At 74.3% G+C, this 55936-nt stretch carries 55 protein-coding genes (1 of these 55 cut by a window edge); 22 read left to right on the forward strand and 33 right to left on the reverse strand.

The genetic code is table 11. From position 1 onward, the window contains the following. Nucleotides 1-98: 98 nt before the first annotated feature. Genes WCD58_RS28740 through WCD58_RS28755 form a run of 4 tightly spaced genes read right to left on the reverse strand, consistent with a single transcriptional unit; the run spans nucleotide 99 to nucleotide 4394 of the window. On the reverse strand, nucleotides 99-1583 hold the full coding sequence (locus WCD58_RS28740; protein WP_337706552.1) for an ABC transporter substrate-binding protein: 1485 nt from the start codon (nucleotides 1581-1583) through the stop codon (nucleotides 99-101). Beyond that, entirely contained in the window at nucleotides 1580-2836 is a 1257-nt protein-coding gene (locus WCD58_RS28745) for an MFS transporter (RefSeq protein ID WP_337706553.1), read from the reverse strand. The genes WCD58_RS28740 and WCD58_RS28745 overlap by 4 nt, the downstream gene beginning before the upstream one ends. Further along, nucleotides 2833-3609 (reverse strand): ABC transporter ATP-binding protein, encoded by a 777-nt coding sequence (locus WCD58_RS28750; RefSeq protein WP_337706554.1) that lies wholly within the window; start codon nucleotides 3607-3609, stop codon nucleotides 2833-2835. Before WCD58_RS28750 ends, WCD58_RS28745 begins: the two co-directional genes overlap by 4 nt. Beyond that, a complete protein-coding gene (locus tag WCD58_RS28755) occupies nucleotides 3606-4394 on the reverse strand; it encodes an ATP-binding cassette domain-containing protein (RefSeq protein ID WP_337706555.1) in 789 nt (262 codons plus the stop codon). The genes WCD58_RS28750 and WCD58_RS28755 overlap by 4 nt, the downstream gene beginning before the upstream one ends. A 314-nt stretch (nucleotides 4395-4708) precedes the next feature. Between WCD58_RS28755 and WCD58_RS28760 the strand changes: the two genes are divergently transcribed. Both WCD58_RS28760 and WCD58_RS28765 read left to right on the forward strand, forming a co-directional pair. Then, nucleotides 4709-4879, forward strand: coding sequence for a CbtB domain-containing protein (locus WCD58_RS28760; protein ID WP_337706556.1), 171 nt, complete (start codon nucleotides 4709-4711; stop codon nucleotides 4877-4879). Then, entirely contained in the window at nucleotides 4879-5736 is an 858-nt protein-coding gene (locus WCD58_RS28765; RefSeq protein ID WP_337706557.1) for a CbtA family protein, read from the forward strand. The genes WCD58_RS28760 and WCD58_RS28765 overlap by 1 nt, the downstream gene beginning before the upstream one ends. 43 nt (nucleotides 5737-5779) lie before the next feature. Here the strand turns inward: WCD58_RS28765 and WCD58_RS28770 are convergent, their stop codons facing one another. The 7 genes from WCD58_RS28770 to WCD58_RS28800 all read right to left on the reverse strand — a co-directional run bounded on the left by WCD58_RS28770 (nucleotide 5780) and on the right by WCD58_RS28800 (nucleotide 10983). Next, nucleotides 5780-7198 (reverse strand): nucleoside recognition domain-containing protein, encoded by a 1419-nt coding sequence (locus WCD58_RS28770; protein WP_337706558.1) that lies wholly within the window; start codon nucleotides 7196-7198, stop codon nucleotides 5780-5782. Further along, nucleotides 7195-8067, reverse strand: coding sequence for a FeoB small GTPase domain-containing protein (locus tag WCD58_RS28775; RefSeq protein ID WP_337706559.1), 873 nt, complete (start codon nucleotides 8065-8067; stop codon nucleotides 7195-7197). The genes WCD58_RS28770 and WCD58_RS28775 overlap by 4 nt, the downstream gene beginning before the upstream one ends. Nucleotides 8068-8070: 3 nt before the next feature. Continuing rightward, nucleotides 8071-8301: a FeoA family protein gene (locus WCD58_RS28780; protein WP_337706560.1), complete on the reverse strand. Its 231-nt coding sequence runs from the start codon at nucleotides 8299-8301 to the stop codon at nucleotides 8071-8073. A 71-nt stretch (nucleotides 8302-8372) separates the two neighbouring features. Next, nucleotides 8373-9092: a metal-dependent transcriptional regulator gene (locus tag WCD58_RS28785; RefSeq protein ID WP_337706561.1), complete on the reverse strand. Its 720-nt coding sequence runs from the start codon at nucleotides 9090-9092 to the stop codon at nucleotides 8373-8375. Nucleotides 9093-9122: 30 nt separating this feature from the next. Further along, a complete protein-coding gene (locus WCD58_RS28790) occupies nucleotides 9123-9467 on the reverse strand; it encodes a four-helix bundle copper-binding protein (RefSeq protein ID WP_337706562.1) in 345 nt (114 codons plus the stop codon). Then, nucleotides 9464-10285, reverse strand: coding sequence for a class I SAM-dependent methyltransferase (locus tag WCD58_RS28795; RefSeq protein WP_337706563.1), 822 nt, complete (start codon nucleotides 10283-10285; stop codon nucleotides 9464-9466). Before WCD58_RS28795 ends, WCD58_RS28790 begins: the two co-directional genes overlap by 4 nt. Beyond that, nucleotides 10282-10983 carry a siderophore-interacting protein gene (locus tag WCD58_RS28800; protein WP_337706564.1) on the reverse strand — a complete coding sequence of 234 codons (702 nt, stop codon included), beginning with the start codon at nucleotides 10981-10983 and terminating at the stop codon, nucleotides 10282-10284. The genes WCD58_RS28795 and WCD58_RS28800 overlap by 4 nt, the downstream gene beginning before the upstream one ends. Before the next feature lie 51 nt (nucleotides 10984-11034). Between WCD58_RS28800 and WCD58_RS28805 the strand changes: the two genes are divergently transcribed. Beyond that, nucleotides 11035-12054: an acyl-CoA dehydrogenase family protein gene (locus tag WCD58_RS28805; protein ID WP_337706565.1), complete on the forward strand. Its 1020-nt coding sequence runs from the start codon at nucleotides 11035-11037 to the stop codon at nucleotides 12052-12054. Between the two features lie 97 nt (nucleotides 12055-12151). Here the strand turns inward: WCD58_RS28805 and WCD58_RS28810 are convergent, their stop codons facing one another. Further along, on the reverse strand, nucleotides 12152-12766 hold the full coding sequence (locus tag WCD58_RS28810) for a superoxide dismutase (protein ID WP_337706566.1): 615 nt from the start codon (nucleotides 12764-12766) through the stop codon (nucleotides 12152-12154). A 110-nt stretch (nucleotides 12767-12876) separates the two neighbouring features. On the opposite strand from WCD58_RS28810, the gene WCD58_RS28815 reads away from it, so the two are divergent. From WCD58_RS28815 to WCD58_RS28825, 3 genes are read left to right on the forward strand one after another with little or no spacing between them, the layout of a single operon-like run. Further along, nucleotides 12877-14379, forward strand: a complete 1503-nt coding sequence (locus tag WCD58_RS28815) for an ABC transporter substrate-binding protein (protein ID WP_337706567.1) — start codon at nucleotides 12877-12879, stop codon at nucleotides 14377-14379. Beyond that, nucleotides 14380-15312, forward strand: a complete 933-nt coding sequence (locus WCD58_RS28820) for an ABC transporter permease (RefSeq protein WP_337706568.1) — start codon at nucleotides 14380-14382, stop codon at nucleotides 15310-15312. Continuing rightward, nucleotides 15309-16085 carry an ABC transporter permease gene (locus WCD58_RS28825; RefSeq protein ID WP_337706569.1) on the forward strand — a complete coding sequence of 259 codons (777 nt, stop codon included), beginning with the start codon at nucleotides 15309-15311 and terminating at the stop codon, nucleotides 16083-16085. The genes WCD58_RS28820 and WCD58_RS28825 overlap by 4 nt, the downstream gene beginning before the upstream one ends. Here WCD58_RS28825 and WCD58_RS28830 read toward each other — a convergent pair. Continuing rightward, complete coding sequence (locus WCD58_RS28830) at nucleotides 16069-18147, reverse strand: hypothetical protein (RefSeq protein WP_337706570.1); 2079 nt, start codon at nucleotides 18145-18147, stop codon at nucleotides 16069-16071. The two genes, WCD58_RS28825 and WCD58_RS28830, sit on opposite strands and share 17 nt — an antisense overlap. Before the next feature lie 1920 nt (nucleotides 18148-20067). On the opposite strand from WCD58_RS28830, the gene WCD58_RS28835 reads away from it, so the two are divergent. Beyond that, on the forward strand, nucleotides 20068-20769 hold the full coding sequence (locus WCD58_RS28835; RefSeq protein ID WP_337706571.1) for a hypothetical protein: 702 nt from the start codon (nucleotides 20068-20070) through the stop codon (nucleotides 20767-20769). Between the two features lie 12 nt (nucleotides 20770-20781). Here WCD58_RS28835 and WCD58_RS28840 read toward each other — a convergent pair whose 3' ends face one another. Beyond that, complete coding sequence (locus tag WCD58_RS28840) at nucleotides 20782-22998, reverse strand: S9 family peptidase (protein ID WP_337706572.1); 2217 nt, start codon at nucleotides 22996-22998, stop codon at nucleotides 20782-20784. After that, nucleotides 22995-24749, reverse strand: a complete 1755-nt coding sequence (locus WCD58_RS28845; RefSeq protein WP_337706573.1) for a chorismate-binding protein — start codon at nucleotides 24747-24749, stop codon at nucleotides 22995-22997. Before WCD58_RS28845 ends, WCD58_RS28840 begins: the two co-directional genes overlap by 4 nt. A gap of 100 nt (nucleotides 24750-24849) precedes the next feature. Here WCD58_RS28845 and WCD58_RS28850 point away from each other — a divergent pair, with 100 nt between their 5' ends. The 5 genes from WCD58_RS28850 to WCD58_RS28870 are packed head-to-tail and all read left to right on the forward strand — an operon-like array spanning nucleotide 24850 to nucleotide 29962. Next, entirely contained in the window at nucleotides 24850-26451 is a 1602-nt protein-coding gene (locus WCD58_RS28850) for an ABC transporter substrate-binding protein (protein ID WP_337706574.1), read from the forward strand. Beyond that, nucleotides 26448-27449: an ABC transporter permease gene (locus WCD58_RS28855; RefSeq protein WP_337706575.1), complete on the forward strand. Its 1002-nt coding sequence runs from the start codon at nucleotides 26448-26450 to the stop codon at nucleotides 27447-27449. Before WCD58_RS28850 ends, WCD58_RS28855 begins: the two co-directional genes overlap by 4 nt. After that, entirely contained in the window at nucleotides 27442-28359 is a 918-nt protein-coding gene (locus tag WCD58_RS28860) for an ABC transporter permease (RefSeq protein ID WP_337706576.1), read from the forward strand. The genes WCD58_RS28855 and WCD58_RS28860 overlap by 8 nt, the downstream gene beginning before the upstream one ends. Beyond that, nucleotides 28356-29309: an oligopeptide/dipeptide ABC transporter ATP-binding protein gene (locus tag WCD58_RS28865; protein ID WP_337706577.1), complete on the forward strand. Its 954-nt coding sequence runs from the start codon at nucleotides 28356-28358 to the stop codon at nucleotides 29307-29309. Before WCD58_RS28860 ends, WCD58_RS28865 begins: the two co-directional genes overlap by 4 nt. Then, nucleotides 29306-29962, forward strand: a complete 657-nt coding sequence (locus WCD58_RS28870; RefSeq protein ID WP_337706578.1) for an ABC transporter ATP-binding protein — start codon at nucleotides 29306-29308, stop codon at nucleotides 29960-29962. Before WCD58_RS28865 ends, WCD58_RS28870 begins: the two co-directional genes overlap by 4 nt. Here WCD58_RS28870 and WCD58_RS28875 read toward each other — a convergent pair. From WCD58_RS28875 to WCD58_RS28905, 7 genes are all read right to left on the reverse strand, one after another. Continuing rightward, complete coding sequence (locus tag WCD58_RS28875) at nucleotides 29898-30962, reverse strand: D-alanine--D-alanine ligase family protein (RefSeq protein WP_337706579.1); 1065 nt, start codon at nucleotides 30960-30962, stop codon at nucleotides 29898-29900. The two genes, WCD58_RS28870 and WCD58_RS28875, sit on opposite strands and share 65 nt — an antisense overlap. Then, on the reverse strand, nucleotides 30962-32275 hold the full coding sequence (locus WCD58_RS28880; RefSeq protein WP_337706580.1) for an ATP-grasp domain-containing protein: 1314 nt from the start codon (nucleotides 32273-32275) through the stop codon (nucleotides 30962-30964). Before WCD58_RS28880 ends, WCD58_RS28875 begins: the two co-directional genes overlap by 1 nt. Beyond that, nucleotides 32272-33048: a TauD/TfdA dioxygenase family protein gene (locus WCD58_RS28885; protein WP_337706581.1), complete on the reverse strand. Its 777-nt coding sequence runs from the start codon at nucleotides 33046-33048 to the stop codon at nucleotides 32272-32274. Before WCD58_RS28885 ends, WCD58_RS28880 begins: the two co-directional genes overlap by 4 nt. A 13-nt stretch (nucleotides 33049-33061) precedes the next feature. Continuing rightward, complete coding sequence (locus WCD58_RS28890; RefSeq protein WP_337706582.1) at nucleotides 33062-33862, reverse strand: O-methyltransferase; 801 nt, start codon at nucleotides 33860-33862, stop codon at nucleotides 33062-33064. Next, complete coding sequence (locus WCD58_RS28895; RefSeq protein WP_337706583.1) at nucleotides 33859-35058, reverse strand: sedoheptulose 7-phosphate cyclase; 1200 nt, start codon at nucleotides 35056-35058, stop codon at nucleotides 33859-33861. The genes WCD58_RS28890 and WCD58_RS28895 overlap by 4 nt, the downstream gene beginning before the upstream one ends. 74 nt (nucleotides 35059-35132) lie before the next feature. Further along, nucleotides 35133-35792: an HAD family hydrolase gene (locus WCD58_RS28900; RefSeq protein ID WP_337706584.1), complete on the reverse strand. Its 660-nt coding sequence runs from the start codon at nucleotides 35790-35792 to the stop codon at nucleotides 35133-35135. A 106-nt stretch (nucleotides 35793-35898) separates the two neighbouring features. Continuing rightward, the gene (locus WCD58_RS28905; RefSeq protein ID WP_337706585.1) at nucleotides 35899-36072 is read right to left on the reverse strand and encodes a hypothetical protein; all 174 of its coding nucleotides are present in this window, start codon (nucleotides 36070-36072) and stop codon (nucleotides 35899-35901) included. 105 nt (nucleotides 36073-36177) lie between these two features. On the opposite strand from WCD58_RS28905, the gene WCD58_RS28910 reads away from it, so the two are divergent. Both WCD58_RS28910 and WCD58_RS28915 read left to right on the forward strand, forming a co-directional pair. Next, nucleotides 36178-36813 carry an ATP-binding cassette domain-containing protein gene (locus tag WCD58_RS28910; protein ID WP_337706586.1) on the forward strand — a complete coding sequence of 212 codons (636 nt, stop codon included), beginning with the start codon at nucleotides 36178-36180 and terminating at the stop codon, nucleotides 36811-36813. Then, nucleotides 36810-37583 carry an ABC transporter permease gene (locus WCD58_RS28915; RefSeq protein WP_337706587.1) on the forward strand — a complete coding sequence of 258 codons (774 nt, stop codon included), beginning with the start codon at nucleotides 36810-36812 and terminating at the stop codon, nucleotides 37581-37583. The genes WCD58_RS28910 and WCD58_RS28915 overlap by 4 nt, the downstream gene beginning before the upstream one ends. A 429-nt stretch (nucleotides 37584-38012) precedes the next feature. On the opposite strand, the gene WCD58_RS28920 is transcribed toward WCD58_RS28915, so the two are convergent. Then, nucleotides 38013-39224 carry a pyridoxal phosphate-dependent aminotransferase gene (locus tag WCD58_RS28920; protein ID WP_337706588.1) on the reverse strand — a complete coding sequence of 404 codons (1212 nt, stop codon included), beginning with the start codon at nucleotides 39222-39224 and terminating at the stop codon, nucleotides 38013-38015. Between the two features lie 171 nt (nucleotides 39225-39395). On the opposite strand from WCD58_RS28920, the gene WCD58_RS28925 reads away from it, so the two are divergent. The 4 genes from WCD58_RS28925 to WCD58_RS28940 all read left to right on the forward strand — a co-directional run bounded on the left by WCD58_RS28925 (nucleotide 39396) and on the right by WCD58_RS28940 (nucleotide 42999). Then, nucleotides 39396-39992 (forward strand): dihydrofolate reductase family protein, encoded by a 597-nt coding sequence (locus WCD58_RS28925; RefSeq protein WP_337706589.1) that lies wholly within the window; start codon nucleotides 39396-39398, stop codon nucleotides 39990-39992. A 73-nt stretch (nucleotides 39993-40065) separates the two neighbouring features. Beyond that, nucleotides 40066-41181 carry an alcohol dehydrogenase catalytic domain-containing protein gene (locus tag WCD58_RS28930; protein ID WP_337706590.1) on the forward strand — a complete coding sequence of 372 codons (1116 nt, stop codon included), beginning with the start codon at nucleotides 40066-40068 and terminating at the stop codon, nucleotides 41179-41181. Nucleotides 41182-41203: 22 nt separating this feature from the next. Next, complete coding sequence (locus WCD58_RS28935; RefSeq protein ID WP_337706591.1) at nucleotides 41204-42121, forward strand: fumarylacetoacetate hydrolase family protein; 918 nt, start codon at nucleotides 41204-41206, stop codon at nucleotides 42119-42121. After that, nucleotides 42109-42999: a VOC family protein gene (locus WCD58_RS28940; protein ID WP_337706592.1), complete on the forward strand. Its 891-nt coding sequence runs from the start codon at nucleotides 42109-42111 to the stop codon at nucleotides 42997-42999. The genes WCD58_RS28935 and WCD58_RS28940 overlap by 13 nt, the downstream gene beginning before the upstream one ends. 20 nt (nucleotides 43000-43019) lie before the next feature. On the opposite strand, the gene WCD58_RS28945 is transcribed toward WCD58_RS28940, so the two are convergent. Genes WCD58_RS28945 through WCD58_RS28965 form a run of 5 tightly spaced genes read right to left on the reverse strand, consistent with a single transcriptional unit; the run spans nucleotide 43020 to nucleotide 46279 of the window. After that, on the reverse strand, nucleotides 43020-43808 hold the full coding sequence (locus WCD58_RS28945) for a GntR family transcriptional regulator (RefSeq protein WP_337706593.1): 789 nt from the start codon (nucleotides 43806-43808) through the stop codon (nucleotides 43020-43022). Between the two features lie 47 nt (nucleotides 43809-43855). Continuing rightward, on the reverse strand, nucleotides 43856-44506 hold the full coding sequence (locus WCD58_RS28950) for a class II aldolase/adducin family protein (protein WP_337706594.1): 651 nt from the start codon (nucleotides 44504-44506) through the stop codon (nucleotides 43856-43858). Then, nucleotides 44503-44895: a nuclear transport factor 2 family protein gene (locus WCD58_RS28955; protein WP_337706595.1), complete on the reverse strand. Its 393-nt coding sequence runs from the start codon at nucleotides 44893-44895 to the stop codon at nucleotides 44503-44505. The genes WCD58_RS28950 and WCD58_RS28955 overlap by 4 nt, the downstream gene beginning before the upstream one ends. A gap of 17 nt (nucleotides 44896-44912) precedes the next feature. After that, nucleotides 44913-45389 (reverse strand): SRPBCC family protein, encoded by a 477-nt coding sequence (locus tag WCD58_RS28960; RefSeq protein ID WP_337706596.1) that lies wholly within the window; start codon nucleotides 45387-45389, stop codon nucleotides 44913-44915. Then, complete coding sequence (locus WCD58_RS28965; RefSeq protein WP_337706597.1) at nucleotides 45386-46279, reverse strand: VOC family protein; 894 nt, start codon at nucleotides 46277-46279, stop codon at nucleotides 45386-45388. The genes WCD58_RS28960 and WCD58_RS28965 overlap by 4 nt, the downstream gene beginning before the upstream one ends. A gap of 108 nt (nucleotides 46280-46387) precedes the next feature. Here WCD58_RS28965 and WCD58_RS28970 point away from each other — a divergent pair, with 108 nt between their 5' ends. Next, nucleotides 46388-47203 (forward strand): SDR family NAD(P)-dependent oxidoreductase, encoded by an 816-nt coding sequence (locus tag WCD58_RS28970; protein ID WP_337706598.1) that lies wholly within the window; start codon nucleotides 46388-46390, stop codon nucleotides 47201-47203. Here WCD58_RS28970 and WCD58_RS28975 read toward each other — a convergent pair. Then, on the reverse strand, nucleotides 47184-47957 hold the full coding sequence (locus WCD58_RS28975) for an N-acyl homoserine lactonase family protein (RefSeq protein WP_337706599.1): 774 nt from the start codon (nucleotides 47955-47957) through the stop codon (nucleotides 47184-47186). The two genes, WCD58_RS28970 and WCD58_RS28975, sit on opposite strands and share 20 nt — an antisense overlap. 110 nt (nucleotides 47958-48067) lie before the next feature. On the opposite strand from WCD58_RS28975, the gene WCD58_RS28980 reads away from it, so the two are divergent. Further along, the gene (locus tag WCD58_RS28980; protein ID WP_337706600.1) at nucleotides 48068-48790 is read left to right on the forward strand and encodes a mycothiol-dependent nitroreductase Rv2466c family protein; all 723 of its coding nucleotides are present in this window, start codon (nucleotides 48068-48070) and stop codon (nucleotides 48788-48790) included. Between the two features lies 1 nt (nucleotide 48791). Here WCD58_RS28980 and WCD58_RS28985 read toward each other — a convergent pair whose 3' ends face one another. The 3 genes from WCD58_RS28985 to WCD58_RS28995 all read right to left on the reverse strand — a co-directional run bounded on the left by WCD58_RS28985 (nucleotide 48792) and on the right by WCD58_RS28995 (nucleotide 52187). Further along, nucleotides 48792-50207, reverse strand: coding sequence for a selenium-binding protein SBP56-related protein (locus WCD58_RS28985; protein ID WP_337706601.1), 1416 nt, complete (start codon nucleotides 50205-50207; stop codon nucleotides 48792-48794). A gap of 91 nt (nucleotides 50208-50298) precedes the next feature. After that, nucleotides 50299-51309: a sigma-70 family RNA polymerase sigma factor gene (locus WCD58_RS28990; RefSeq protein ID WP_337706603.1), complete on the reverse strand. Its 1011-nt coding sequence runs from the start codon at nucleotides 51307-51309 to the stop codon at nucleotides 50299-50301. Then, complete coding sequence (locus WCD58_RS28995) at nucleotides 51306-52187, reverse strand: MerR family transcriptional regulator (RefSeq protein ID WP_337706604.1); 882 nt, start codon at nucleotides 52185-52187, stop codon at nucleotides 51306-51308. Before WCD58_RS28995 ends, WCD58_RS28990 begins: the two co-directional genes overlap by 4 nt. A 111-nt stretch (nucleotides 52188-52298) precedes the next feature. On the opposite strand from WCD58_RS28995, the gene WCD58_RS29000 reads away from it, so the two are divergent. Both WCD58_RS29000 and WCD58_RS29005 read left to right on the forward strand, forming a co-directional pair. Then, complete coding sequence (locus WCD58_RS29000; protein ID WP_337706605.1) at nucleotides 52299-53426, forward strand: ferredoxin reductase; 1128 nt, start codon at nucleotides 52299-52301, stop codon at nucleotides 53424-53426. 28 nt (nucleotides 53427-53454) lie between these two features. Beyond that, complete coding sequence (locus WCD58_RS29005) at nucleotides 53455-54672, forward strand: fatty acid desaturase family protein (RefSeq protein WP_337706606.1); 1218 nt, start codon at nucleotides 53455-53457, stop codon at nucleotides 54670-54672. Nucleotides 54673-54679: 7 nt separating this feature from the next. On the opposite strand, the gene WCD58_RS29010 is transcribed toward WCD58_RS29005, so the two are convergent. Then, nucleotides 54680-55936, reverse strand: the 3' portion of a protein-coding gene (locus WCD58_RS29010; protein ID WP_337706607.1) for an MSMEG_0569 family flavin-dependent oxidoreductase. Its footprint extends 36 nt past the window's final position; 1257 of the gene's 1293 nt are visible here — the last part of the coding sequence; the start codon falls outside the window, past its right edge; it ends in the stop codon at nucleotides 54680-54682.

Below are 55936 nucleotides of genomic sequence, written 5' to 3' on the forward strand. Positions count from 1 at the left end.
TCGCCAGCAAGATGCCGCATCGCTGGTACGCGCACGCGAGCTGGCGGCTTTTCTGACGTTCAACGTCAGCGTGGCCGCCACGCTGACACTCGCGCGCCTCATCCGCGACGGGTCTGGTGCGTGATGAGGAACTGCTCGTTGGGGTCCTCGGCGACACCGGTGACGCCGCCGGCGACGCCGACGCGCGCCCGTTCCGTGACGCGCGGGATCACCGCGTCGGCCGACAGCACCCGGCCCTCGACCTCGAGGGCGGCGCGCTGGCGGGCCGCGACGTCGCTGCTCTGCCCCGCCGCCGCGAGGATCGCATCGGTGGCGGGGTCGCAGTAGCGCGCCCAGGTGTAGCTGCCGCCGCAGGAGAAGTCGCTGGCCAGGTAGCCGACCGGGTCGCCGGTGTCGAGCTGCTGCGAGCGGCTGAGGATCACCGCGTCGTAGGCGCCGGTGCCCAGCTGCGCCTCGAGCGCGGAGCTCTCGAGCACGGTGACGTCGACGGTGAACCCGGCGCGGCGCAGGGCGTCGGCGTCCGCGGCGGCGATCTCGGGGAGCTCGGCGCGGTCGGAGTAGGTCGCGAGCCGGATGCGCTGGCCGGTGACCGGCGACGATGGCGTCACGGCGTGCGGCGGTCGCGCAGCGGCCCACGGCGTCGCGGGCCCGAAGAGCCCGGCCGCGGCGTCGGCGCGGCCCTCGTAGATCGTGCCGGCGACGTCGATCGGCGCGATCGCGCTGCGCACGGCGGCCCGCACCCCGGGGTCGGCGAACACCGGCGAGCGCTGGTCGAGGTACACCGCCACGCTGCGCGGCAGCGGGACGCCGACCACCTGCTGGGGCGCGGTGATCGTCGGGACCTGCGAGACCGGGATCGCCTCGGCGACGTCGAGCTCGCCGGCACGCAGGGCGTTGGCGCGGGCGGTGCCGTCGGCGAGGAAGCGGGCGTCGATGCCGGGCGCGGCGACGGGCCCGCGCCAGTACGCGGGGTTGGACGCGAGGGACGCGCCGGTCGACCCGTCGACCCGCTCGAGCACGAACGGGCCGGTCCCGGCGCGCACCGGGCTCGGCCGGGCCGGGTCGACGTAGGCGGTCGGCGCGAGGACCACCAGCTCGGGGGAGGCCAGGCGCTGCGGGAGCACGGGGTCCGGGACGGGCGTGGTGACGACGACGCCGTCGCCGTCCGCCCGCGCGGACAAGGGAGCTCCTGCCTCGGCCAGCGACGCCAGAGCTCGCGGTACCGGGGTGGCCGCGGCGGCGCGGTTCAGGCTTCCGGCGACGGCATCCGGGGTCAGCGGCGAGCCGTCGTGGAACGTCACGCCGGGGCGCAGGGTGAAGCGCCAGGTGCTCGGGTCGACCTGGGTCCACGCCGTGGACAGCGCCGGGGTCGGCGTCCCGCCCACGAGGGTCACGAGCGGCTCGGTGACCCCGAGCCGCGTCGCGAGCGTGGCCTCGTTGCCGTACGGCGAGAGCCCCGAGGTCGGCGGGAACGACAGCCCGACGCGCAGCCGCCCCTCCGCGGCGTCGCCCCCGGAACCGCTGAAGCACCCGGCCAGGGCGAGGCCCAGGACGGCGAGCACGACGGCCAGGCGGCGATTCATGAGGTGGTCCTCTCGAGCGAGGTCTCCAGCGCCGGCACGCGGCGCACGAGGACGCCCATGACGATCGCGCTGGCCAGGGGCAGGGCGGCGGTGACGGCCCAGGGCAGGGCGGGCGGGCCGCCGGCGTCGAGCAGGGCGCCGAGCAGCGAGCTGCCGCCCAGCACCGCGAGACCCCCGGCGGAGGCGAGGACCCCGAAGTACGCGCCCAGGCGTCGCTCGCCGGCCAACCGCCCCACGGCGTCCTGGGCGACGGGCACCACGGTCATCTGCCCGAGCGTCAGCGTCACGACGAAGACGACGGCGGGCACCGGGCCGGGCGCGTCGACGGCGACGAGCGCGGCGGTGGCGAGGAACGCGAGCGCGAGCACGGCGAACCCGATCGGCAGCGCGCGGGTCCCGATCCGCCGGCGCACGAGCTCGGCCAGCGGGAGCTGCCCGAGCACGACCATGACCGCCGACACCACGAACAGCCCGCCCAGGATCCCGGCCAGCCCGACGCGGTCGAGCTCGACGGGCAGGGCGAGGTAGAGCTGGTTGTAGCTCAGCAGCCAGGACGAGTAGGCGAGCGTGAACGCGAGGAACGCGCGGTTGCGCAGCACCTCGCCCCATCCCGCGAGGATCGGCTCGCCCGCGTGCGCCGCGGGCTCGCGCGGCATCCCGCGGGCGAAGGCGACGAGGACGGCGACGAACACCCCGGCCGCGGCCAGCGTCGTCACCGCGAAGTCGACGGTCAGCAGCAGCGAGCCCAGCACCGGCCCGACGACGATGCCGACCTCGCCGGCGACGCCGAACATCGCGAACGCCTCCGACCGGGTCGGGCCGTCGGCTTTCTCGAGAGCTCCCGCCCGCCGCGCCAGCTCCGCCTCGACGGCGGGGGAGAAGAGGGCCGCGGCGAACCCGGTCGCGACCGTGCCGGCGACCAGCAGCGCCGGACCCTCGGCCAGCGCGAGCAGCAGGAAGCCGGCGATGCGCACGACGAACCCGGTGAGCGCGACCGGCCGGGTGCCGTAGCGGTCGGCCAGCGCCCCGCCCAGGAAGAACAGGCCCTGCTGGCTGAACGTGCGCAGCCCCAGCAGCAGCCCGACCAGCGCCCCGCCGAATCCCAGGTCGCGCGTGAGGTGCAGCGCGAAGAACGGCAGCACCAGGTAGAAGCCGGTGTTGAACGCGAGCTGGCCCAGCACGATCAGCCGCATCGGCCGCGGCAGGTCGCCGAGGCGCCCGAGGATCGACCAGCGGCGCAGCAGGTCCGTCACGCGACCTCCACCGGGAGCACGGCGTCGAGCAGGGCGCGGGTGGCGTCGGCGGCGGGGCGCGCGAAGACGTCGTCGACCGGCCCGGTCTCGGCGACCCGGCCCGCGTCGAGGACGGCCACGTCGGCGCAGAGGCGCTGCGCGATGCCGAGGTCGTGGGTGACGAGCAGGAGCTGGGTCCCGGACGCGCGGGCCAGGTCGCCGACGAGCGTCACGAGGCGCCGCCGGGTCGTGGGGTCGACGGCGCTGAACGGCTCGTCGCCGACGAGCACGGCGGGGCGGGCGGCCAGTGCGCGGGCCAGCGCGATCCGCTGGCGCTCGCCGCCGGAGAACCCGGCGGGGCGCCGGCCGGCGACGGCCGGGTCGAGGCCCACGGCGTCGAGCAGCTCGGCGACCCGCGCGCCGTGGTCGCCCGGGACGGCCAGGCACTCCAGCGGCTCGCGGATGCTCGCGCCGACCGGCAGCCGCGGGTCGAGCGAGCTGCCGGGGTCCTGCGCGACGACGCCGACGGCCCGGCGCAGCTCCCCGGGATCGCGCGGCGACACCGTCTCCCCGCGGAACGAGACCGTGCCGGCGTCGGGCGCCTCGAGCGCGAGCAGCAGGCGCAGCAGCGTCGACTTCCCGGAGCCGGAGGCGCCGACGACCGCGAGGTCTCGCCCGGCCGGGACCGTCAGGTCGACGCCGTCGAGCGCCACGCGGGGGACGCGGCGCCAGGGCCGGTCGCCCGGCACGGCGTAGCGACGCGCGACCCCGTCGAGCACGAAGGTCGCGGTCACGCCCGCACCTCCGGCACCGACAGGCGGGCGGCGTCGACGAGAGCGCGGGTGACCTCGTGCTCCGGCGCGGCGAGGACCTCGGGCACCGGGCCGGACTCGACGACCCGCCCGCCCGCGAGCACCACGACGTGCTCGCAGACCGCCGCGAGCACACCGAGGTCGTGGGTGACCATCAGCAGCGCCGTCCCGGTCGCCGTCAGCGAGCGGTCCAGGCGGTCGAGCAGCGCGCGGGCGACGGGCGGGTCGAGCGCGGCGGTCGGTTCGTCGGCGACGAGCAGCCGGGGCCGGCAGGCGAGCGCGCCGGCGAGGGCGACACGCTGGCGCTGCCCGCCCGAGAGCTGTGCGGGGCGGGCGCGGGCGAGCTCCGGGGGCAGGTCGACCTCGGTGAGCAGCTCGGCGACGCGGGCGCGGGCGGCGGCGCGGTCGAGACCCTGGTGGCGGCGCAGCGGCCCGGCGAGCTGGCGGCCGATCGTCAGCAGCGGGTGCAGCGCGACCGCGGAGTCCTGGGCGACGAGCGCGACGCCGCGTCCGCGCACCGACGCGAGGGCGCTCTCGGACGCTCCGACGAGCTCGGTGCCGCCGACCCGGACGCTTCCGGTCGCCGCGGTCCCGGGCGGCAGCAGGCCCGCGACGGCGGCCGCGGTGAGCGACTTCCCGGCGCCCGACGGCCCGACGACCCCCCAGCGCTCGCCGACGCCCACCGTCAGCGTGAGCCCGTCGACGAGCGTCGTGCCGGCGGCCGCGACACGGACATCGCGGACGTCGGCGGCCGGTTCCGGGATCATCGGCCGCGACCCTAGGTGCTTCCCGCCGTGCTCGGGCGGCTGCGCAGCGTGGTCTGCAACGCAGAGGTCGCACGCGCATGTGTTCACCTGTTGCCATCGACCGGCGACACACGCTCCGCAGCGGGCCGTGCACGCAGAAGATCGCGCAGCTCAGAGCGGATAGCTCATCACATGCTGAGGCGTTGACGTCGTGATCGTTCGGCACCTACGGTCTCACCGGTCGCCGTCCGACTGGAGGGCGATCTCGTCGTGTTCGTGGACAGGAGAACCCCGTGACCACTGCCGGTGCCGTCGCTCGCGCGAGAGCCACCACCGTGTCCGCTTCGGAGACGCTGCCGTGGCTGATCAGCGCCCTGCTGGTCGGGCTCGCGCTCTACTACTTCATCGGCATCGACCAGGGCGCGACGTCGGTGTTCGGCGACACGAGCTACATCCACGAGCTCGTGCACGACGCCCGCCACTTCCTCGGCTTCCCCTGCCACTGATGGAAGCGCGCTCCTTCGTCCTCCGCGGCGCGCTGGCCGGTGCGGTCGCCGGCGTCGTCGCCTGGTTGTTCTCGCTCGTCTTCGCCGAGCCGCAGATCGAGGCGGCGATCGGCTACGAGGAGGGTCGCGGCGCGGCCGAGGAGGCCCTCGCCACCGCGGCCGGCGCCGCCCCGGCCGGCGGCGCCGAGGAAGAGGTCGTCAGCCGCGGCATCCAGGCCACCCTGGGCATCGGGATCGGCATGGTCGGCATCGGCATCGCGCTCGGCCTGCTGTTCGCGGTGGCGTACACGCTGCTGCACGGCCGGGTCGCGCTGCGCCCGCGGGTGCTCGCGCTCGTGGTCGCCGGCGCCGGGTTCCTGACGATCTACGCGACGCCGTTCGTGAAGTACCCGGCGAGCCCGCCCGCGGTCGGCAGCGACGAGACCATCGGCGACCGCACCGCGCTGTACCTGGTGATGGTCGTCGGCTCGATCGTGTTCCTCGCGGCCGCGGTCTACGTCGCCCGCGCGCTGCGCGAGCGGCTCGGCACCTGGAACGCCGTGCTCGTCGGCGGTGTCGTCTACGTCGCGCTCGCGGCGATCCTCATGACGCTGCTGCCCGGACTCGGCGAGCTGACGATCAACGTCGTCGAGAACGGCCCGCGGGCCACCGAGACGCCGCTGCCGCTGCGCGACGCCTCCGGGGCGATCCTGTACCCGGGCTTCGACGCGGACGTGCTCTACGACTTCCGCGTCGCGTCGTTCGCCGCGCAGGCCCTGCTCTGGGGCGTGCTCGGCCTGGTGTTCGGCGGCCTCGTCGAGCGCCGGCTCGCCAAGGGCGAGACCACCGATCGCACGACGGAGCCGGCCTCCGCCTGAGCGCTGTGTGAGCACTTTCCGGGCCCATGGGCCCGGAAAGTGCTCACATGGCGAGGCGCCACACGAACGCGGTGAGCGCGCAGACGGCGAAGCCGAGCCCGAGGGGCAGCAGGGTGGCCAGGGTCGTCCAGCGCACGCTGCGGGTCTCGTGCCAGATGGTCATCACCGTGGTGCTGCACGGGTTGTGGAGCAGGGTGAACAGCATGAGGTTCACCGCGGTGAGCAGCGTCCAGCCGCCCGCCGTGACGAGCACCTGACCGACCTGCGCGTCGTCACCCAGCTCGAGCATCACGCCCGGCGCCGCGCCCAGGGTGTTGGCGCCGAGGGTCAGGGTGAGCATGACGATGGTCGGGATGATGATCTCGTTCGCGGGCACGGCCACGAGGTAGGCGAGCAGGATGACGCCGTTGAGCCCGATCACCCAGCCCAGCGGGTTCAGGGCGGTGACGAGGTGCGCGGCCACGCTGGCGTCGCCGAGGTGCACGTTGCCGATCAGCCAGATCACCGCACCGGCCGGCGCCGCCATGACCAGCGCGCGGCGCAGGACCTTGAGCGTGCGGTCGATGATGCTGGTGTAGAGCGTGCGCCAGACCTGCGGCGGGCGGTACGGCGGCAGCTCCAGGGAGTACACCGAGCTCTCCCCGCGCAGCACGGTGCGCGAGAGCAGCCAGGACACCGCGAGCGTCACGCCGATCCCGACGATCACCACGGCGACGACGCTGCCCGCGGCGACGAATCCCGCGAGCGCCGGCGGCACGACCGCGCCGACGAAGATCGTCCCCATGAGGATCAGCGTCGGCCAGCGGCCGTTGCAGATGCTGAAGTTGTTGGTGATGATCGCGATGAGGCGCTCGCGGCGGCTGTCGATGATCCGCGTGGCCGTCACGCCGGCGGCGTTGCAGCCGTAGCCCATCATCATCGTCAGCGCCTGCTTGCCGTGGGCGCCGGAGCGGGCGAAGAGCCGGTCGAGGTTGAACGCCACCCGCGGCAGGTAGCCGAAGTCCTCGAGCAGCGTGAACAGCGGGAAGAAGATCGCCATCGGCGGCAGCATCACCGCGACCACCCACGCCGTGGCGAGGTAGACGCCGTCGACGAGCAGCCCGGTCAGCCACCACGGCGACCCGACGGCCGCGAACAGACCCTGCAGCCAGGCGTGCCCGTTCTCGACGAGCAGGACGTAGAGCAGGTCCGACGGCACCGCGGCGCCCGCGATCGTGAACCAGAAGACGCCGAAGAACAGCACGCCCATCGCCACGAAGCCCCACACGCGGTGGGTCAGCACGCGGTCGAGGGCCCGGTCGACGGTGAGCTTCGCGCGGGCGTCGTCGCGGTCGACGCTGGTCTCGGCGATGCGGGACGCGTCGGTGTAGAGCGACTCGACGATCCGGTCGCCCACGTCGTCGGGCAGCCCCTGGCGCAGGCGGGCGGCTTGCTGGAGAAGGGGGTCGAGGAGGTCGGTCATCCGGCGCGCTCCAGATCGCCGGCCAGCTCTCCGAGCGTCCCCTCGCGGACGGCCGACTCGATGCCCGCGTCACCCTCGAGCAGGCGCAGCGCCACCCAGCGGCTGTTCGGCACACCGGGGAAGCGAGCCTCGACCTGCGTCGCGAGGTCGGCGACGGCGCGCTCCAGCGCAGGGTCGCGGTGGACCAGGCGCAGGGGCTTCGGCGGGTCCTCGGCGGTGGCGACCTGCGCGATCGCCGCCAGCAGGTCGGGCAGGCCCTGGCCCCGCCGGGCCGCGGTGGCGACGACGGGGACGCCGAGCTCGCGGGTGAGGTGGCGGGTGTCGACGGTGATGCCGTGGCGGCGGGCCTCGTCGACGAGGTTCAGTGCGACCACCACGCGCCCGGTGATCTGGCGGATCTGCAGCACCAGGGGCAGGTTGCGCTCGAGGCGCGTCGCGTCGACGACCACCACGACGACGTCGGGGCGCCCGAAGAGCAGCACGTCGCGGGCGACGTCCTCGTCGGTGCTGGTCGACAGCAGCGAGTACGTGCCCGGGAGGTCGACGATCCGGTAGCCGGCGCCGCCGTAGGAGAAGCCGCCCTCGGCGCGGGCGACGGTCTTGCCCGCCCAGTTGCCGACGTGCTGGCGCAGCCCGGTCAGCGCGTTGAACACGGTGCTCTTGCCGGTGTTGGGGTTGCCCGCGAGCGCGATGACGTGGTCGTAGCGACCGGGGTCGAGGCCCAATCCGGCCTTCGGCGCGGCAGCTCCGCTGCGCTTCGTGCCGCCTGGCTTCGCCCGCCGCGTGGCGTCGGGAGCCAGCGCGCAGGAACCGCACGCGTCCCCGGCGGGCGGGGGGCCGACGCCGGGCGACGGCAGCGGGGCCCCCATGGCCTAGCGGTCCCCGGCCTCGACGTGCACGGTCCGCGCCTGGCCCCGGCGCAGCACGACGAGCGCGCCGCGGACCTCGTAGGCGGTGGGGTCGCCGAGCGGGCTCGTCATGTCGGCGCGGATCGCGGCGCCGGGCAGCAGCCCGAGGTCCATGAGCCGGCGGCGTTCGCCCCCGCGGATGTCGAGGGCGGTGACCACGGCGCGCTGGCCGCGGGGAAGCTCGTCGAGGGTCATCCGCGACCACCCCGTCCGCTCGGGCCGGAGATTTCGCTCCGGCCTACCCGCAAAGTTCGGCTGGCCGAACTCTACGTTGCGGGCGCCCGATGGAACACCCCTTCGACGACATCGTCGACCCAGAGGGCATCGGCGAGCTCGGGGCCGAGGTCGAGGTCGGCATCCGGCGCCGGGCCCGAGACGCGCACCTGGAAGGGCCCGCCGAACGGACGCCGCGCGAGGAGCTCCAGGGTCACGCCCAGTTCGACCGCCTGCTCGCGCAGCCACGTGAGCATGGCGGGCTCGGTGTCGTCGACCCGCACCAGCCGCCCGCGGTCGCCGGGCTCGAGGGTCGCGAACCGCCGCCCCGCGAAGTCGGCGACCGTGCCGTCGGCGGCGGGGATCGGGTCGCCGTGCGGGTCGAAGCGCGGGTGGCCCAGGCGGGCGTCCATGCGGTCGAGCAGCGTGGACGACACGTGGTGCTCGAGCACCTCGGCCTCGTCGTGCACCTCGTCCCACCCGTAGCCGAGCTCGCGGACGAGGTAGGTCTCGAGCAGCCGGTGGCGGCGCAGCACGTCGAGCGCGGCCCGGGTGCCGTCGTCGGTGAGCCGGACCCCGCCGTAGGGGCGGTGCTCGACGAGTCCCTGGTCGGTGAGCTTCTTCAGCATCCCGGACACCGAGGACGCGCCGACCCCGAGGCGCTTGGCCAGCGCGGTGGTCGACGCCGGGCCCTCGCCGCGCTCGTAGACCGCGTAGATCGCCTTGATGTAGTCGTCGACCGCGGCCGTGCGGGGCGCGGCGGTCTCGGACATGGGAGCCAGGGTAGCGGGGGTCCGCGCTCCTCAGAGCGTGGTGCGGAACGCCGTCACGGCCTCGACGCACGCGCGCGCCGCCTCGGCGTGCCGGCGGCAGTGCTCGTGGTGGTCGGCGTGGGCGCCGCACGCGGCCGCGCTCGCCTCGCTCGCGCGCACCGCGGCGTCGAGGATCCCGGCGACAGTGGCCGCGTCGCCGCCCTCGCCGCGCGCGAGCACCCGGTGGGCGGCCGCGCAGACGTCCGCGCAGTCGAGGGCCAGGTGGATCTCGGGTGCCATGCCGCCGATCGCGGCCATCGCGACCGTGCAGCCGGTGCTGACCTGCTCGCAGACGTGCAGCGCGTCGAGGGCCCGGTCTCTGGTGTCGTCGCTCATGCGTCCCGAGGTTGCCCGGCGAACCGCCCGCGGAAAAGGCCGGGGCGGTGGGTGCCCAGCAGCGGCATCGCCCCCGCGACCCGCACCAGCGGGCGGCGGAACGGCCAGCGCCCGTGGGGGAGCCCGAGGTCGTCGACGGCGTCGAGACCGGGCACCAGGCGCGGCAGCGCGAGCGCGTCGGGGACCGTGATGCCGAACGGCATCGCCGGCGCCCGGTAGGCGGGCGTGAGGTCCAGTCCGCGCAGGGTCCGGCGGCTGAACCAGGGCGGGATGGTGTCGAAGAGGATCTGCCCGCCCGGGAACCGGGCCGCGGCGTCGGCGAGCAGCCCCAGCGCCTGCTCGCGCGTGAAGTACATGAGCAGGCCCTCCGCGGTGACGATCGTCGGACCGTCCCCGACCCACGCCATCCACGCCCGGTCCAGCGCCGACAGGGCGACGTGCCGGACGCGCGGCGCCGCGGGCAGCAGTCGCTCGCGCAGGGCCAGCACTTCGGGCAGGTCGACGCTGACCCAGTCGACGTCGGGCTCGCCGAGGCGCCAGTACGTGGTCTGGAGCCCCTCGCCGAGCGCGACGACGGTCGCGTCCGGGTGCTCGTCCAGGAACGCGCGCAGGGCGTCGTCGAAGGCCCGGGCGCGCAGCGCGTGCGCCTGGCTCGGGCGGCCGAAGCGCTCCGCGTAGGGGTAGGTCAGCTGCTCCAGGGCCTCGACGGCCCACGGGTCGTGCAGCGCGGAGTCGGCGCGGCGCGCCTCGGTGGCGCGGTTGTGGAGGGTCCACAGGGTCGTCTCGGGGACGCCGGTGAGCTCGGGTCGCACGGTCACAGCCCCTGCTTCCCGTCGGCCCAGTGCGCCTTGGTGGCGACGGCCCGGCGCGCGAGCCCGTACTGCACGCGGACCCGGCGGCGCAGCCGGTCGATCGTGCCGACGTGGCCGGCGAGGCAGACCTGCTCGGGGGCGGTCTCGCGGTCGGCGACCCAGTTGTCGAGCCAGGCGTCGAGGGCGACCCCCGGCACGGCGCCGGCGGCCACCACGTCGAGCGCAGGGACGAGCGTCGCGGCCGCGCCGAGGTCCGCCGGCGCGACCTCGATCGCCCCGCGCGCGTCGCCCGAGGTCGGCACGACGGCGGCGAACAGCCCCAGCGCGCTCGCGTCGCCGAGGAACAGCTCGCGGCGGTCGGGCTCGCGACGCACCCCGCCGCCCGGGCCCATCACACCGACCTCGGCGCCGAGCCGCAGGCCCGCGAGCCAGGCGGTTCCGGGCGCGTCCCCGTGCCGCACGAACACGACGTCGAACCGTCCGCGGTCGGGGTCGACGTCGGCCGGCGTGTAGTGGCGGAACTCCCGGTCGCCGACCCGGAACTCCACCTCCTGGCCGCGGACCCACGGCCGTCCCCGCCAGTGGGGGCCGACGAACCCGACCCGCACGAGGCCGGGGGAGAGGTCGACGACCTCGACGACGGTGGCCGGGCGTCCGAACCAGCGTTCGGCCCGGGCGGCGAGGGGCGCAGGGAGCGAGGGCACGAAGTAAGGCTAGCCTTACCTCTGATCCATCGGAAGCTATCGTCGCGTGTCATGGGCGACGTGCTGGACCGGGCGCGCGAGGTCGCCGCCGACGTGCTGGCCCCGGCGGCGGACGAGGTCGACCGCACCTCGACGATCCCGGAGGGGCACTTCCGCGCGCTGGCCGACGCGGGCCTCTACGGGCTCGCGGGCTCCGACGACGTCGCGTTCGACGACTTCGTCGGTGTCGTCGAGACCCTGGCCGGCGCGTGCCTCACCACGACCTTCACGTGGATGCAGCACCACGGGGTCGTGCGCGGGCTGCCCGCGACGACGAACACCGCGCTGCGCGAGCGCCACCTCGCCGACGCGGTCCGCGGCACGACGCGGTGCGGCGTGGCGTTCGCGGGCGCGATCCCGCAGCCGCCGAAGCTCTGGGCCACGGAGGTCGACGGCGGGTGGCGCCTCGACGGCGTCGCCCCGCTCGTCACCGGGTGGGGGATCGTCGACCTGCTGCAGGTCTCGGCGCGCGACGCGGCGACGGCGGACGCCGACGACGAGCACGCGCGCGTCGTGTCGCTGCTCGTGCCGGCGACGGCCGCCGACGGCGTCACCGTGCATCCCCTCGACCTCGCGGCGGCCAACGGCAGCCACACGGTGCGCCTCGACGTCGACGGGTGGTTCGTCGGCGCGGACGCGGTGGTCGCGACGCCGACCCGCGCTGCGTTCCTCGCGGGCCAGCACTTCAGCGCGCGGATCAACGGGTGCCTGGCCCTCGGGGTGGCCGGCCGCTGCGCGTCCCTCGTGGCCGAGGTCGGCGAGCCCGACGCCGCGGCGGCTCTGCGCAAGGCGCTCGACGCGGCCCGCGACGACCTCGACGCCGGCCTCGCCGACGCCCCGCGGATGGCGCCGGCGCGCGCGGCGGCCTCCGCGCTCGCCGTCCGCGCGGCCGCGACCCTCACCGTCGCGGTCGGCAGCCGCGCGATCGTCGGGCGCCACCCGGCGCGGCGCCTGGCGCGCGAGGCGGCGTTCACCCTCGTCGCCGCCGGGCGGCCGGAGATCCGGGACGAACTGCTCGGCGTGCTGCCCTAGATCCACGACGACCCCCCGACCGAGGAGGGTCGAGGGGTCGCCGCGCGCCGCGCGGCGGACGCTTGTCGGAACGATCACCGCGCGAGGACCAGGGGGCTCAGACCAGCGTCGTGCCCTGCGCGTGCTCGAAGCGCTCGGCGGCGTCGGCCCAGTTCACGACGTTCCACCAGGCCTTGACGTAGTCCGGCTTGACGTTGAGGTAGTCGAGGTAGAAGGCGTGCTCCCACATGTCGAGCATGACCACCGGCACGATCCCGAGCGGCACGTTCGCCTGCTGGTCGTAGAGCTGGAAGATGCGCAGCTTCTGGGCCAGCGTGTCGAACCCGAGGATCGACCAGCCCGAGCCCTGGATCGTCGTGGCGACCGCGGTGAAGTGCGTCTGGAACTTCTCGAAGGACCCGAAGTCGCGGTCGATCGCCGAGGCGAGCTCGCCGGTGGGCTTGTCGCCGCCGTCCGGGCTGAGGTTCTTCCAGAACACCGAGTGGTTGATGTGCCCGCCGTAGTTGAAGGCGAGGTTCTTCTCCCACAGCAGGGCGGTGGTGCCGATCGTGTCCTTCTCGCGGGCCTCCGCGAGGGCGTCGATCGCCGTGTTCAGCCCCGTGACGTAGGTGTTGTGGTGCTTGTCGTGGTGCAGCTCCATGATTTTGCCCGAGATGTGCGGCTCGAGGGCGCCGAAGTCGTAGGGCAGGTCGGGAAGCGTGTACTCGGGCATGCGACCAGCCTGGAGTTGTTGCCGCCTTATTGCAACTCCGAGTGCGTGGCGATGTCCGATGTGACCGGGATCGTCCACATACCTCAGCGACTGCTGAGATGATCAGGAGCGTGCGCTCCCTCGTCCTCGCTGTCGCTGCCCTGCTCCTCCTCGCGGGCTGCAGCACGTCGGCACCGGCCGACCCGGGCGTCCGGGTGGCGCTGCAGTTCCCGCCGCGAGCGGCCTACGCGTTCGACGCCGACGACGGCGCCCTGCTGACGAAGCTCGGGGTCGCCGAGCCCCTCGTGGGTCTCGACCCGCAGGGCAACCCCGTGCCCGGTCTCGCGACCTCGTGGGCGCGCGAGGGTGACGGCCGGAGCTGGCGCTTCGTGCTGCGCGAGGGTGTGGTGTTCCACGACGGCGCGCGGCTCGACTCCGGCGCCGTCGTCACCGCCCTGAACCACGTCCTGTCCCGCCCCACCCCGCCGCGGTCGATCGCGGACCTCGGGATGCGCGTCGAGGCCGACGGGCCCGGCGCGGTGCGGGTGAGCACCGACGCCCCCGACCCCGTCCTGCCCCTGCGCCTGAGCTCCGGCACCACCTCGGTGCTCTCGCCCGCGGCGTACGCGGCGGGCGGCCAGCCCTCGCCGCAGAACACCGGCACGGGGCCGCTGCGGATGACCGAGATCCGCGGCTCCCAGGGCGCGACGCTGCTGCGCCACGACGCCTACTGGGGCCCGCAGGCGGCGTCGTCGCAGGTCACCGTCGACTACGTGACCGAACCCCAGACCCGCGAGCTCGCCCTGCGCTCCGGTGACGTCGGCTTCGCCGAGGGCCTGCCCGAGACCTCGCGGGCGAGCCTGCAGGCCGACCCCGACGTGCGGTTCTCCGAGTACCCGTCGGCGCGCACCGTCCTGCTGCAGCTCAACGGCTCGGCGGCGCCCTTCGACGACGTGCGCGTCCGCCGGGCGGTCACGGCGGCGCTCGACCGGAACGTCCTCGCCGACCAGGTCCTCGGCGGCTCCGCCGCCCCGGCGGCCGACCTCTTCGGGCCCGCGGTGCCCTACGGCGCGACGACGCCCCCGCCGGCCGGCGACGTCGCCGCGGCACAGGCGCTGCTCGCCGAGGCGGGGTACGGCCCGCAGAACCCGCTGCGCGTGCGCCTCTGGACGTTCCCCAACCGCCCCGAGCTGCCGGTGCTCGCCTCGGCGATCGCGGCCCAGCTCGCGCCGGCCGGGATCGCCGTCGACATCACCGTCGGCGACTACGCGGCCCAGGAGCCCGAGCTGCTCGCCGGCCGCTTCGACATGTTCATCAACTCGCGCAGCTACCTCTCCGACTTCCCGGACCCCGCGGGCGTCCTGGACTCGGACTACACCTGCGACGGGTCCTACACCATCGACCGGTACTGCAACCCGGCCTTCGACGCGGCCGTCGCCGGGCTCGCCGCGATCGACGACCCGGCGCGGCGGGCTGACGTCTTCCGGTCCGCCGCGGCGACCCTGACCGCGGACGCCGTGAACGTGCCGCTCGTGCACCCGCAGAACACCGCGGCCGAGCGGGGCGTCACCGGCTTCACCCCGGACCCGCTCGACCTGCGGCCGGTGCTGCCGACGTTGGCGCCCGTGGACTGAGTGCTCGCGGTCGCCCTGCGCCGGCTGGCGTGGATCCCGCCGGTCCTTCTCGTCACGTCGGTCGCGGTGTTCGTGCTGCCGCGGCTGCTCGGCGGCGAGGTGACCCGCTCGGTGATCCGCGCCCGCAGCGCGTCCTCGACTCCGGACCCGGCGACCGAGGAGCGGCTGACCCGCGAGCTCGGGCTCGACCGGCCGGTGGTGACGCAGTACCTCGACTGGCTGGGCGGGGCACTGTGCGGCGACCTCGGCACGTCGTTCACCACCCGCTCGCCGGTCGGGTCGGAGGTCCTCGGGGCGGCCGGGGTCTCGCTGATGCTGGCCGCCTCCGCGCTCGCGGTCGCGCTCGCCGTCGGCGTCCCGCTGGGTGCGCTGGCCGCGGGGCGCCCGGACGGCGTCGCCGACCGGGCCACCCGGTGGGGCGGCGCGGTGGCCCTCGCGGTGCCGGAGTTCGTGCTGGGCCCGGTGCTCGTCCTCGCCGTCGCCGTCGGGGCCGGCTGGCTCCCGGCGCTGGGGTGGGGCAGCGCGCAGGAGGCGGTCCTGCCCGTGCTCACCCTCGCGGTCTGGCCGGCGGCGCTGGCGGCGCGGCTCGTGCGGGCCGAGACCGCCGAGGTGCTCGGGCACCCGTCGGTCCGGACCGCGCGCGCGAAAGGACTGTCGCCGCGCCGGACCCTGCTGGTGCACGTGGTGCCGCGCGCCCTGACGTCGGTCGTCGCGGGGGCGGGCCCCTTCCTCGGCGGGACGCTCGGCGGCGCCGTGGTCGTCGAGGTCGTCTTCGCCGTGCCCGGGCTCGGCCGGCTGCTCGCGGAGGCCGTCGGCGACCGCGACCTGCCGGTGATCCAGGCCGGGCTCGTGCTCGTCGTCGCGGTCGCGCTGCTCGCGGCGCTCGCCACCGAGCTCGCGCAGATGGCCGCCGACCCGAGGCTGCGACCGTGAGGCGCGCGGTCCTGGCCGGTGCCGCCGTGCTCCTGGTCGTCGTCGCCGTGATCGAGTGGCCGGCGGAGGCCGTCGACTTCGCGGACCGCCTCGCCCCGCCGTCGGCGGCGCACCTCCTGGGCACCGACCAGCTCGGGCGCGACGTGCTCGCCCGCGTCCTCGGCGGGGTGCGGTACTCGCTGGGCCTCGGGCTGCTCGCGCTCGCCGTCGCCGTGTCCGTCGGGACCGCGAGCGGGCTGGCGAGCGGCTGGTGGCCCCGGCACCCGCTGGCGCGCGGAACGCAGGCGCTGGTCGACGTGCTCGTGGCGCTGCCGGCCCTGCTCGTCGGGCTCGTGGTCGCGGCCGTGCTCGGGTCGGGCCTCGTCCCGGCGCTGCTCGCGATCGTGGTGACCGGCTGGGCGCCGTTCGCCCGGCAGGCCCACCGCCTCACGGTCGCGGTCCGCGGGGAGGAGTGGGTGCTGGCGGCCACCGCACTCGGCGCGGGACCGCGGCGGCTGCTGCGCCACCACGTGCTGCCCGCGGTGGCGTCGCCGCTGCTCGCGTCGATCGCAGCGCGGTTCGCGGGGACGGTGCTGACGCTGGCCGGGCTGTCGTTCCTGGGGCTCGGGATCCAGCCGCCGACGCCGGAGTGGGGCGCGATGCTCGCCGAGGGGCGCACCTACGTGTTCGTCGCCCCGTGGCTCGTCGTGGCGCCGGCGGCCGCCCTCGTCGCGAGCACGCTCGCGCTCGGGTGCATCGCTGCACGTCCGGGCGTCCTCACCGACCGAAGTTGAGGATCTGCGACCGCAGCGACTCCGCAAGGCGGCCCCGGAGGTTCGCGGCACCGAGGGAGGACGCGGGATCGCCCCCGCCGGCGCCTCCGACGGGGCCCGGGACCACGATGCCGTCGCGGATCGGTCGGACGCCGTCCCCGTCGTGCAGGTCGTCGCCGCCCGAGCCACGGCCTCCGGGGCCCAGGATGAACCTCGTGGGATCCGGGCTGCCGGTGCCGTCGCCGTCGCCCTCGTCGCTGCCGCCGCCTCGGCTCGGGTCCCATCCCCGCAGGTCCGGTTCCCGGCCGCCGCCGGTGTCGTCCCCGAGGCCTCCGCCGCCGTCGTTGCCCGGGCGGTTGCCGCCGGGGTCGTTCTCGGCGGCCAGCAGGATCCGCAGCGCGCGATCCCACGCGTCGCCGCCCTCCAGGCGGACCACCCCACCCGGAGAGCCGCCGGCCCCGTCGCCGTCACCGTCGTCCTCGCGCGACGAGCCCTTCTCCTTGTCCTTGTCCGGATCGGGATCGTCGCCGCCGCTGTCGTCGGTGTCCCCGCCGCTGTCGTCGTCGCCATCGTCGTCGTCGTCGCTTCCGCTGCCGGAGCCACTGCCGGTACCGCTCCCGGTGCCACTGCCCTGGCCCTGGCCGCCCCCGGAACCGGTGTCCCGGCCGCCCGCGTCGCCGTGCTGCGTGCCTCCCTGCGCCGGCTTGTCCGAGCCGAAGATCTTCTCGGCCAGCCAGGTGATCGCGTCGCCTGCCGCGCCGGCGATGGCACCGGCCGCTCCGCCCACGGCGTCGATCACGGTGCGGGCGGCCCCGCCGATCGCCCCGACCGCTCGCTCCACGCCGTCGATCGCTCCATTGATCACGTCGCGCACTGCACCCGCTGCCCCGCCGACGGCGTCCCGCACCGCGCCGGCGGCCCCGCCGACCGCCTCACGAACCGTGTTGAACGCCCCGCCGAGGACGTCGCCGACCTTGCCGGCGGCCCCGCCGAAGAGTTTGGTGATCTCGCTGAGCACCACCTGGCCGACCGCCTGCGGGTTGAACGAGGCGCCGACGGTCACGGTGCCGCCGACGACCACGGAACCGCCCGCCGTGACGCTGAAGCCGACCTTGCCCTGGGTGATCGTGACGTTGATGTCGAAGACGACGGCGACGCCGGCCAGCGCCTGGAGCCCCGCGTGGGCCTCGCCGACCTTGCCCGCGGAGGCACTGCCCTCGACCCCGATCCCGGCGACGGCGCCCAGCATCCCGCCGGCCGAGAACTCGCCGCCCTTCTCGCCGATCGCGACCGACGCGTGGCCGTCCGCGCCGGCTCCGACCACCACGACGACGCGCCCCGACAGGTCCACGGGCCCGGCGCTCGCCTGCCCGTGGGCCTCGGCGCCGACACCCGCGATTACCCGGCCGCCCGCCGAGGCGTTGAGGCCCCCGCGTCCGAGGCCCGCATCGACGCGCGCGCCCGCCTGCCACGCCGCCCAGGCGGAGGCTCCGCCCTTGACCGCGACCCCGCTGATGCGGGTGTTGCCGTCGGTGCTGACGCTCCAGCTCGCGTGCTCGGCGAGCCGGCCCGACCAGTTCACGGCGGGCACCAGGCTGCCCAGGGTCGCCCCGGCCTGCCGAACCAGTTGGTCCTTCGCGGCGGCGGCCTGGCCGGTGGTGGTGCCCCAGAAGTCGTCGGCGGCCTTCGCGGCGGCGCGACGCACGGCGTCGGGATCGCGCACGACGCTTCCCGGGGCGCCCGCCACGCCGGCGACGCTGGCCCACAGCACGCCGGACCGGACGGCAGCGTCCCTGAACTCGGCACCCGCGCGGGCGGTCGCGCTGCCCGCGTCGCCACCGCGCACGTCCGGACCCGGCCTCGTGGTCTCCCGCCCGACCTCCTGGCTCGGCGGGTGTCCGGGCAGGTGGAGGCCGCCGCTTACGGGGGTCCGCACGCCGGTCTCCGGTCCGAACCCGGGAACGCGGAGACCCCCGCCCGTGATCCTCCGGCCGGCGCCGTCGGCGGGCGTCGCGTGGGCCGCCGCCGCGCCCTGTCCGGACGACGGCTTGGTCGGGAGCACCGGCTGGAACGTCTGTCTCACCTCCGCCCCGACCGGCTCGCCTCGAGGCCGGAGATCGGGAGCGCTGTCGGGGCGCACGCCGCCGCCACTCACGGGGCTGCTCCCGGCACCAGAACCCGTTCCGGCGCCCGAGCCCGACCCAGCACCCGAGCCGGAACCGGCCTCAGCGCCGGCGCCGGACCCTGATCCGGAGTCCGTGCCCGTGCCCGTGCCGGAGCCGGCGTCTGTCCCGATACCGGAGCCGGAGCTGGCGTCGGTGCCGATGCCTGAGCCGGAGCCCGCGTCTGTTCCGGTCCCCGAGCCGGACCCGGCGTCGATGCCGGTCCCCGAGCCGGAGCCGGCGTCTGTTCCGGAGCCCGAGCCGGAGCCGGCGTCTGTTCCGGTGCCCGAGCCGGACCCGGCGTCGATGCCGGTCCCCGAGCCGGAACCTGCGCCTGTCCCTTCGCCGGACCCCCATCCGGCGTCGGTGCCGATGCCCGAACCGGAACCCGCGTCGGTGCCGCTACCCGAGCCGGAGCCTGCGTCTGTCCCGCCGCCTGACCCTGACCCGGCCTGAGCCCCGCTCCCGGAGCCCGATCCGGCGTCGGTTCCGCTGCCCGACCCCGACCCGGCGTCTGTTCCGGTGCCCGAGCCGAAACCCGCGTCTGTTCCGCTTCCTGAGCTGGCGTCGGTGCCGCTGCCGGACCCGGCGTCGGTGCCGCTACCCGAGCCGGAGCCCGCGTCTGTCCCGCCGCCTGACCCTGACCCGGCCTGAGCCCCGCTCCCGGAGCCCGATCCGGCGTCGGTTCCGCTGCCCGACCCCGACTCGGCGCCTGACCCCGACCCGGCGGTCGTGCCGATCCCCGACCCCGACCCGGCGCCTGCCTCGCCGCCGGAGCCCGCACCGTCGGCACCTTGCTGCTGCGTCGTCGCCAGGACGGGTGTCGTCCCTGGTCCGCCCGCCTGGAAGGCGGCGGTGGACACCGGCCCCTGCTGCCACGCGCCGGGCAACGAGGCGTCGGGGTCGGACGCCGGCGGTTCGCTGACCTCGGCGGACGGCGCCGGAGTGGTCACGGGACCCGCGTAGCCGTTCTCCGAGGGCGCGCCCGCGTCGGCGCTCACCGGTGCGCCGGAGTCGACCGGCTCGGGAGGAGCGTCGTCGTCGTCGACGTCGGACGCGTCGTCCCCAGCCGCGGCCGGTGGCTCGGAGATGTCCTCCTGCCCGGACTCGTCGGAGGACGTGTCGTCGGTCGTTCGAGACGTCTCCGCCTCCTCCGATTCGTCAGTCTCGGTGTCGTCGGAGCGCGAGCCGGCATCGTCAGAATCCGATGCCTCGGCATCCGACTCGCTCGAGTCACCCGAGTCGGAGCTGTCCTCGTTCGACGACGAGTCCTCCGAGGAGTCGGCGTCGGACGACGCCTCGGAGCTCCCCGAGTCACCCGATCCGCTGTCGCTCCCGCCGCTGTCGCTCCCGCCGCTGTCGCTCCCGCCGCTGTCGCCCCCACCGTCGCCCCCACCACCGTCGTCGCCCCCGGCGGCGGAGTGGACGTCCGCGCCGAACAGGAGACTCGAGCGGGAGAGCCGCTCCTCGAGACGCGCCGGGGCCCGCACGGTCGTGTCGACCGTCAGCGCGGTCAGCACGGAGAGGTCGGATGCGTCGATGCCGTACTCGGAGGCGACGTCGTCCGGCCGTGCCTGCACCGCGCGCGCGAACTCGGCATCCGTCGCCATCTTGGTGATGAGCGCGTGGAGCTGCGATTCCGTCATCGCGGTTCGCCCTTCGCGTGGTGTCCGGCAGCGATCAGCGCGACGGACCGCCGGCGACGACGGCCCCCTCCCCCTGGCCCCGGTGGGGCGGAGATGATCCTGCGGGCAGACGGAGGGCGTGTAAGCAGTAAAGGACTACTGCAGAGCGCTGAGTCCATTCGTTGGCACGGACCGTGATCCCCGAGGAGGCGCCCCGTGAGCGCGGACCCGAGTCGTTGTGCGGTTCTCGTCCCGGTCGGGCGCCACGTCGAGCCCGAGTGCGAGGCCGGGCTGCGGCGGCTGGAGGCCGCGGGCTACGCGGTGCGGCGGGTCCAGGGTTTCGCGGCGATCGACCAGGCCCGCAGCCAGATGGCCTCCGACGCCCTCGCCGACGGTTTCGACGAGCTCATGTGGATCGATGCGGACGTCGTCTTCGACGTCGCCGACGTGGAGATGCTGCGCGACAGCGGGGTCCCGGTCGTCTGCGGTGTCTATCCCAAGAAGGACACCCGGGCCCTGTCCTGCCACCTCCTGCCGGGCACGGACACCGTGCACTTCGGGCGCCACGGCGGCCTCCTCGAGATCCGCTACGCCGCGGCGGGATTCCTCCTGACCCGCCGCGAGGTGTACGACGAGATCGTCCGGCACGAGGATCTGCCCGTCTGCAACCAGCGCTTCCCGACGTCGTTGGTGCCGTACTTCCTGCCGCTGCTCGTCCCCGACGGGGCGGGCACCTGGTACCTCGGCGAGGACTTCGCCTTCTGCGAACGGGCGCGCCGGAGCGGGTTCGCGATCCACGCGGACACCCGGATCCGCCTGGGACACGTGGGTTCCTACCGCTACTACTGGGAGGACGCCGGGAGCACCCGCGAGCGGTACGCGGCCTACGACTACACGGTCTGGTCGGCGGACGGCTGAGCCGCGCCCGTCTCAGCCGAGCGGCAGCGGCGCCAGCCGGTACGCCGGCGGCTCCTGGCCGTGGAGGTGGCGGACGAAGTAGTCCCAGGTCCGGCGGAACACGTAGTGGCGGCGATGGAGGATCGAGTGGTCGCCGCCCGGGACGATGAGCATGTCCACGTCCTTGTCCGCGGTGATCAGGGCGTCGACGAGACGGTGGGTCTGCGTCACGAGCACCGTCTCGTCGAGCTCCCCGTGGATCAGCAGCAGCTTCCCCGCCAGGTTCGCCGCGAGCGCCGGGGTCGACAGGGCGCTCCGGTCGGCGTCACCGTGGTAGTGCTCCGCCCACATCTGCAGGCCGTACGTGTCGTCGTGGTTGCCGGCCACCGCGACGCCCACCCGATAGAGCTCGGGGTGGGCGACCATGCCCCGCGCCGCGGCGAACCCGCCCGCCGAGTGGCCGGTGATGCCGACGCGGTCGGTGTCGAGCCACGGGTGGCGCCGGCCCAGCTCGCGGATCACGGCGACGTGGTCGTCGAGCGAGCCGGCGTTGCCGAGGTCGCCGTAGGAGTGGTCGTGGAAGGCCTTGCTGCGCCCGGCCGTGCCCCGCCCGTCGATCGCGACGACGGCGAAGCCGAGCGCCGCCAGCGCCTCCGGCTCGCCCTGGTGCGGGGAGTCGAACGCCGGGAGCGCGCGGTGGTTCTGCGGGCCGGGATAGACGTGGTCGATCACCGGGTGGCGGCCCTGCGGGTCCCGGACGTCCAGGCCGTGCGGGCGCCAGAACAGGCCGTAGACCGGGGTGCGCCCGTCGGCGGCGGTGGCGCGGAACCGCTCGGGCGGGGTCCAGCCCTCGGCGCGCAGCGCGTCGGTGCCGGGCGCCTCGAGCTCGACCAGCACCTCGCCGTCCTCGTCGAGCACCCGCACCTGCGGCGGCAGGGCGGGGGAGGAGGCCCGGTCGACGAGGTATCCGCCGCCGGGCGGGGCGGCGGTGTCGTGGTCGAGGTCGTCGTCGGTGAGCAGCGTGAATCCGGAGCCGTCGAGGCCGATCCGCGCGATCTGCCGGACGTACGGGTCGTCTCGCTGGCCGCCCGCGAGGAACCACACCAGCCGGCGCTCCTCGTCGACCCGCAGCACGGCGCGGACCGGCCACTGCCCGGACGTGACCTGGGTGGCCTCCCCGCCGTCCGCGGAGTACAGCCACAGGTGCCCCCACCCGTCGCGCTGCGACCACCAGAGGATCTCCCCGGTGCCGAGCACGTGGGTCATCGTCGGCTCCCCGAGCTGCGGGGTGGCGTCGACGCGGGTCGCGCCGGTCTCGGTGAGCAGCGTCGTCGTCGCCCCGGTCGCGGGGTCGAGACGGCGCAGGTGCAGGGTCCTCGCGTCGCGGGACTGCCGGAGGTAGTGGACGAGGTCGCCGTCGGCCGACCACCACGCGTAGACGAACGCGGTGCCGTGCACCGCGGGCTCCGGCGGGTCCTGCCCGTCGACCTTCGTGCGGGCGGCGACGTCGAGGACGTGCCACGTCAGCGTCGGGTGCGCCTCGTCGTCGGGCATCGGGTAGGACAGCCGGTGCTCGACCGGTCGCCCGCCGCCGGGCGGCACGGACTCGACGAGCACCTGCTCGGGGAGCCCGCGCTCGTCGAGTCGGTGCACCAGGAGCCGCGTCGAGTCCGGCGACCAGACCAGGTAGACGAACGGGCCCGTCCCGAACGAGCGCAGCAGCACGGTCAGGCTCATCGAGGCGTTCGCGGCGCCGTAGGCGAGGCCGGGCTCGGCGTCGTCGGTGAGCGCGAACTCCTCGCCGCCGTCGCGCGAGCGCACCCAGATGTTGCCGTCGCGCCCGAAGGCGATCCAGCGCCCGTCGGGCGAGACGGTCTCGTTCGGCAGCGGTGGGGTCTCGTCGATGCGGGTCAGCGCCCCGTCGGCCCACCGGTACCGCTGTCCGAGCGCGGTGAACCGAATTGTGTCGTCGTCGACCTCCGGCGAGACCAGCGGGAGCGCGCCGGCCTCGACCGCCGTGCCCGTCTCCCGCGACAGCGCGGCGGCGACCCGCTCGTGGTCGAACAGCTCGGTGCGCTCGCCCTTGCCCGGGTCGACGAGCACATGGCGGCCCGCGGCGGCGTACCAGAAGCGCTCGCCGTCGCCGATCCACTGCGGCGTCACCGTGGGCACCCGGCGGGCCCGGTAGGGCGCGAGCATCTGCTCGGCGCGGGCGTAGTCGGCGTCGGTGAGGGACTCGGGGCCGGTCATGCCCCGAGTGGACACCGTGCCGTCGCGGCATGGTCAAGCACCGCGTCCCGCCACCCGCGCAGCGAGCTCACGACGGCGAGCCCGTCCGCGCGCTCGAGGTCCTCCGGACGCAGCGTGCGCTCGGTCAGCTCGCCCCGTTCGACCCGCACCGCGCGCTCGACGCCGGGCAGCGCACCGGCCGCGAGCGGCGGCGTGCACCACGTGCCGTCGAGGAGCACCGCGAGCGAGGCGACCGTCGTCTCGACGACCTCGCCGCGGGTGTTGACGAGCACGACGTCGTCGGCGCCGGGGTGGCGGGCGCGGGCGTCGTCGTAGGGCTCGCGGTGGACGACCTTGTGGTGCCGGGCCGGGTCGGCGGGGTCGATCGGCACGTCGTCGAGGGCGAGGCGCACCGGGCCGGATCGGGCCGGGGGCAGCGGTGCGAGGGTGATGTCGACGGCGCCGTCGGCGGCGAGGCGCAGGCGGACACGGGCGGGGTCGCGGCGGTCCCGCAGCACGTCGTCGAGGGCCGCGCGCCAGGAGCGCTCGTCCACCGGGATGTCGAAGTACGCCGCCGAGTCGCGCAGCCGCGCGAGGTGCCGGTCGAGGTGGCGGCACCGGCCGTCGACGAGGGCGAACGTCTCGAGCAGGCCGGCGGGCCGGGTGCGCCGCCCCAGCACGCGCGCCTTGGCCCGGAGCTCGGCGTGCTCGGCCGCGGGGTCGGAGCCCCAGGTGATGCCGCTGCCGGTACCGAAGGACGCCGCGCCGGTGCGGCGGTCGGCGACGAGGGTGCGGATGGCCACCGAGAAGCGCCCCGACGTCGGCCCCACCCAGCCGATCGCGCCGCAGTACACCCCGCGCGGCCCGCCCTCGAGGTCGGTGAGGATCTCCATGGAGCGGCGCTTCGGTGCCCCGGTGACCGAGCCGCACGGGAAGAGCGCCGCGAACGTCTCCGCCCAGCCGACGCCGGGCGCGGCGCGGGCCGTGACCCCGGACGTCAGCTGCCAGACGGTGCCGTAGCGCTCGGGGGTGCAGAGGTCGGTGACCTGCACGGTCCCGGTGGCGGCGACGCGCCCGAGGTCGTTGCGGACCAGGTCGACGATCATGACGTTCTCGGCGCGCTCCTTGGGGTCGCCCCGCAGGCGGTCCCTCACGGCGAGGTCCTCGGACGTCGTCGGCGCGCGTGTCGCCGTCCCCTTCATCGGGCGCATCCGCAGCTCGTCGCCGTCGCGCTCGACGAACAGCTCCGGGCTCGCGCTCGCGACCACCAGGTCGCCGAGGTCGAGCAGGGCGTTGAAGGCGCCGCCCTGCGCGGTGGCCATGGCGGCGTAGGTCGCGTGCGGGTCGGCGGGCGCCGGTCCGCGCAGGGTGGTGGTGAGGTTCGCCTGGTAGGTCTCGCCGGCGGCGATGCGGGCGCGGACGGCGGCGACGGCGTCCCGGTGCCCGCGGGCGTCCGCGTCGGGACGCCAGGGTCCGGTGACCGGCCACGGGTCCGGCGGGGTCACCGGCGGGACGCGCGCCGGTGCGCCGGACAGCCCGAACCACGCGAGCGGCACCCCGGCCGGCGGGTCGACGCGGGGGAGGGCGGGATCGAGGCCGGCGCCCGCCTCGTGGGCCACGAACCCGAACGCCCAGCGGCCGGCGGCGGTCGCGGTGTCGAGGCGCTCGAGCACCCCGCGGACCTCGTCGTGCGTGGCCGCGACCAGCACCTCGTCCGGCTCCGGGAACGCCAGCGCGGTCCGGGCGCGCAGGTCGTCGAAGCGGGCGGTCACGAGCCGCCAACCTACCGGCGAACCACTGCTGCATATCTGATGCAGCAACGAATCACAAGCCGTTGCCATGTGTGGTGGGTGATGCCTACTGTCGCCCGCCGTGACCCGTGTCCGGTTCGTCGCCGTCGCGCTGCTCGCGGCGGCGGGCGTCGCCGCCGCCTCCTGCTCCGCACCCACCACCGGCCCCGCGCCCGGCGCCGACCCGGCGGCGATGGTGCTCGCCGACGGCTACGAGCCCGACGACCTCAACCCGCTCATGGGCTACGGCGAGGAGGGCGCGTCGAAGATCTACGACGGGCTGATCTCCTTCGACGCCGACCGCGCCCCGCAGCCGAACCTGGCCGCGAGCGTCCCCACCGCCTCACCCGACGGGCTGTCCTGGACGGTGCCGCTGCGCCCGGGCGTCACCTTCCACGACGGCACGCCGTTCGACGCGCAGGACGTCGTCGCGACCTACACCGCGGTGCTCGACCCGTCGCGGGCGGCCACCGTGAGCTCCGGCTTCCCGATGCTGCGCGGCGTCACCGCGGTCGACGCGAGCACCGTGCGCTTCGACCTGACCTACCCGTTCCTGCTGTTCCCGGGCCGGCTGACGCTGCCGATCGTGCCCTCGGAGGCGCTGGCGACGCCCGGCCCGGCGTCGGACCTGACGCTGGGCACCCGGCCCGTCGGCACCGGGCCTTACCGGATGACCGAGTGGCGGCAGGGCTCGTCGATGATCCTCGACGCCAACGAGCGGTACCACGGCGGCGCCCCCGCGGTCCGGCGCATCACCATCGTCATGGCCGAGGACGACAACACCCGCGCCCAGCGCACCGCGACCGGCGAGTTCGACGGCACGGTGCTCCCGCCCTCGCTCGCCCGCGGCATCGCCGAGCAGGTCTCCGCGCAGGGGATGGCGCTGCGCGAGCACAGCAGCGCGGACTACCGCACGATCTCGCTGCCGTTCGCGAACCCGGTCACCGCCGACCTGACGATCCGCCAGGCGCTCAACCGCGCGGTCAACCGCCAGGGCATGATCGACGCCCTGCTCGCGGGCCAGGGCTGGCCCGCGTCGACGCCGATCCCCGAGGTGCTGCCCGAGGAGGTCGAGCCGAGCGCGCAGTTCGCCTACGACCCGGCGGCCGCGAACGCGATGCTCGACGCCGCGGGCTGGGTCCGCGGTCCGGACGGCGTGCGGGTCCGCGGCGACCTGCCGGCGCGGTTCACGCTGATGTACAACGCGAGCGACACGGTGCGCCGTGACCTCGCGCAGGCCTTCGCGTCGGACGCGCGGGCGATCGGCGTCGACGTCCGCCTCGAGGGCCTCGGGTGGGACGCGATCGACCCCCGGATGGGCACCGACGCCGTCGTCCTCGGCGGCGGCAACCCGTTCGACACCGCGTTCAAGTCGTGGCTGCTGCTGCACTCGTCGAACGCCGCCGACGGCTACAACAACCCGGGCTCGTACCGGAACGCCGAGGTCGACGCCGCCCTCGACGCCGCCCAGCGCGCGCCCGACCGCGCGAGCCGCGCCGCCGAGCTGCGCCGCTTCCAGACCGCGTACGCCGCCGACCCGGGCATGGTGTTCCTGACCTTCCTCGGCCACAGCTACCTCACCCGCGACCGCTTCGACGGCTACCAGCCCGTCGTCGAGCCCCACACGCACGGCACGACGTGGGGGCCGTGGTGGAACGTCGAGGACTGGACACCTCGCTCGTGACGGTCCTCGCTCCTGCGCGCCACCGCGGCCGCGAGGTCGCGAAGCTGGTCGCCTGGCGGCTCCTGGTGGCCGTGCCGGTGGTCGTGCTCGTGGCGATCGCGGTGTTCGTGCTGGCCGCGGTGTCGCCGTTCGACCCGATCTACCAGTACTTCGGGGCCGGCATCTTCTCCGCGTCCGGCGCCGACATCGCCAACGCCCGCGCCCAGCTCGGGCTGGACGTCCCCGTGTGGGAGCAGTTCGAGCGCTGGGTCGGCGGCCTGCTCTCGGGCGATCTCGGGCAGAGCCTGTCGTTCCGCCAGCCCGTGGCCACGGTGATCGCGCAGCGGCTGCCGTGGACGCTGCTGCTGGTGTCGGTCGGCCTGCTGGTCAGCGTGGTGCTGTCGCTGACCGCGGCGGTGGTCGCGGCGTGGCGCCAGGGCGGCTGGGTCGACCGGGCGATCACCGCACTCGGCCACACCCTGGAGGGCCTGCCGCCGTTCGTCCTCGCGCTCGCCGCGATCGCGGTGTTCGCCGTCGCGTGGCCGGTGCTGCCGGTCGCCGGGCTGACCGACGCGGGCGCGCCGGTGTCGTTCGACCAGGTCGCGCGGCACATCGTCCTGCCGGCGATGGTGCTCGGGCTGTCGCAGACGCCGTGGCTGGTGCTGCACGCGCGCTCGTCGCTGATCTCCGCACTCGACGAGGACCACGTGCTCGGCGCCCGGGCGCGCGGCCTGCCCGAGCGGGTCGTCGTCCTGCGCCACGCCCTGCCGACCGCGCTGCTGCCGTTCGTCACCGTGCTCGGCAACCGGCTGCCCGAGCTCGTGACGGGCGCGGTGCTGGTGGAGACGGTGTTCTCGTGGCCGGGGATCGCCGCGGCGATCGTCACCGCGGCGCTCGCCGTCGACTTCCCGCTGCTCGCGGCCCTGACCCTGCTGACCACCGTCGCGGTGCTCGCCGGCGCGCTGATCGCCGACGTGGCTGTGCTGCTCCTGGACCCGAGGGTGAGCGCGGATGGTTGAGCTGGACACCCGACCGAGGAGCGACAGTCCGTGGCGCTCGGCCGGCCGCCGTCGCCCCGGCTCGGTCCGCGGGACGCGCTCGCTCTGGCGGGGCCGCGCGCGGCTGGTCTGGGGCGTCGGGGGACTCGTCGCCCTGACCCTCGCCGCGGTGCTGATCCCCTGGATCGGCGGCCTCGACGAGGGCGTCATCGACTACACGGCGGTCCGGCAGCCGCCCTCGCTCGCGCACCCGTTCGGCACCGACGGCGTCGGGCGCGACGTCGCCCTGCGCGCGTTCAAGGGCCTCGGCATCTCGCTGCTCGTCGCGGCGTCGTGCGCGGTGATCGCGACGGTGATCGGCACCCTGTTCGGGGCGGCGTCCGGGCTGCTCGGGGGCTGGATCGACCGCGTGCTCATGCGCTTCGTCGACGGGGTCAACGCCGTCCCGCACCTCATGCTCGGCATCGTCATCGTCGCGCTCTACCGGGGCAGCGTGCTCGCGGTGATCGCCTCGATCGGCCTGACGCACTGGACGACGGTGGCCCGGGTCGTGCGCTCCGAGGTGCTGTCGCTGCGGGAGCGGCCGTTCGTCGACGCGGCCGTGAGCGGCGGGGCGTCGCGGTGGCGCGTGCTGCGCCGCCACCTGCTGCCCGCCGTGGTGCCGCCCGCGGTGCTCTCGGCGGTGCTGATCCTGCCGCACGCCGTGTGGCACGAGACCGCGCTGAGCTTCCTCGGGCTCGGCCTGCCGCCCCACCTGGCCAGCATCGGCAACATCCTCGCCGAGGGCCGCCAGGCCGTCCTGCTCGGGAGCTGGTGGATCGTGGTGTTCCCCTCGGCGCTGCTCGCGGCGACGACGCTCGCCGTGGCGGGGATCGCGGCGTGGTGGCGCGACCGCACGCTGCCGCGGCGACGCTCGGAGCTGGCGCTGTGACCGACCTGGAGGTCCGCGGCCTCGACGTGCGCTTCCGGCTCGGGCGCCGCTCACCGCGCTACGTGCGGGCGGTCAGCGACGTCGACCTGGACCTGCGGCCCGGGCGCCTGCTCGCACTGGTGGGGGAGTCGGGGTGCGGGAAGTCGGTGCTCACCGAGGCGCTGACGGGGCTGCTGCCGTCGACCGCGGAGGTGCGCGGCAGCGCCCACGTCGTGAGACGGAGCGGAGCGGAGCTCGACCCGGCGATCGGCGACCTCGACCTCCTCGACGCCGACGAGCGGACCCTGCGCGAGCGGGTGCGGGGGCGGCTGATCGGGCTGGTCGGGCAGTCGGCGGGCAGCTACCTCACGCCGACGCGGACGGTCGGCGCGCAGCTGCGGGAGACCGTGCAGCACCTGGGCTCCGGGGTCGACGTCGGCGAGCTCGCCGAGCGCGTGCAGCTGCCGACGGCGGCGCTCGACCTCTACCCCCACGAGCTCTCGGGCGGCACCGCGCAGCGCGTCGGGCTGGCCGCGGCGCTCGCCGGCGACCCGCCGGTGCTGCTCGCCGACGAGCCGACCGCGGGCCTCGACCGCCCGCTCGTCGACCACACGATGGACCTGCTCGCCGCGACCGCCCACGAGGGCCGCGCGGTCCTCGTCATCACCCACGACCTGCGCGCCGCCCGCCGGGCCGCCGACGACCTCGCGGTGATGTACGCGTCGCGGCTGCTGGAGACCGGCCCGGTCGCCGACGTGCTCGCCGACCCGTGGCACTCCTACACCGCGGGCCTGCTCGCCGCGCTGCCCGGGGAGGGCTTCACCCCGATCCCGGGCCACCCGCCCGAGCTCTCGGCGCTCCCGGACGGCTGCCCGTTCCGCCCGCGCAGCCCCGCGCACGCGCAGACCTGCACCGACGACCCGCGGCTGGTGGCGTTCGGGGACCGCGCCGTGGGGTGTGTGGCGTCGTGAGCCTCGACGGGCGCACGCTGACCGGCGGCTGGCGCCGCGGGCACGCCGTGGTGCGCGACCTCGACATCACCGTGCCGCGCGGGCGGGTCGTCGGCGTCGCGGGCCCGAGCGGCTGCGGCAAGTCGACCCTCGTGCGGATGCTCGCCCTGCTGCACCAGCCGTGGTCCGGGCACGTCGCGGTCGACGGCGCGACGACGCCGCGGGTGCGGTTCGGCGCGCCGGCGTCACTGCGCCGGCGCCTCGGCGTCGTCTTCCAGCAGCCGCGCGCCGCCGCGGACCCGCGCCTGACGCTCGACGAGCTGGTCGTCGAGCCGCTGCGCGCCGCCGGCGAGCGCGACGCGGGCGTCCTGCGCGACCGCACCGACGACCTCGCCGAGCGCGTCGGGCTCACCCGCGAGCTGCGGAGCCGCCGCCCGCACGAGGTCTCCGACGGGCAGCTCCAGCGCGCCTGCGTGGCCCGGGCGCTGGCCCCCCGTCCGGCGTACCTGCTCTGCGACGAGATGACCGCGATGCTCGACGCGTCCACCACGGCGGCCCTGGTGTCGGTGATCGGCCGGGAGGTCGAGCGGGGGCTCGGCGTGCTGACCGTCAGCCACGACGAGCCGCTGCTGGCGGCGTGGTCCGACGAGGTCGTGCGCCCATGGCACTGGTGATCGCGGTCGCCAGCAGCTCGTCGAGCCCGATGCCGCCGGCCCGCGCCATCACCGCGAGCACGCTCGCCGGCGAGAACGAGCAGTAGAGGCTCGCCTCGAGGAACACCGGGCGTCCCGCGGGGTCGATGCGCAGGTCGAACAGCGAGTAGTCGCGGCAGCCGAGCGCGCGATGGGCGCGCCGCGCCACCTCCCACACCCGCTCGGTCAGCGGGTCGTCCCGGTCGACGATCACGACGTCCGGGTTGTCCTTGGCCACCAGCGTCAGGCCGCCGTCGCCGGGCGCGAGCTTGTCGGCGTATCCGCGCACGGGGTGGGTGGCGTCGTCGAGCAGGTACTCCTCGAGCGGCAGCCCGACGAGCTCGCTGCCGGATGTGGTGGCCCGCTCGATCAGCCCGCAGCGCACCTCGCGGCCGAGCGGCACGAACTCCTCGACGATCACGCGCCCGGCGTGGGCGAAGGCCGCCTCGAGGGCGGCGTCGAACTCCGCGGCCTCCCGCACCAGCGTCACGCCGAGCGAGTTGTCGGCGTCCTCCGGCTTCACGACGGCGGGCGGCGACACGGTCGGCCGCTCCCCGGGACGCAGCACCTCGCCGGCCGGGACGTCGACCCCGGCCGCCGCGACCATCGCCTTCGCCGCGGCCTTGCGCGCGCCGATCGCCATGACCTCGCCGGTGTTGCCCACGACGGGCACGCCGAGGACGTCGAACAGCGAGCGGTAGGACGTCATGCCGGGCAGGCAGAACATCTGCGGGAGCACCACGTCGAGCCCGAGCCGGCCGAGGTGGGCCAGGGCGTCCGGGGGGTCGAGCGCCGGCGCGGCGGCGATGACGTCGGGGTCGAACGACGCCGGGAAGCGCCAGCGCCCGTCGGGGGAGACGTGGGCCGGGTGGGACTCGTAGGCATCGCCCATCGCGGCGAGGCAGCCGCGGGCGTAGGTCAGCGAGAGGTCGGCGTGGAAGTCGCTCACCGCCGATCCGGCGAGGTGCAGGACGCGCAGCATCAGTCGCCCGCCGGCTCGACGAGCTTGCCGATGTTGACGTCGACGCGGATCCAGGGCCGTCCGGTGACCAGGCTGCGCAGCAGCAGCGACGGGATCTGCAGGTGGTGCAGCAGCAGGAACGGCAGCGGGTCGTCGCGGTCGAAGACGGCGTCGGTGCCGTCGCGCAGCACCCGCAGGCGCTCGGGGACCGTCGACGGCCGCGAGACCATCCGCCACAGCTCCTGGTACAGCCAGTACGTCGGGCGGCTGTCGGCGCTCGGCGTCAGCGGGGGTCCGTCGACGTCGTCGAGGTAGGCGCGGGCGAGGGCGGCACCGTCGCGGTGGAACATCGTGATCGCCGAGTGCGTGCGCGGGTTGCACTCGAGCGCGACGAGACGGCCGTCCTCGGTCTCGATGAAGTCGAACGACACCTGCCCCGTCACGCGCAGCGCGCCGACGAACCGGCGCACCCACTCCTCGATCTCCGGCTTGTCGACCATCGCGTAGTTGAGCTGGAACGCCGACGACTCGCAGCAGGCCCAGACCTGCACGCGCCCGTTCCGCACGGTCGCGTGCGTGCAGTACTCCTGGCCCGGCACCAGCTCCTGGAGGATCCACGGGGCGTCGTCCGACATCGGCTTCGCGCGGGCGAGCTCGGCGGTGGCCGTGGCGGTCGGCCGGGGCAGCGTCGTGAGATCGAGGCGCGCGACCGGGTCGTACGGGACGCTCTTGAGGATCCACGGCCCGGGGTGCGCGTCGAAGTCGAACTCCTCGACCTGCTGCGGGGCCGTGACGCGGTGGGTGTCGGGCACCGGCAGCCCGAGCGTGTCCGCGGCCTCGGCGAAGCGGTCCTTGTCGTCGAGGAGGCGAAGCACCTGCGGATCGGGGTGCAGGACCTCGCAGAACTCGGCGATCACCGGCTTGGCCAGCGCGTCGTACCGGCTCGCGGCGGGGCTGCACACCGGCACCCACACGTCGACGCCCTCGGCGACGACCACGTCGCGCAGCGCCTCGACGTAACCCGGCGCACCCGGCTCGGGGACGACGTGGAACGCGGCGACGGCGCGGGAGAACCGGTGCCCGGTGAGGCGGTACTTCGCCGACTCGACCAGCACCACGCGGTGCCCGGCGGCGTGGAACGCCCGCGCGAGTGCGAGCGCCTTGGTCATCTTGCCGCCGCTGACGAGGACGGTGCGGGGCTCGTCGGCCTCCGTCCGGGACGGCCGCACCAGCAGCGAGCGCACCAGCGCCGCCGCCGTCACCGCGAGCGTCGCCGGCAGCGGGACGGTGAGCAGGGCGAGCGCGCCGAGGGTCTTGAGGCGGTTCGTGATCACGGAGCCGTGACCATCCCGCGGTGCATCACCCGGCCGCCCGACACGGCGCCGTGGTCGGCGCGGTGCAGGACGCAGCCGTTGTCCCAGATGACGACGTCACCCGGCGACCAGGCGTGGCGGAACGTGTTGTCCTCGGTGGTCGAGTGGTCGTAGAGGTAGCCGATCGTCTGCCGCGACGCCCCGCGGTCCATGCCGCTGATCTCCACGCAGCGCTCCGGGGTCGAGAGGTACAGCGACGTGCGGCCGGACACCGGGTGGCGGCGGAACACCGGGTGCTCCGCGCTGGTCTCGGGGCCCGCGTCCTCGGGCGCCAGCCCGCTGACCACGTGCGTGACCGTGCGGCCGGCGAGGTGGCTGCGGATGTCGCCGGGCAGCGTCTCGTAGGCGCGGTACTCGTTGGTGAACAGCGTCTCGCCGCCCGACTCCGGGATCGTCACCGCCCGCAGCGCCGTGTACGTCGGCGGGTGGGCGACGTAGCTGGTGTCGACGTGGAACACGCTGCGCGGCGGCGTCGTGCGCCCGACGTTGCTGACGACGTTGAGGTCGTCCCGGCCCTCGACCGGGGTCTCGCCGGTGGTGAAGGTGATCTCGCCGAAGCGGGCGAGGAACGCCGCGAAGCCGTCGTCGTCGAGGCCGTCCTGGCCGGGGATGACGGCGACGCCGTGCTCGCCGAGCAGCGCGCGGAGCTCGGTGACCTGGTCGTCGTCGAGGCCGTCCCGGAGATCGAGGCCGGTTACCTCGACACCGATCGGGGTCTGCGGGGTCGTGTGCACTCGGGGACCTCCTCTAGGCACGGCGGATCAGGGTCAGGCCGTCGCGCAGGGGCAGCAGCACCTGCTCGACGCGCGGGTCGGCGGCGACGGTCTCGTTGAAGGCGGTGATCGCCTCCCCGTTGGCGGTCGCGCCGTCGCCCCGCCACGGCTCGCCCTGCATCAGCGTGTTGTCGACGCAGACCAGGCCGTGCGGGGCGAGCAGCCCGCCGTCGAGCAGGGTCTCGAGGTAGCCCGCGTAGCCGGCCTTGTCGGCGTCGACGAAGACGAGGTCGAACTGCTCGCCGGCGTCGGCGAGCGCGGTGAGCGTCTGGGCGGCGGGGCCGACCTCGACGGTGATGCGCGCGCCGGCCGGCGAGGCGGCGAACGACCGGCACGCCGCGGCCGCGACCTCGGCGTCGAGCTCGCACGCGAGCAGCCGCCCGCCCTCGGGCAGCGCCTCGGCCATGGCCAGCGCGGAGTAGCCGGTGAACAGCCCGATCTCGAGCACCCGGCGGGCCCGGGTGGCCGCGACCAGCATCTTCAGCGCCTGGCCCTCGACGTGCCCGGAGAGCATCTCCTGCTCGAGGAACACCGCCGCGTCGTCGCGTGCGGACCAGTCGTGCTCGCGGGTCGCGGCCGCCAGTGCGGCCAGCGCCGGCGACTCCGGGGTCGTGCAGTGCTCGAGGTAGGGATCGAGCCCGCCGGCCAGCGTGCGGGCGCGGTCCAGCTCGTCGCGGACGCCGTCGGGCAGGTCCGCGACGCCGTCGAGCCCGTCGGCGACCCGGTCCAGGGTGGCGGCGAGGATCCCGACCGGCGTGACCGGGCGGGCGCTCACCGGCGGAACACCTCGACGCCCTCACCGGCGCGGGGGAGCGCGGCGCAGACCTCGCGGTGCGCGGCCAGGGCGTCGGTGAGCTCGGCGGCGTCCAGGTCGTTGACGAAGAAGCAGGTCCCGATCGGCCGCGGTACCGCGGCGCGCAGCAGGCCGTCGCGGGTCTGCAGGATCGAGTCGGTGGCGCGGGCCAGCAGCTCGGGCGTCAGGTACGGGCTGTCCAGCGAGAGACCGAGGCGGCTCATGAGCCCGAGGACGCGGTCGCGCGCCGCCGCGGTGATGTAGCCGCGGCGCTGGGCGAGCGTCGTCGAGAGCGCCATGTCGACGCTGATCGCGTGGCCGTGGAAGAACGGCTCGTCGGCGGACAGCTCGAGGGTCGGGCTCCAGGTGTGCCCGAAGGCGATGACGCGGTCGAGGTCGAGCTCCTGGAGGTTGGGCACCTCGAGGCGCAGCATCGTCTCGATCGCGTCCCAGGTGAGCCGGTCGGTCACCTCGCGCAGCTCGGGGGAGCCGTCCCTGTGCCCGAACCGGGTCTCCAGCAGCTCCTCGCCGTACTTCTCGAGCAGCTCGAAGATGCCCTCGTTGCCGACAACGGCGATCTTGATGAGCTCGGCCATCCCGTTGCGCACCTGCTCGGTGGGCAGGGTCGCGAGGAACGAGAAGTCGAGGAACACCTGCTGGGAGGCGTGGAAGGCGCCGAGGCGGTTCTTCGCCTTGCCGTGGTTGACCGCGACCTTGATCGCGACGCTGGCGTCGACGAGCCCGATCAGCGTGGTCGGGATGCGGATGTAGTTGGTGGCGCGCCGGAAGATCGAGCACGCGAACCCGGCGACGTCGGTGGTCAGCCCGCCGCCGACGACGAGCACGGGCTCGGTGCGGATCAGCCCGAAGTCGCCGAACGCGTCGATGATGCGCTCGGCGGTGCGCATCGTCTTGTCGCCCTCGTCGATCGCGATCGGGAAGACGGTGAGGTCGAGCCCGTGGTGGTCGAAGTAGGCGCGCATGGCGTCGCCGTGCAGCTCGGCGACGGTCGCGTCGACCACCGCGAGGCAGCGCCCGTAGGGCCGGTAGGCGTCGGCCAGCGCGGTGTTCTCCGGGGCGAAGACGCCGTCGGTGATGACGAGCGAGTAGTCGATCTTCTGATAGCCCTCGACGTGGAAGGCCGTGTCGGTGGCGGTGAGGGTGGGTTCGGCGGTCATGGCACTCCGTCCGGGCGCGCGGCGTCGGACCGCCGGCGGTGCCGACGGTCTGGTGGTGTGACTGGGGCCTGGTGTCAGGCGGCGGCGGTGATGTCCTCGACGGCGAGGCGGTCGACCCGCCGGGTGGCGCCGGGGAAGTCCGTGGTGACGGTGTTCTCGTTGGGGAACGCGAGGCAGGTGACGCCCGCGGCGGCCGCGGCGCGCACGCCGTCGGGGTTGTCCTCGATCGCGACGGCGGACCCGGCGTCCTCGCCGAGCGCCGTCAGCGCGAAGGTGTAGGCGGCGGGGTCGGGCTTGGGCGTGTCGACCTGGTCGGTGGCGACGACGACGTCGAAGTCGTCGGGCCCGACGGCGGGGCCGAGGGCGTCGATCACCGCGAGGACGTTGTCGCGCGAGGTCGTCGTCACGAAGCCGACCTTCCAGCCCTGGCTCTTGGCCGCGCCCAGGGTGTCGAGGACCCCGTCGCGCGGGGCGGCGCCATCGGCGCGCAGCTTCTCGCGGAAGATCCGCGACTTGGTGGCGTGGACCGCGGCGGCGTCGACGTCCTGCCCCTTGTCGCGGGCCTCGTCGGCGATCCGCTGCTCGCCGCCGGCGCGGTCGAGGCGCGAGCGGTAGTCGTCACGGTCCCAGTGCCAGTCCAGCCCGTGCTCGGCGAAGGCCTCGTTGAAGGCGGCCCGCTGGATCTCGGAGGTGTCGGCGATGCTGCTGATCGAGCCGAACAGGAGTGCGCTCACCGCGGTGTCCCTTCACGACGGGGCGCGGGGTGTCGCGCCACGTCGCGGGTCCCCGAGGGGGAGGGGCCGAAACTTCTTCTCCGCGGAGCGGTCGGGCGCAACCGACTCAGCGCGGCTCCGGGGCGGGCAGCGCGTCCCGGACGGCGCGCAGCTCCTGCGCCACGGTGACGAGCCCGTCGGCGTTCACCCGCCGCAGCTCGTCGAGCACCTGCTCGAGCAGGGTGTTCGTGGTCTCCAGGGCCTCGCGCAGGGGCGCGGTTCCGGCGATGTCGCCGAGCATGGGGGTCCTCCTCGTCGTCGGTATCAGGTACTAACGGTACCTGATAGAACGGTGCGTCACACGCCGTTCGCGTGTGGGCCACCGGTGTCGGGAACCCCGTGCGCCGTGACCGATCACGGCTTCTCCCTGCGCGATGTCGTCGTCCGGCGGGGCGACCACACCGTGCTCGACGGCGTCGACGCCGACATCCCGTCCGACGGCATCACGGTGCTCTGGGGTCCGTCCGGGGCGGGCAAGACGTCGCTGCTGCGCCTGCTCGACCGCCTCGACGTCCCCGACTCCGGGTCGGTGTCCTACGGCGGCACCCCGCTCGACGACCTCGACGTGCTCGCCCTGCGCCGCCGCGTGGGCATGGTCTTCCAGCGGGCGACTCCGTTCGCCGGGACCGTGCGCGACAACCTCGCGGTGGCCGCGCCCGCCGCCGACGACGAGGCCGTGCGCCGGGTGCTGGAGCGGGTCTCGCTGGACGCCTCGCTCCTGGACCGTGACGCCGACACCCTGTCCGGCGGCGAGCTCCAGCGGATGTGCCTGGCGCGCACGCTGATCACCGAGCCGGAGGCGGTACTGCTCGACGAGCCGACCTCGGCGCTCGACGAGGAGCCGCGCAGGGCGTTCGAGCGCTCGGTGCTCGAGCTGGCCCGCGACGGCCTCACCGTCGTCTGGGTGGGCCACCACGAGGCACAGGTGGAGCGCGTCGCCGACCGCGTCCTGCGGGTCGAGGACGGGCGGGTGCTCGCGTGACCGTCAGCCTGCCCGGCCTCGCCGTCTCCCTGCTGCTCGTCGGCGTCGCGGCCGGCGTCTCGCTCGCCTGGCGGCTGGGCCTGGAGCTCTCGATCCTCTGGGCCGCGTTCCGGGCGCTCGTCCAGCTCCTGCTCGTCGGCGGCGTGCTCGTGCTGCTGCTCGCGCCCGAGCGGTCGCTGTGGTGGTCGTGGCTGTGGGTGGCCGGCATGATCGCGTACGCCGGGTGGACGGCCCGGCAGCGCGCGCCGGAGGTCCCGCGCCTGCTGCCGATCGCCTCGGTGTCGTTCCTGGCGGCGAGCGCGGTGACGATGCTCGTGATCTTCGGGCTCGGGGTGATGCCGCTGAGCTCGCGCACGCTGGTGCCGATCGCCGGGCTGATCATCGGCAACGCGATGACCGCGACCGTGCTCGTCGGCCGGCGTCTCATCGAGGAGCTGCGCGACAAGCGCGCCGAGGTCGAGGCGCGCCTGGCGCTGGGCCAGCCCTCGTCCCAGGCGTCGCGGATCTACCTGCGCGCGGCGCTGCGCTCGGCGCTCACCCCGCAGATCGAGACCACGAAGGCCACCGGCCTGGTGTTCCTGCCCGGCGCGATGACGGGGCTGATCCTGGCGGGCGTGGACCCGGTGTCGGCGGTGCTCGTGCAGGCGGTCGTGATGTTCCTCGTGCTCGCCGCGGCGGCCACGACCACGACCGTCGTGTCCCTGGGCGTCGTCCGGCGCCTGTTCACCCCGGACCACCGCCTCGTCGTCCCCGCCCGCACGGCCTCCTGAGGCTCGCCGGGTGTTCCAGCGTGGCGGCCACGCTGACGTTGAGCGTCAGGAAAGCCCCCAGGATCATGCTGGGCGGACCCTTTCTTGGCGCCTGTCGTGATCAAGGGTGGCGTGGTGCACCCGCGGCGCTCGCCGGGGTGCACCGGAGCGCCCGTGATCCCCGTCGGGCAGGGCGTGGCCGGCGAGTGCGCGGTCCGGCGGCGAACACTGGCCGGTATCGCTCGCCAGGCGAGCGATACCAGCCAGTAACCAGTACCTCGGCGGCGCGCCATCCCGTTCGTGATCGTGGCGGGTTTCCTGACGTCCAACGCCGGCGTGGCCGCCACGCTGACTCACCCCGTGCGTCGGCGAGCCGCGGCGGACGGCGTGTCGCGCAGCGAGCGTGTGGCATCCCTGGCGTCACACGCCAGGGATGCCGCATCGCTCGTACTAGTCCTGGCGGTAGGTCTCCAGGAACGCGCCGATGCGGGTGATCGCGTCGTCGAGGGTCGCCGCGTGGGGGAGGGTCAGGATGCGGAAGTGGTCGGTGTCGGGCCAGTTGAAGCCCGTGCCCTGCACGACCTGGATCTTCTCCTCGCGCAGGAGGTCGAGCACGAACTGCTCGTCGTCCTTGATCGGGTAGACGTCCGGGTCGAGGCGCGGGAACGCGTACAGGGCGCCGCGGGGCTTCACGCACGAGACGCCGGGGATCGCGTTGAGCTTCTCCCAGGCGCGGTCCCGTTGCTCGCGCAGCCGCCCGCCCGGGGCGCAGAGCTCGCCGATGGTCTGGCGCCCGCCGAGCGCCGCCTGGATCGCGTACTGCGCGGGGGTGTTCGCGCACAGGCGCATCGAGGCCAGCATCGCGAGGCCCTCGAGGTAGTCGCGCGCGTGCTGGCGGGGGCCGGTGACGACGAGCCAGCCGGAGCGGAAGCCGGCGACGCGGTGGGTCTTCGACAGCCCCGAGAACGTCAGCACGACCAGGTCGGGCGCGAGGGACGCGACGTCGTGGTGCACGGCGTCGTCGTAGAGCACCTGGTCGTAGATCTCGTCGGCCATCACCATCAGCCCGTGCCGGCGGGCGAGGTCGAGCAGGCCCTCGAGGACCTCCTTCGAGTACACCGCGCCGGTCGGGTTGTTCGGGTTGATGATCACGAGCGCCTTGGTGCGGTCGGTGATCTTCCGGGCGACGTCGTCGAGGTCGGGCGCCCAGTCGGCCTGCTCGTCGCAGCGGTAGTGCACGGCGTTGCCGCCGGCCAGCGTCGCGACGGCGGTCCAGAGCGGATAGTCGGGCGCGGGGACGAGCACCTCGTCGCCGTCCTCGACCAGCGCCTGCACGGCCATCGAGATCAGCTCGGAGACCCCGTTGCCGAGGAACACGTCGTCGACGTCCACCTCGAGCCCCCGCGCCTGGTAGCGCTGGGCGACGGCGCGCCGCGCGGGCAGGACACCGCGCGAGTCGGTGTAGCCGTGCGCCTGGGGGAGCATCCGGATCATGTCCTGGACGATCTCCTCCGGCGCCTCGAAGTCGAACAGCGCCGGGTTGCCGGTGTTGAGGCGCAGGACGCTGTGTCCCGCCTCCTCCAGCAGGTTCGCCTGCTCGACCACCGGGCCGCGGATCTCGTAACAGACGTCGCGGAGCTTGTTCGACTGGCGGAACTCCACTGGCACTACCCCTCGCACACTCATCCATTGAGCTTCGACACGTCACCGTGCCGCACCCCGGTCTACCAAACGAGGACGTGTGACCGGGAACTCCGGTTGTTCAACTTATTGGTTGAATAACGGGTCCTAGAGCGATACCTTCGTGTCCCGACGAGGAACAGGAGGTCCGTCATGGCCGTGGTGCTGATCGCGACGATGTCGCTCGACGGGTTCATCGCCCGCCCCGACGACTCGGTGGGCCCCATCTTCGACTGGTTCACCGCCGGGGACACCGACGTCCACGCCGGGGACGAGCAGCGCCCGTTCCGCACGGGCCGGGAGAGCGCCGACTGGCTGCGCGAGCAGTGGGGCAAGGCGCGGTCGGGGGTGATCGGGCGCCACCTGTTCGACCACACCAACGGCTGGGAGGGCCGCCCGCCGGCCGGTGAGCACGTCGTCGTCCTCACCCACTCCGTGCCCTCGGACTGGCCGCACTACGGGACGGCGCCGTTCACGTTCGTCACCGAAGGCGTCGAGGCGGCGGTCGCGGCGGCGAGGGACCGCGCGGGCGACGGCGACGTCACCGTCACCGCGGGCGACGTCGGCGGGCAGGCGCTCGCGGCCGGGCTGATCGACGAGGTGGAGATCGACCTGGCCCCGGTGGTGCTCGGACGCGGCAAGCGGTTCTTCGGCGAGGACGCCCCGGAGGTCGTGCTCGACGACCCGTACCTGGTCGTGCCGGGGAACCGCGTGACCCACTTTCGATACAAGGTCCGCAAGATCGGCTGAGCGCAGGGGAACGCATTGCGCGCCCCAGCAAAGTGTGTGCACTATGAGCGGGCTGATGACAAGGAGCCCGTCGATGCCGACCCTCTCCGCGAGTCCCGTCCCCGCCGTCTGGCCCAGCGTCCCGTCCACGGTCCCTGCGACGATGTCCGCGGTCGTCCTCGACCGCTTCGGCCCGCCCGACGTGCTCGCGCTCGACACGGTGCCCACCCCGGAGCCGGGGCCCGGCGAGGTCCTGGTGCGGGTCGCGGCCGTGTGCGTCGGGCGCTTCCTCGACGTGTCCCTGCGCGCCGGGCGCCACCCCGTGAAGCCCGAGCTGCCGCACATCCTGGGCGTGGAGCACGCGGGCACGGTGGTCGCCGTCGGCGCCGAGGTCAGCGGGATCGCCGTCGGCCAGCACGTCGCCGTCTGGCCGGTCCTGGGGTGCGGCGAGTGCGCCGCCTGCGCCGAGGGCGACAAGGAGGCGTGCCCCCGCCTGCGCATCGCCGGCGTGCACGGGCAGGGCGCCTACGCCGAGTACACCGCGGTCCCCGCGGCGGCGGTCTGGGCGATCCCCGACGACCTCGACCCGGCGACCGCCGCGGGCGTCGCGCTCGCGGGCCCGGTCGCGATGAACCAGCTGCGCCGCGCCGGGCTGCGCGAGGGCGACTGGGTGCTGGTCCTCGGTGCCGCGTCCGCGCTCGGCTCGACCACCGCCGAGCTCGCGCGCCACCTCGGCGCGCGGGTCATCGGCACCTCGCGCGCGAGCTGGAAGCGCGAGCGGCTGCTCGGGCTGGGCCTCGAGGCGGCGCTCGACCCGACGTCGGACTCCTTCGCCGACGACGTCCGCGCCCTGACCGGCGGGGCCGGCGTCGCCGTCGTCGTCGACGACCTCGGCGAGCCCGAGATCTTCGCCCGCGCCACCGACGTCCTCGCCCCGCGGGGCGCCGTCGTCTCGTCCGGGGCGTTCCTCGGCGGGACCGTGCCGCTGAACCTGGCGCGGCTCTACACGCTCAACCAGCGGATCCTCGGCGTGCGCACCGGCAACGACGCGAGCGCGCGCGAGCTGTGGGCCGAGGTCGGGCGGGGCTTCCGCCCGGTGGTGGACCGCTCGTTCCCGCTCGAGGCGGCCGCGCTCGCGCACCGCTTCCTCGAGGCCGACGACAACATGGGCCGGATCGTGCTGACGACCGCGGCCGCCGACAACGGCTGAGATCCGAGCAGGAGGAGGACACGTGCGCGAGCCGCCGTGGATGCTCGTCACCCATCACCAGGGCGACGTGTCGAAGGCCGAGGTCGGCGTCCGCGCCGGCGGCGTGATCCGCCGGGCGCCCGACGAGCTCGCCGGGCGCACGATGCTCGAGGTGCTGGGGGAGTGGGACGCGCTCGCGCCCTCGCTGCGCGGGCTGGACGCCGAGCGCCTCGACCCCGTGCCCGGCGCGGTGCTGGCCGCCCCGCTGCTCTACCCGCGCAAGGTGCTGTGCGCGGGCGCCAACTACTACGCCCACCTCGACGAGATGGGCGTCGAGCGCCCCGTCGGCGACGTCGAGCCGTACTTCTTCTTCAAGCCGCCGACCACCTCGGTCATCGGCCCGGACGACGCGATCGTGCTGCCCGACCGCGCCGGCCGGAAGATCGACTGGGAGGTGGAGCTCGCCGCCGTCATCGGGCGCCGGTGCGTCGACGTCCCGGTCGAGAACGCCCTCGACGTCGTCGCCGGCTGGACCGTCGTCAACGACATCTCCTCGCGCGACCTGCTCGAGCGCGCCGACGCGGTGGCGCCGCCGTTCGGCCACGACTGGATCCTGGCCAAGGCCGGCGACACCTTCTGCCCGCTGGGGCCGGGGATCGTGCCGTCGTGGATGGTCGGCGAGCCCCAGGCCACCGCGCTGCGCCTGACGGTCAACGGCGTCGTCAAGCAGGACTCGAGCACCACCGACATGGTCACCCCGATCGACCGGCTGATCGCCGCCGCGAGCCGCGCGGTGACCCTCGAGCCGGGCGACGTCATCGCCACCGGGACGCCGTCGGGCGTCGGCTTCCCGCGGGGCGACTTCCTGGCGGCGGGCGACGAGACCGTCGCCGAGATCGACGGCGTCGGCGCGCTGCGGAACCACGTGAAGGAGAGGGAGGACGTCTCATGGGCACGGTGAACGTCTCGAAGCTCGGCTACGTCGGCTTCGAGACACCCGACGTCGAGCGGCTCGTCGAGTACTACACGAAGGTCCTGGACTTCGTGCTCGTCGAGGGCGACGGGAACGGCGCGTTCCTCACCACGGGCGTCGACCACCACTGCGTGGTCGTGACGAAGGGCGAGGCCAAGGCGCGCCAGGTCGTCGGGTACGAGCTCTGGGAGGACCTCGACAGCGCCGAGGCCCGGCTCAAGGACGCCGGCTACGTCACCGAGCGCCGCAGCGACATCGGCCCGGGCACCCCCGACGTGCTCGTGCTCGACGAGCCGCTCACCGGCGTCGCCCTGCACCTGACCACCGCGCAGGACCCCAGCGGCGTCCAGGGCTTCACGCCCCTGCGCCCCACCAAGCTCGGCCACGTCGCGGCCTACACCCCCGAGCTGGGCCCGATGCAGGCCTTCTACCAGGACCTCCTCGGGTTCCGCTGGTCGGACACCGTCGGCGACTTCTTCGTGTTCATGCGCTGCAACGCCGACCACCACGCGGCCAACTTCATGGCCAGCCAGAAGTACTCGGGCATGCACCACGTCGCCTACGAGATGCGCGACCCGAACCACCTGATCTCGATGCTCGACCACCTGGCCCAGAACCGGTACCGGCTGCACTGGGGTCCCGGGCGCCACGGACCGGGCCACAACCTGTTCACCTACCACCGCGACCCCGACGGCAACGTCATCGAGCTGTTCACCCAGATCGACGTCGTGCACGACGAGGCCAAGGGCTACTGGGAACCGCGTCCCTGGCACGAGGAGTTCCCCATGTACCCGCGGACGTGGGAGGTCGACCTGGCGACGGTCAACCAGTGGGGCCCGATCGACCCTCCGAGCTTGGACCATTGACCGCTCCGAGGTCCGGCTCGTCAGCGCTCCTGCGTCGCGCTGCCGACCGGCGCCGTCGCGGGGGGACCACTAGCTCCCTCGAGCAGCAGGGACAGCGCCGCGTCCACACACGGCGTCCCGTGGCCCGGTGCGTGGCCGTCCACCACGCGCCGGGCCGTGCCCGCGAGGTGGTGCGCCATCGCCATCACGGCCGCACCCCCGTCGCCGGCACGTACCGCGTCGAGGATCGCCTGGTGCTCCTGCTGGCGGGCCGGGAAGTCGTTGCCGTGCTGGTTCTGGTCGATGCGCACGTAGCGCTCGCTCTGCTGGGCGTAGGAGTTGATGGTGCGCAGCACGGTCGCGCCGCAGCGCCCCACGAGCAGGCGGTGGAAGCTGCGGTGCGCGACGGTCCAGCTCGCCATGTCGCCGGCGCGGTAGGTGCGCTCCATCTCGCGGAACGCCGCGGTCGCGCTGCGCAGCTCCTCGCGGCTCAGCTTCCCGGCGGTGAGCCGCGCCCCGAGCGCCTCGAGCGTCACGCGTGCGGCGTAGAGCGAGTCGAGCTCCTCGGCGTCCAGCCCGACGACGCGGCTGCGCTGGTTGGGCTCGGCGGAGATGAGCCCTTCCTCCTGCAGCATCCGGAAGGCCTCGCGCAACGGTGTCCGTGACACGGCGAGGACGCGTGCGAGCTCGGCCTGCTTGAGCTGGGTGCCGGGCGGCAGGTCGCCGCTGATGATCAGGTCGCGCAGGTAGGTGTGGACGCTGACGCTCGTCTGGCGCGGGTCGGGGATGCGCAGCCCGTCCCGTCCACCGATGAGCTCGCCGATCGACACCGGACGAGTGTATGCAGACAGTGGGGCGGACGGGGGTACGAACCCGGTCACGGCACACCGGCGAGGTGTCGCCAGAGGCGGTCGAGCAGGGGCGGCGCGGCCGCACGCCAGGCGTCGACGTCCTCGTCGTCGAGCGACCGGTGCTGGTGGCCGGCCGCCGCGAGGTGCACCCGGCACGCCGCGTCGAGCAGCCACATCCGCGCCACCGCGGTGCCGGGCGTGTCCCCGACGGTCAGCGCGCCGTTCCCGCGCAGCAGCACCGCGTCGGCGTCGGCGAGGGTGTGCGCGGCCGCGGCGGCACGCGCGGGGTCGCGCAGCAGGCGCGCGGGCTCGTGCACGGGAACCCGGCGCCCCAGCCAGGCGGCCTGCCCGTGCAGCGGCGCCAGCTCCCGGGTGACGGCCGCCGCCGCGAACGCCGACTCCGGCTGGGCCCGCGCCACCGCGGCGACGTCGGGGCGCGCGCGGTAGACGGCGAGGTGCGCCCAGGTCTCCGGGGCGGCGCCGGCGGGCAGCTCGTCGGCGGCGAGGTCGACGGTGACGAGGTCCTCGGCGGCGACGAGGCCGGGCGCGGTCGGCGGGGTGACGAGCACCCGGTCACCGATCCGCGCGGACACGTGCCCGAACGCGGTGACGAGGCCGTGGCGGGCGAGGACCCGTGCGGCGAGCGCGATCTGGGCCGGGAGGCCGGTGTCCGTCACGAGACGGGCTGGGCCTCCTGCGCCATGGCGGCGAACAGCGGCGCCAGGTCGATGTGGATGCGCAGCGAGGTCACCTTGCCCTCGGCGTTGCGGTCGAGGATCGACACGCAGGGCAACGGGACGTGGGCGCCGCCGGTGGTCGTGTAGTGCGTGGTGACCTCGAGGACCGCGGTGTTGCCGTCGTTCTCGTCCCAGCGGTTGTGCACCTCGTGGCGCATCCCGCCGATCATCGCCCAGAAGCCCTCGAACGCGTCGCGGATGGCGGCGATGCCGACGGTCGGGGGCTGGTTGCCGAAGATCACGACGGCGTCGTCGGCGTGGCGCGCGACGAACGGCTCGAGGCGCAGCGCGTCGACGTCGGCGTAGTAGTCGGTGATCCAGTCGGACATGGCTGCTCCTCGGGGGATCAGACGGAGGCGCCGGCCGCGATCTTGCGGACGGCGTCGAGCGTGGCCGCGACGGCGGCGCGGTACATGCCGGTCATCCGGTCGGCGTGGGCCTGCTCGCCCGCCGAGCCGCCCGGCTCGCCCGCCACCACGAGCGCGAAGCTGAAGCGCAGCGTGAGCTCGGTCGGATCCCCACCCACCCCGTCGCCCTCGATCTCGTTGGCGATCGTCCCGAGCACCGGCCCGGCGATGCGGGTGAACACCACGCGGTGCGGGTGCTCCAGCGTGATCCGCTCGGTGAACGCCTCGCCCTGGAGCACGATGTCGCGGTCGAAGACGGTGTCGCTGTACCGGGCGGTGACCGTGCAGTCGGTGATGGCGGGGACGAACGGCAGCGCGTTCTCGGCCTTGCGGACCAGCCCGTCCCACAGCGCGTCGCGGGTGATCAGCGGCTCGCCGGGGTCGTTCACGGGCAGCGCGTGGGTCACGAAGATCATGGACGGATCCCCTCCGGGATCAGCTGAGGTTGTGTGATGGGTTTCTGGGTGGGGCCCAGCCACATGTCGATCGAGCCGCGCTCCGCCGGGTCGAAGAACCGGGGACGCCAGGCCGCCTCGTCGGTGATGCGGCGGACGCCGTACGAGTACTCGTAGGTCAGGCCCTCGGGGCCGAGGAAGTACAGGAAGACCGCGCCGGACTGCGGGTGGCGCCCCGGCCCCATCTCGATGACGACGTCGTGGTCCTGCAGGTGGTGCCAGTTGCGGAAGACGTCGTCGAGCTCGGCGACCTGGAAGTTCACGTGGCACAGGCCCGGCCGGTCGCCCTGGAAGACCGCGAGCTTGTGGTGGACCTCGTCGATGCGCATGAGGCAGGCCGCGTCGCCGATCCAGTCCGAGGCGCGGGCGTTGAACGTCGTCGACCAGAACCGGTGGGCCTCGGTGATGTCGGGCGCGTCGAGGCAGAGGTGGCCGAACTCGGTGATGCCCGAGCCTCGGGCGAACCGCACCGGGCGCGCGAGGGTCTGCTGGCCGACGACCAGCTCGATGCGGTTGCCGAAGGGGTCGTCGAACGCGACGAACTCGCTCACCCGCCGAGAGCGGGCCTCGGCGGCGTCGCCCCGGCGGACGGCGAAACCGCGCGTCTCGAGCTCGGTCTCGGCGAGGGCGAGCGCGCCGGGATCGGCCACCGTGAAGGCCGAGGCGATGACGCCGCTGACCCCCTCGACGAAGGCCAGGCAGTGGTGCCGGCCGTCGGCCCGCAGGTGGGCCACGCCCGGCTCACCACCGTCCACGTGCTCCAGACCGACCACCTCGGTCGCGAACCGCACGGCGCCGGCCAGGTCGGCCGCACCGGAGCGGACGTAGGCGATGTCGACCAGCTCGATCACCCGTCCAGAGTGGATACAGTTGGAGGTGATGTCAACCACTCCGTTGGACCGGTCGGCTGCCTTCGCGCCGATTGACGGCGTCACCAAGGTGTGCACACTCTGGAACGCATGAGCACCCTCCCGGCCGACGCCGCCCGCGCCCCTGCCCCGACGCCTCCACCCGGCGGACGCCTCGCCGGCAAGCGGGTGCTCCTCACCGGCACCGCGGGCGGGCAGGGGGAGGCCGCGCAGGCCGCGTTCGTCCGCGAGGGTGCGCGCGTCGCCGGCTGCGACGTGCAGGACGGCGCGGCCGAGGGCACCGCGGCGGTGCTCGCCGCCGAGGGCCACGATGTCGTCGGCAGCACCGTCGACCTCGCCGACCCGGTGGCCGCGGCCCGCTGGGTGGAGGAGAGCGCCGAGCGCCTCGGCGGCATCGACGTCCTCTACAACAACGCCGCCGGCGCGGGGTTCGCGCCGTTCGACGACATGTCGCTCGACCTCTGGCGCCACGTGCTGCACGTCGAGCTCGACATCGTCTTCCACACGACGTCACCGGCCTGGCCGCACCTGCTCGCGAGCGGCAACGCCTCGATCATCAACACCGCCTCGATGTCCGGGCTGCGCGGCATCGCTCCGCTCGGCCAGGTCGCGCACTCGGCGGCCAAGGGCGGCGTCATCGCCATGACGCGGTCGCTCGCCGCCGAGGGCGCCGAGCGCGGGGTGCGCGCCAACGCGATCTCCCCGGGGTTCGTGACCTCCCCGGCCACCGACAAGTTCGTCGGCGAGGAGCTGCGGAACTTCCAGATGGGCATGCACCTCATCCGCCGCCCCGGCACCGGGATCGACGTCGCCGCCCTCGCGGTCTACCTGGCCAGTGACGAGTCGGTGTGGGTCACCGGCCAGAACATCTCCGTCGACGGCGGGGTCACGGCCGGTTTCCGCTGAAGCGCTCCCAGTCCTCGGGGTCGTGGGTGACCCAGACGGGGGCGTCGTGGGTCGCTGCGAGCCCGATGAGCCGCTGCAACGAGGCGAGGGCGTCGGCGCGGACGGTGTCGGCGGCCATCGGCGCCGGGCGCTCGAGCGCCTCGTGCAGATGGGCGGTGTCGCAGGACAGGAGCAGCGGGCCGTCGGGCAGGCGGACCAGGACGCTCGTGTTGCCCGGGGTGTGCCCGGGCATCGCCAGCACGACCACCGCCCCGTCGCCGAACACGTCGTGGTCGCCGTCGAGGAACGTCCAGTCGCCGTCACGCACGGGGTCGAGGTCGGCCTGGCGGGCGATCGCGGCGACGTCGGGGTCGCTGCCGTCGACCGCGCCCCGGTCGCCCGCCCCGAGCAGGAACCGCGCGTGCTGGACGTGGCGCAGCCCGCCGGTGTGGTCGAAGTGCACGTGCGACACGACGACGTGGGTGACCTCGGCCGGCGCGACCCCGGCGAGCGCCAGCTGCCGGTCGAGCCGCTGCTCGGGCGTCATCGACACCATCCCGCCCAGCTCCTCGCCGTAGGTCCCGACCGGGTCCTCGGCAGCCTCCGGGGCGAGCCCGGTGTCGATCAGCACGAGGCCGTCGTCGTGCTCGACGAGGAAGCTCGGCACCACCAGCTCGACGGGCCCGGGGGCGGCGCCGTCGAGCATGTCGGCGCGGTCGAGCGTCAGCCGCGCCCCGTCGAGCGCGACGAGGCGGCGGGCCGTTCCGGGGGACACGGCCGGGGCGTACCCGGCCGGGAGGCGGGCTCGTCGACGAAACGCTTCGGAAATCGGAGCGTTCTCACGAAAGAGTCGCCGCCCTCCCGGGGAGCGGGTAGCCGAGTCGCATGTCCGACCGACTCGAGTTCTTCTTCGACCCGATCTGCCCGTTCTGCTGGGTGACGTCCCGGTGGGTGGTCCGCGTGGCCGAGAAGCGTCCCCTCGAGGTCACCTGGCGCCCGGTGTCGCTCGCGATCCTCAACGAGGAGATCAGCTACGAGGAGCGCAGGAAGGCGTCGCCGGACTACCCCGACAGCCACGTTCGCGGTCTCGAGATGCTGCGCGTCGTGCACGCCGCGCGCGAGCAGCACGGGCCCGAGGTCGTCGCCGACCTCTACACCGCGCTCGGCGAGCTGGTCTGGGACGCCGACCCGCCCGAGGGCGACGACTTCGAGGCCGTCATGGGCGAGATGGCGCGCCGCCGCGACCTGCGCCCCGCCCTGGAGCGCGCCGGGCTCCCGACCGATCTCGCCGACGCCGCCGACGACACGTCCCGCGACGACGCCCTGCGCACGGAGACCCAGGAGGCCGCCGAGCGCTGCGGCGGCGGTGTGGGCACCCCGATCCTGTCGTTCGACCCGCCCCGGCGGGAAGGAGACGAGCCGGGCCCGGCCCTGTTCGGCCCCGTGATCGACGCGCCGCCGGAGGGCGACGACGCCCTGCGCCTGTGGGACGCCGTGCAGACGCTCGCGCAGTGGCGCGGGTTCGCCGAGCTCAAGCGCACGACCCGCTCGTTCCCCGACACCCCGATGTCGGCGAAGATCGCGAGCACCGGGACGACGGTCCGGTAGCTCAGGTCCGGTAGCAGTACGAGTCGGAGGATGCGTCCCCGCCCTGGAGACGCACCTGGTGCACGCGCCGGCCCCGGAACTCCTCGCCGTGCGGGAAGAACCGGGGATCCGGGGTGAAGCCGCCGTCGGGCCACACGTCCAGCTTCGCCATCCAGGCGCCGACGCCGTCGGGGTAGAACTGGTCGTCCCAGGCCCCGTACAGCGAGTTGGTGACGTAGACGCGGCGCCCGTCGCGGCTCACCTCCACCATCTGCGGGCCGCCGGACAGCGGCTCGTCGGGCTTCCCGGGGTGCGGGCGGCGGGCGACGATGCCGCCGAGCCGCAGCGATCCGACCTCGCGCGGGTGGGCCGGGTCGCTGACGTCGTACTGCTTGAGCTCGCCGGTGCCCCAGCAGGACACGTAGAGGAAGTGGTCGTCGACGGACAGGTCGATGTCCGTGACCAGCGGCGGGACGGCACCGAACGGCTTCAGCGCCGGCGGGAGCAGCGACGGGTCGGCGGGCTCGGCCGGGATCGTGATGACCTTGTCGACCTCCCAGGGCCCGTCCGGGTCGGCGCGGTGCCACCGCCACACCGAGGCGGACAGGTCGGCGGTCGAGATGACGACGCCGACGTAGCCCCAGGTGGCCTCGGGGTCGTGGGACGGACGGATCTCGAGCACCATCTGGTGCTCGCTGCCGAGGTCGACCGACTGCTGGTGCACGCCCTTCGCGAGGTCCCAGAAGTGCAGGTGGTGGCCGTAGTCGCCGCCGAGGAGGTGCTCGGGCACGAGCCCGTCCTCGATCATCGACGGCGTGCCCCACTCGCTGGAGACCAGCACGTTCCGGTTGAGGTGCCACCAGGCGTCGTAGTGCAGCCGCTGGGGGCCGCGGTCGGTCTCCCAGGGGCCGACGACGTCGAAGGTCGTGTGGTCGAGCAGCGCGATCCCGCCCGGGCCGTCGGGGTCGTCGAGGGGGCCGCCGACGCACGTCAGGAAGATGCCGTCGGGCCCGCAGTGCAGCGTGTGCGGGCGGGAGTAGCCGGCCTTCGACGACAGCTCGGCGGCGGCGATCGTCCGCGCCAGGTGCGGCGCACGCGGGTCGGGGTGGGTGTCGAGCACGTGCACGTCCGACGACCGCAGGCCCGGCACGAGCAGGTAGCGGCGGGAGAGCCCGTCCACGTCGTGACCCTCGTGCTGCAGGGCGCTGCTGCAGGCGTTCCAGCCGAAGTGGTGCAGCTCGGCCCCGGCGGGCAGGTCGGTCCACCCGACGACGCGGCCGTACTGCTCGGAGCGCGCGTCGACGTCGACGACCGCCATCGCGTCCGGGAGCTCCCCGGACCGGTCGAAGGCGGCGACGTACGCGAGCCGCTCGGGCGGCGCCGCGGCGGCCGCGGCGGGGGATCGGTAGAAGGTCGGGTCGGTGGTCGACGAGGTCATCGGACCCCCCGGGCTCGGCGGCAGGTATGACCAGCGTCACAGCACCGCTGAGCAGGGGTAAGGCGTCGTCCGGCGCAGGTGGCTGAGCCGGTCAGGGCAGGAGCTCGGGCAGCCCGAAGCGTGCGTGGTGCTCCGCCCCGATGAACGACGTGACGGCGGCGATGCGGTCGCCGCGCAGGGTCAGGACGTCGATCGACCACGGCCGGTGCGGGGCGTCGGCGGGCTGGTCCGGCGGGCGCAGGTACGAGGCCACCGCGACCTGGCCGTTGGCGACGACCTCGAGGTGGCGCCACGACCCGCAGCCGCCGCTCGCCGGCACGGCGCGCGCGAACGCCGCGACGTCGGCGAGCCCCGCGTACCAGCACCCCATCGGCGGCATGGACCAGGTGACGTCCTCGGTGAGCAGCGCGACCAGCGCGTCGGCGTCGCCCCGCTCGAGTGCGGAGGAGTAGCCGGTGACGATCGCGCGCAGGCGGGCGTCGTCGAGCTCGCGCAGGGTGCGCTGCTGCCCGATGTCCGGCACCTTCTCGCTGACCAGCTTGCGGGCCCGCTGCAGCGCCGAGTTCACCGACGCGGTGGAGGTGTCCATGGCGGTCGCGATCTCGGCGGCCGAGAAGCCGAGCACCTCGAACAGCACGAGCGCCGCGCGCTGGTTGCCCGGCAGGTGCTGCAGGGCGGCGACGAAGGCGAGCTCCACCGCCTCGCGCTCCTCGGCGCGCGCGCCGGGCTCGTCGGGGTAGGGGCCGAGCCACGCGACCTCGGTGAGCGGCACGTCGGCGGTGACGACGCGGTCGCTCGCGGCCGCGAGGTCCATCGGCAGGGCGCGCCGGCCGCGCGCATCGACGAGGTCGAGGCACACGCGGGTGGCGACCGTGTAGAGCCAGGTGCGCAGCGAGCTGCGGCCCTCGAAGCCGCCGAGCTTGCGCCACGCGCGCACGAGCGTGTCCTGCAGCGCGTCGTCGGCGTCGTGCGACGAGCCGAGCATCCGGTAGCAGTGCGCGTGCAGCTCGCGGCGCAGCGGCGCGACGAGCCGGCCGAAGGCGGCGTCGTCCCCGTCCCGGGCGCGCTCGAGGTCCGTGTCGGCGACCGTGGTCTCGCTCACCCGTCCGAGTCTGCCGCAGCGGTGTCGTCGTCGGAGCCGTCGTCGGGGCCGTCGTCGGGGCCGTCGTCGGGGTCGTTGCCGGGACCGGACTGCTCGAAGGCGTCCGAGACCTCGTCGAGGAACAGCGAGATCGCGGCCGGCATCGACTCGCGGAACGTCGCGAGCAGCGCCTGGGCGGCCACCGGCTGCAGGGCGCCGACGACGTCGCGCACCTGCTGGGCGCGGTGCCCGGGCAGCCCGTCGCCGACGTAGTCCGCCCACACCGTGCGCCGGAAGAGGTCGACGAAGCGCGAGGTGACGGCCCCGACGTGCGTGGTCAGCTCCTCGCGCATGACGACGAGGTCCCGGGCGGACATCCCCAGGCGCACGGCCTCGGCCCCGGCGCGGACGAGGCCGGGGTTGGGGACGCGGATCCGACCGCCGTCGAGGTGCAGGACGAGCCCCGCGTCGACGAGCGCCTGCCACGTCTCGCCGGAGACCTCCACCCCGAGCCAGTCCGGCAGCTCGGCGGCGGCCATCTCCAGCGCGGGCTCCGGCGACCACGGCGCGAGCATGTGGAGGTACTGCGCGAGGGCGTCCTCGGCCGACTGGCGCGGCGTGGAGGCGACGAGCCGTTCGATGGCCGCGAGCGCGAACCCCTGGTCCTGGAGCTGGGTGATCAGCTCGAGGCGGGCGAGGTGCTCGGGGCCGTAGTAGCCGGTGCGGCCCTGCAGGCGCGGCGGCGGGAGCAGGCCGCGATTGGCGTGGGCGCGGACGTTACGAACCGTCATGCCGGCTCGTTGCGCCAGCACGTCGACCGTCATGCCGCGTCCTGCTTCCCCCGTGTCCACCGACGTCCACGCTAGGTGATGGGCCTTCGTGACATCGCCAGGCGACATATGTCACGTGATCGTGTTTCGTGGCGCGGCTCACCGGACATACACAGGCAACGACCGAGTAACTGTTACGCCCAGTTCCTGGTACCAACGGTACCGTGTAGCGTGGTGGAGGTGAGCGACGTGAGCGAAGGGCAGACCCCCGGCCGACTCCCCCGCGGCGTGCGACGTCTGCGGAAGGTGGCCTCCCGCTTCACCACACCGCTGCTCCCCGACGACTACCTCTCGCTGATCAACCCCCTGTGGTCGGCCCGCGAGCTGCGCGGCAAGGTCGTCAAGGTCGTGCCGGAGACCGAGGACGCCGTCACCCTCGTCATCAAGCCCGGGTGGGGCTGGTCGTTCGACCACCAGGCCGGGCAGTACGTGGGCATCGCGGTCTCGGTGGAGGGGCGCTTCCACTGGCGCTCCTACTCGCTGACCTCGCCGCCGCGCAAGGACCAGGGCCACCTGTCGGTGACGGTCAAGGCGATGCCCGAGGGCTTCCTGTCCAAGCACCTCGTGGAGGGTCTCGAGCCCGGCACCATCGTGCGGCTCGCGCCGCCGAGCGGCGAGTTCGTGCTGCCCGACCCGCCGCCGAAGAAGATCCTGTTCCTCACGGGCGGCAGCGGTGTCACCCCGATCATCGCGATGCTGCGCACGCTCGACCGCCGCGGCACCATGCCCGACGTCCTCGTCGCGCACTCCGCGCCGGACCAGGACAGTCTGATCTTCTCCGACGAGCTCGACCGGCTCGCCGAGAAGCACGAGAACCTGCGCGTGCACAAGCAGTACACCCGCGCCGACGGCCACCTCGACCTCGACAACCTCACCGACCTCTGCCCCGACTGGCAGGAGCGCCAGACCTGGGTGTGCGGGCCGAACGCGCTGCTCGACGACGCCGAGCGCGTCTTCACCGACGCCGGCCTCGAGGACCAGCTGCACGTCGAGCGGTTCTCGGTCGACCTCGCGGGTGGCGAGGCCGAGGGCGGCACCGTCACGTTCAAGCAGTCGGGGGTGGACGTCGAGATCGACGGCGCCACCACCCTGCTCGAGGCCGGCGAGCAGGCCGGCCTGCAGCTCCCGTTCGGGTGCCGCATGGGCATCTGCCACACCTGCGTCGTCCCGCTGCGCCAGGGCGTCGTGCGCGACCTGCGCGACGGCACCGAGCACCGGGCCGACGGCTCCGGTGGCGCCGACTGGGACGCCGTGAAGATCCAGACCTGTATCGGCGCCGCCGCCGGCGACGTCGTGCTCGACGTATAGGACAACCCCCCTCGGGAGGAAGACCCGTATGGCCATCGCCGACGTCAAGGAGTTCGCCCACCTCACCGAGGCGGACGTGGAGGCTCTCGGTCGCGAGTTCGACCAGATCCGCGCCGACTTCGAGGAGAAGCGCGGCGACGAGGACGCCGCCTACATCCGCCGACTGATCACCATCCAGCGCCGGCTGAACGTGGCGGGGCGCGCGATGCTGTTCGGCAGTCACCGCCGCGAGCTGTGGTGGGCCGGTGCGCTGACGCTGGCCGTGGCCAAGATCCTCGAGAACATGGAGATCGGCCACAACGTCATGCACGGCCAGTTCGACTGGATGAACGACCCGGAGATCCACTCGGCGACGTGGGAGTGGGACAACGTCTGCCCGGCCGACCAGTGGAAGCACTCCCACAACTACCTGCACCACACCTATACGAACGTGATCGGCAAGGACAAGGACGTCGGGTACGAGATCCTCCGCGTCCGCTCCGACCAGCCGTGGCACCCCTACTACCTCACGCAGCCCGTGGTCAACACGATGCTGATGCTGGCGTTCGAGTACGGGGTGTCCCTGCACGACCTCGACATCGAGGGCCTCCGCAAGATGGAGCTCGAGGACCCGGAGGAGTTCAAGCGCAAGCTCGAGGGCATCGCCCGCAAGCAGGCGCGCCAGATCGGCAAGGACTACGTCCTGTTCCCGGCGCTCGCCGGCAAGAACTTCCGGACGACGGCCACGGCGAACCTCACGGCGAACCTCATCCGCAACATCTGGTCCTACGCGATCATCTTCTGCGGGCACTTCCCGGACGGCGCCGAGGTGTTCACCGAGGAGGAGCTGGAGAACGAGACGCAGGGCGAGTGGTACCTGCGCCAGCTGCTCGGGTCGGCGAACTTCACCGGCAACCGGCTGATGCACATCATGTCGGGCAGCCTCGGCTACCAGATCGAGCACCACCTGTACCCGGACCTGCCGTGCAACCGGTACCCGGAGATCCAGGAGCGCGTACTCGCGCTGTGCGAGAAGTACGAGCTGCCCTACACCACGGGCTCGTTCCCGCGGCAGTTCTGGCAGGCGACGCGGTCGATCTGGCGCCTGTCGCTGCCGGCCAAGAAGCTGCGGGAGGCCTCCGAGCGCCGTCAGGCCCGGGGCCTGCCGCGCAGCGCCGGCGTCGTGCGCGCCGAGGGCGACCACGCGCCGTCGACGCCGCAGACCGCGCCGGCGCCGCCGAGCACCCCGAAGCACCCGCAGTCGTAGGACCGGGTCAGGAGCCGAGCGCGAGGACGTTGCAGACGTCCCCGCGCGGGCCCGTCCCGGTGAGACCGCGCTGGGAGCGGATGCGCTCGGCGAGGTACTCGGCGTCGCGCCCGACGCCGGAGAAGCGGCCGGACCCCCACGTCCACAGCCAGGGCAGGCCGAGGAAGTAGAGCCCGGGCGCGCTGGTGACGCCGCGCGTGTGGGCGGGGGCGCCGCGGCCGGTGAACACCGGGACGTCGACCCACCGGAAGTCCTGGCGGAAACCGATGCACCACACCACCGAGGTGATGCCCGCGTCGGCGAGGCGCAGCTCGAGCGTCTCGCCGTCGGGCTGCCACACCGGCGTGTAGCGCTCCTCGGCGGGCGCGTCGATCTGCTGGCGCGCGATGTACCCGTCGATGGTGTCCTTGATCGACTCGGACACCTCGTCGGCGTGGTCGAGCCGCTCGGTGAGGTCGGGCTTGAAGTGCAGGACGCCGTCGCGGTGGTCGGTCAGCAGGCCGTAGAGCGACATGCCGGCCTTCGCGTGCGCGCGCAGGTCGATGTCGCGCCCGCCGTCGCGCCCGGTCACGTAGTGGTTGGCCTGCGCCCGGACGGCCTCGCGGCGCGGGTGCTCGGTGACGGGCATGTCGTAGTAGCCCATCTCGGCGAGCCAGTCGGTGACGTCGCGGCCGCGGTAGAAGCGGGCCACGCGCGGGGCGTCGCCGACGACGAGGTGGACCTTGCGGCCCTCGAGGTGCAGGTCCTCGGCGATCTGCGCGCCCGACTGCCCGCTGCCGACCACCAGGACCTCGCCGGGCGGCAGCTGCGCGCCGGAGCGGTAGTCCTGCGACTGGACCTGCGTGATCTCCTCGGGCAGCGCCTGCGACAGCGGCGGGGTGATCGGCGTGTGGTAGCCGCCGGTGGCGATCACGACCTGGTCGGCGGAGAGGTCGCCCCGGCTGGTCGTCAGCCGGTAGGTCCCGCGGTCGTCCTTCGCGACGCGCGTGACCTCGACGCCCTCGACGATCGGCGGGTCGACGAACGTGCGGTAGGCCTCGAGGTAGTCGACGATCTGGTCGCGGACCATGAAGCCGTGGGGGTCGTCTCCCGCGTACGGGAAGTCCGGCAGCTGGCACTGCCAGTTCGGCGTGACCAGGCAGAACGTGTCCCACCGGTAGGTCTTCCACGAGTGCGCGACCTCGGCGCGCTCGAGCACGAGGTGGTCGATCCCGCGGCGCCCCAGGCACCGGCTCATCGACAGTCCCGCCTGCCCGCCGCCCAC

It is taken from the genome of Actinomycetospora flava (assembly GCF_037400335.1).
GTDB classification, from domain to species: Bacteria; Actinomycetota; Actinomycetes; order Mycobacteriales; family Pseudonocardiaceae; genus Actinomycetospora; species Actinomycetospora flava.

Bases quoted from the DNA above. Each gene is read 5' to 3' on its own strand.
- WCD58_RS28740 (WP_337706552.1), bottom strand. From the start codon at position 1,583: ATGAATCGCCGCCTGGCCGTCGTGCTCGCCGTCCTGGGCCTCGCCCTG.
- WCD58_RS28755 (WP_337706555.1), bottom strand. From the start codon at position 4,394: ATGATCCCGGAACCGGCCGCCGACGTCCGCGATGTCCGTGTCGCGGCC.
- WCD58_RS28765 (WP_337706557.1), top strand. From the start codon at position 4,879: ATGGAAGCGCGCTCCTTCGTCCTCCGCGGCGCGCTGGCCGGTGCGGTC.
- WCD58_RS28770 (WP_337706558.1), bottom strand. From the start codon at position 7,198: ATGACCGACCTCCTCGACCCCCTTCTCCAGCAAGCCGCCCGCCTGCGC.
- WCD58_RS28775 (WP_337706559.1), bottom strand. From the start codon at position 8,067: ATGGGGGCCCCGCTGCCGTCGCCCGGCGTCGGCCCCCCGCCCGCCGGG.
- WCD58_RS28780 (WP_337706560.1), bottom strand. From the start codon at position 8,301: ATGACCCTCGACGAGCTTCCCCGCGGCCAGCGCGCCGTGGTCACCGCC.
- WCD58_RS28785 (WP_337706561.1), bottom strand. From the start codon at position 9,092: ATGTCCGAGACCGCCGCGCCCCGCACGGCCGCGGTCGACGACTACATC.
- WCD58_RS28790 (WP_337706562.1), bottom strand. From the start codon at position 9,467: ATGAGCGACGACACCAGAGACCGGGCCCTCGACGCGCTGCACGTCTGC.
- WCD58_RS28805 (WP_337706565.1), top strand. From the start codon at position 11,035: ATGGGCGACGTGCTGGACCGGGCGCGCGAGGTCGCCGCCGACGTGCTG.
- WCD58_RS28810 (WP_337706566.1), bottom strand. From the start codon at position 12,766: ATGCCCGAGTACACGCTTCCCGACCTGCCCTACGACTTCGGCGCCCTC.
- WCD58_RS28840 (WP_337706572.1), bottom strand. From the start codon at position 22,998: ATGACCGGCCCCGAGTCCCTCACCGACGCCGACTACGCCCGCGCCGAG.
- WCD58_RS28860 (WP_337706576.1), top strand. From the start codon at position 27,442: ATGGTTGAGCTGGACACCCGACCGAGGAGCGACAGTCCGTGGCGCTCG.
- WCD58_RS28875 (WP_337706579.1), bottom strand. From the start codon at position 30,962: ATGCTGCGCGTCCTGCACCTCGCCGGATCGGCGGTGAGCGACTTCCAC.
- WCD58_RS28895 (WP_337706583.1), bottom strand. From the start codon at position 35,058: ATGACCGCCGAACCCACCCTCACCGCCACCGACACGGCCTTCCACGTC.
- WCD58_RS28905 (WP_337706585.1), bottom strand. From the start codon at position 36,072: ATGCTCGGCGACATCGCCGGAACCGCGCCCCTGCGCGAGGCCCTGGAG.
- WCD58_RS28925 (WP_337706589.1), top strand. From the start codon at position 39,396: ATGGCCGTGGTGCTGATCGCGACGATGTCGCTCGACGGGTTCATCGCC.
- WCD58_RS28930 (WP_337706590.1), top strand. From the start codon at position 40,066: ATGCCGACCCTCTCCGCGAGTCCCGTCCCCGCCGTCTGGCCCAGCGTC.
- WCD58_RS28940 (WP_337706592.1), top strand. From the start codon at position 42,109: ATGGGCACGGTGAACGTCTCGAAGCTCGGCTACGTCGGCTTCGAGACA.
- WCD58_RS28955 (WP_337706595.1), bottom strand. From the start codon at position 44,895: ATGTCCGACTGGATCACCGACTACTACGCCGACGTCGACGCGCTGCGC.
- WCD58_RS28960 (WP_337706596.1), bottom strand. From the start codon at position 45,389: ATGATCTTCGTGACCCACGCGCTGCCCGTGAACGACCCCGGCGAGCCG.
- WCD58_RS28970 (WP_337706598.1), top strand. From the start codon at position 46,388: ATGAGCACCCTCCCGGCCGACGCCGCCCGCGCCCCTGCCCCGACGCCT.
- WCD58_RS28980 (WP_337706600.1), top strand. From the start codon at position 48,068: ATGTCCGACCGACTCGAGTTCTTCTTCGACCCGATCTGCCCGTTCTGC.
- WCD58_RS28985 (WP_337706601.1), bottom strand. From the start codon at position 50,207: ATGACCTCGTCGACCACCGACCCGACCTTCTACCGATCCCCCGCCGCG.
- WCD58_RS28995 (WP_337706604.1), bottom strand. From the start codon at position 52,187: ATGTCGCCTGGCGATGTCACGAAGGCCCATCACCTAGCGTGGACGTCG.
- WCD58_RS29005 (WP_337706606.1), top strand. From the start codon at position 53,455: ATGGCCATCGCCGACGTCAAGGAGTTCGCCCACCTCACCGAGGCGGAC.